Here is a 56,222-nt window from a genome sequence, read left to right as displayed (position 1 = left end):
CCCGTGCGGCCCGCGACCGACCGGCGGCGGGCATCCGCCGTCAGCCGCTGTCCCTCGCGCGTCGGCCGGAGGAACGCGATCTCGGCGCCGGCGGCCACCGTGACGAAGTCGTCGTCGTTGCAGGCGATCGCGAACGCGGTGTCGGCGAGGGCGAACACCAGCCCGCCGTGGGTGAGGCCGAAGCCGTTCGTCATGTCGGCTCGCACCGACATCGACACGACGGCCCGCCCGGGCTCGTCGCGCTGCACCACCATGCCGAGCATCGCCGACGCACGGTCACGCCGCATCATCGGGCGAGCCTCGGCCGCTGCTGCAGCATTGGCGCTCTCTTGCTCGATCGACATCCCTCGATTATCGTTACTGAACGAACGTTCTGTAAAGAGGAGTCGACGATGATCCCCGATCTCGAGCCGCACGACGAGCAGGCGGAGTTCGATGCGCTCATCGACGCCGATCAGCGCATCGAGCCGCGCGACTGGATGCCGGAGGCCTACCGCAAGACCCTGATCCGTCAGATCTCGCAGCACGCGCACTCCGAGATCATCGGCATGCAGCCGGAGGGCAACTGGATCACGCGGGCGCCGAGCCTCAAGCGCAAGGCCATCCTCATGGCGAAGGTGCAGGACGAGGCGGGCCACGGCCTCTACCTCTACTCCGCCGCGCAGACCCTCGGCATCACCCGCGACGAGATGACGCAGCAGCTGATCGACGGCAAGGCGAAGTACTCGTCGATCTTCAACTACCCCACCCCCACGTGGGCCGACATGGGAGCGATCGGCTGGCTCGTCGACGGCGCCGCCATCTGCAACCAGGTGCCCCTGTGCCGCGCGTCCTACGGACCGTACGGTCGCGCGATGGTGCGGGTGTGCAAGGAGGAGTCGTTCCACCAGCGGCAGGGCTTCGAGATCCTGCTGTCGCTCATGCAGGGGACCCCTGCGCAGCGCGAGATGGCGCAGGATGCGGTGGACCGCTGGTACTGGCCGTCGCTCATGATGTTCGGTCCCCCGGACGACTCCTCGCCCAACTCGGCGCAGTCGATGGCGTGGAAGATCAAGCGCTTCTCCAACGACGAGCTGCGACAGCGCTTCATCGGGATGCTGGTTCCCCAGGCCGAGATCCTCGGCGTCACCCTCCCCGATCCCGAGCTGCGCTGGGACGAGGCGACGGGGGAGTGGCGCATGAGCGAGATCGACTGGACCGAATTCCACGAGGTGCTCGCCGGGCGCGGTCCGCTCAACGCGGTGCGGCTGCAGCACCGGCGCGACGCCCACGAGGAGGGCGCGTGGGTGCGCGAGGCCGCGGCCGAGTACGCGCGCAAGCAGGCCGTGGCCGCATCCGTCTCCGCGCTCGTCGAGACGGCGGTGGCGTGATGGCGACCCCCGGAGGATCCGACCGCGAGACCTGGCCGCTGTGGGAGGTGTTCGTGCGCGCGAACCGCGGTCTGTCGCACGTGCACGCCGGTTCGCTGCACGCGCCGGACGCGGAGTTCGCCCTCCGCAATGCCCGCGACCTGTACACCCGCCGCGGCGAGGGCACGTCGCTGTGGGTCGTTCCCGCCGATGCCATCACGACGAGCGATCCCGACTCGAAGGGCGCGTTCTTCGAGTCGCCCGCCGGGAAGAACTACCGGCACGCGGTGTACTACACCGCGTCCGAGGGGGTGCCGCACCTGTGACCTCCCGACCGGCTCCGGTGCCCGACGCTCACGGCGACGTCACCGTCGACGAGCGCATCCTGTCGGAGGAGCTCACGGGGTCTGCCGGCGCGGCGGCCTCCGCCGACGTCGCCGAGTACGCGCGCTGGCTCGGAGACGATGCGCTCATCCTCGCGCAGCAGCTCGGCGCGTGGATCGCCCGCGCACCCGAGCTCGAGGAGGACGTCGCCCTCGGCAACATCGCCCTCGACCTGCTGGGGCACGCCCGCTCGCTCCTGCACTACTCCGGCACGTTCGACGGACGCTCCGAGGACGACCTGGCGTACTGGCGCGACGAGCCGGCGTTCCGCAGCGCCTGGCTCTTCGAGCAGCCCAACGGCGACTTCGCCCGGACGATCGCCCGGCAGCTCGCGGCATCCGTGTACCTCTTCGAGCTGTACGCGGCTCTCCAGCGCTCGACGGATGCGACGCTCGCCGCCATCGCCGCCAAGGCCGTGAAGGAGGTCGACTACCACCGAGATCACGCGGTTCAGTGGACCCTGCGCCTCGCGGGCGGAACGGACGAGTCGCGCCGGCGCATGATCCGCGCCGTCGGCGACGTCTGGCCGTACGTCGACGAGCTGTTCCGCGACGAGGAGCTCACCGAGCGGCTCGCCCGCACCGGCATCGCGCCGCGCCCGTCCGAGCTCCGTCCGGCGTTCGACGCCGTGATCGCGGCGGTCTTCGCGGAGGCCGAGATCGACGTCCCCCGCGGGTTCGTGTCCTCGGGGGGAGGTCGACGCGGGGAGCACTTCCCGACCCTCGGCTACCTCCTGGCCGAGATGCAGGTGCTCGCCCGCCAGCACCCGGGGGCGACATGGTGACGGCCGAGCGCGCGCGGGAGGTCGCGGCATCCGTCCTCGACCCCGAAGTGCCCGTGCTCACGATCGACGACCTCGGGGTGCTCCGCCGCGTCGACGCCGACGGCGACCGCGTCGTGGTGACGATCACGCCGACCTACTCGGGCTGCCCCGCGATGGACACGATCCGCGACGACCTCGTCCTCGCCCTCACCGCCGCCGGATTCGGCGACGTCGAAGTCAGGCTCACACTCTCGCCGGCCTGGACGACGGACTGGATGTCGGAGGCGGGCAAGCGCAAGCTCGAGGCGTACGGCATCGCCCCCCCGACCGGCCGCGCGGCCGTACGGGGGCCGATCCGTCTCGCGCTCGCCGTGCGCTGCCCGCAGTGCGGATCGCTCGACACCCGCGAGGTGTCGCGCTTCGGATCGACGTCGTGCAAGGCGCTCTTCGAGTGCCGGGCCTGCCTCGAGCCCTTCGACCACTTCAAGGTGCACTGATGCGCCGCCGCGCACGCTTCCACACGCTCCGCGTCTCCGAGGTCAGACCGCTGACGGAGTCGTCCGTCGAGGTCACGTTCGCCGTGCCGCCAGAGCTCGCGGGCGAGTTCGACTACCTCGCCGGCCAGCACGTCGCCCTCCGTGCGCACATCGACGGTCGCGAGGTGCGCCGCTCCTACTCGCTGTGCCGGGCCCCGTCGACGAGCTCAGGCGCAGCGGCCGGGGTCCGAACGGTCAGCGTCGCGATCAAGCGCGATCAGGGCGGGCGGTTCTCGACGTGGGCGCAGACCGATCTCCGCCCCGGCGACGAGCTCGACGTCATGAGCCCTCAGGGCGGGTTCACCTCGATGCTCCCCGACCTCGACGGCGCCCACGTGGCGGCCGTCGCCGCGGGCTCCGGGATCACGCCGGTCATGGCCCTGGCCTCCACGGTGCTGGCACGGTCCGAGACATCCCGGTTCACCCTGGTCTACACGAACCGGGCCACGACCGACGTGATGTTCCTCGAGGACCTCGCCGACCTGAAGGACCGCTATCCGACGCGGCTCGCGCTGCACCACGTGCTCTCGCGGGAGCAGCGGTCGGCGCCTCTGCTGTCCGGGCGCATCGACGACCACCGGCTGCGCCGCATCCTCGACGCGCTCGTGCTCCCCGAGACGGTCGACGAGTGGTTCCTGTGCGGTCCGTTCGATCTCTTGCAGCTGTGCCGCGACACCCTCGACGACATCGGCGTCGACCGCGCGCACGTGCGGTACGAGCTGTTCACGACCGGCGAGCCCGGCCGCGACGAGACGGATGCCGGTCGCCCGGTGATCGTGCGGGCCGATGAGCCCGTCCGCACGATCGAGGTGACACTCGACGGGCAGTCGTCGACGATCGAGAGCCCGGTGAGCGCGAACGAGTCGATCCTCAGCGCGGCGCTGCGGGTGCGACCCGACGTGCCGTTCGCGTGCGCCGGCGGGGTGTGCGGCACCTGCCGTGCGCGCCTGCTCGTCGGCTCGGTCACCATGACCGAGAACTACGCGCTCGAACCCGATGAGCTCGACCGCGGCTACGTGCTGACGTGCCAGTCCCATCCCACGAGCGATCGCGTCGCGGTCGACTACGACGTCTGAGAGGTTCTCCGTGATCGATCTGCGCATCGACGACGCCGTCGCGCACATCGTGCTCGACAATCCCGCCCAGCTGAACGCACTCGACGAGCAGGCGCTGCGCGACCTCGACGCGGCGTACACCGAGGCCGAGGCGGCCGGTGCGCGTGCGCTGGTGCTCCGCGGTGCGGGCCGGGCGTTCTGCGCGGGCCGCGACATCTCGCGCGTCGACCCCCGCGACGACGACGTCTCGGGATACCTCGACGGGCTGGTCGCTCCGCTCCTGCAGCGGATGTCGCGCTTCCCGGCGCCGACGTTCGCCGCCGCCCACGGCGCGTGCCTCGGGGTGGGACTCGGCCTCCTCATCGCCACGGACGTGGTCTACGTCGCCGAGACCGCGAAGATCGGCTCGCCGTTCGCGGCGCTCGGCGCCACCCTCGACTCGGGCGGGCATGCGCTCTTCTTCGAGAGGCTCGGAGCGCACAAGACCCTCGACCTCGTCTACACCGGACGCCTCATGTCGGGCGCCGAGGCGGTGCAGTCCGGCCTCTTCTCGCAGGTGCTCCCCGAAGGCGAGGTCGAGGCCGCCACGGTCGCCGTGGCCGAGAACGCGGCCCGCGGCGCCACCCGGGCGTTCCTCGCGAGCAAGGACCTCGTGCGGAGGCTGCGCGACGAGCGGCTCGGGCTGTGGGCGTCGATCGAAGCGGAGAACGCGGCCCAAGTGGCCCTGTGCGACACCGACGATTACCGCGAGGGCTTCGCGGCGTTCCAGGAGAAGCGCGCTCCGCGGTTCGGCCGCGGGCTCAGCGCGGGCTGATCCCGTCGAAGGCGACGGTGAGGATGTCGTGCGCAAGCGCATCACGGTCGGCGGGGCCGGTCGGGCGGTACCACTCGGTCGTCGAGTTCAGCATGCCGAAGATCAGGCGGGTGACGATGCCGCTGTCGACGTCGGCCCGCACCGACCCGCTCGCCTGCGCTTCGCGCACGAGCGCGGCGACCGCGTGATCGAAAGCCCGACGGCGTGCGAGCGCCGCCCGCTCGACGTCGCTGTTGCCGCGCACGCGCAGCAGCAGGGTCACGTAGGGGAGGCGGTCGAGCAGCACCTCGACGGCCGCCCGGAGCACGAAGCGGAGGCGCTCGGAGGGCGGCCCGGTGAGGGCCTCCGGGCGGGCGAGCACGCCTTCGAGGCCGTCGAGCGCCTCGTCGAGCGCCATCTCCAGCAGCTGCTCCTTCGAGGAGAAGTGGTGGTACATCGCCGACTTCGTCAGTCCGAGGCGGGCCGCGAGATCGGCGACCGAGGTGGCGTCGTAGCCCTGCTCGTTGAAGAGCGCCACAGCGACGGCCAGCACGGCATCCCGGTCGTAACCGGGGCGTCCGCGCCGTCGGGCGGGCTCGGGGTCGGCAGTCGTCACGTGCCCAGTCTGACATCGACCCGCCGTCGTCCTTTGCGTCTGCCTCGTGATTCTGCGATGATTTCTGAACGATCGGTAAGGAAATTGGATGACGATGTCTGAGGCGTATCTGATCGGAGGCGTGCGCACGCCCGTCGGGCGCTACGGCGGAGCGCTCGCCGGCATCCGCCCCGACGACCTCGCCGCCCTCGTGGTCGCTGAGGCGGTCGCCCGCGCGGGCGTGCCGCACGACGAGATCGACGAAGTCGTGCTCGGCGCGGCGAATCAGGCGGGCGAGGACAACCGCAACGTCGCCCGCATGGCGGTGCTGCTCGCGGGGCTCCCCGACCACATCCCGGGACTCACCGTCAACCGCCTGTGCGCGTCGGGGATGTCGGCGATCGCCCTCGCCGCGCAGATGATCCGCGCCGGCGACGCCGACATCGTGGTCGCCGGCGGTGTCGAGTCGATGACGCGCGCGCCGTGGGTGCAGGCCAAGCCCGCGCGGGCCTGGGCGCCTCCCGGCGAGGCGTTCGACACGTCGATCGGCTGGCGATTCGCCAACCCGCGCCTCTCCGCGCGCGAGAAGGCGACGCTGTCGATGCCCGAGACGGCGGAGGAGGTCGCCCGCCTCGACGGCATCTCGCGGGAGGACGCCGATGCGTTCGCGCTGCGCAGCCACGAGCGTGCGGTCGCGGCGATCGACGCCGGCCGGTTCGCCGCAGAGATCGTTCCCGTCACCACGGCGCGGGGCACGGTCGACGTCGACGAGGGTCCTCGCCGCGACACGTCGCTCCCGGCCCTCGCTCGCCTGCGCCCCGTCGTCGCGGGCGGGTCGGTGGTGACGGCGGGCAATGCGAGCTCGCTGAACGACGGGGCGTCGGCCGTCGTCGTCGCCGGAGCCGAGGCCGTCGCGCGCCTGGGCCTCGTCGCGCGCGCCCGGATCGTCGCGTCGGCGTCGGCGGCGCTCGCGCCGGAGATCATGGGGCTCGGTCCTGTGCCGGCGTCCGAGAAGGCCCTCGCGAAGGCCGGGCTCGCGATTGCCGACATCGGCGCCGTCGAGCTCAACGAGGCCTTCGCGTCGCAGGCCCTGGCCTCGATGCGGCGCCTCGGTCTCGACCCCGGCATCGTGAACGCCGACGGAGGCGCCATCGCGCTCGGGCATCCTCTCGGGTCGAGCGGATGTCGCATCGTGGTGACGCTGCTCGGTCGCATGGAGCGGGAGGACGCGCGCTACGGGCTGGCCACGATGTGCGTCGGCGTCGGCCAGGGCACCGCGATGATCCTGGAGCGGGTCGATGGCTGAGGCATCCGTGCTCCGCATCGACTGGCTGCCCGACCGTGCGGTCGCCGTTCTCGATCGACCGAGCACCCGCAACGCGATCGACCAGGAGATGGTGGATGCCCTCCACCTCCTGTGCGCACGGCTCGAAGTCGCGCCCCGCACGCTGATCCTCACCGGTGCCGGCGGGATCTTCGCGTCGGGCGCCGACATCGCGCAGCTGCGCGAGCGGCGGGCCGACGACGCGCGCCGGGGCATCAACACGACGGTCTTCCGGCGCGTGCGCGCACTGCCGATGCCTGTGATCGCGGCGATCGACGGGTGGGCGCTGGGCGGGGGAGCCGAGCTCGCGTACGCGGCCGACATCCGCGTCGCCACTCCCGCGGCGCGCATCGGCAATCCCGAGACCGGCCTCGGGATCATCGCCGCGGCCGGTGCGACCTGGCGTCTGCCCGAGATCGTCGGGCACGCTCGGGCGAGCGAGCTCCTGCTGACCGGCCGCATCCTCACCGGCGCGGACGCACTCGAGTGGGGTCTGGTGTCGTCGCTGCACGCCCCGGACGACCTCCTGCCGGCCGCGCACGCGATCGCCGACCGGATCGCGGCGAACGATCCCCTCGCGACCCGCCACACGAAGTCAGCGCTGCTCGCGCCCGCCGACCGGCATCCGGGCATCGACCTGGAGCTGCAGGCCGAGCTCTTCGAAAGCCCCGAGAAGGCGCGGCGCATGACCGAGTTCCTCGAGAGGAGGCGGACGTGAGCGGCCGCGCTCCCGCCCGGGTCGGCGTCCTCGGCGGAGGCAGGATGGGGGCGGGGATCGCGCACGCCTTCCTCCTCGCCGGTGCCCACGTCACCGTCGTCGAGCGCGACGCGTCGTCGGCGGATGCCGCGGCCGTCCGCGTCCGCGGCATCATCGCCCGCTCGATCGAACGCGGCGACGCGCCGCCCGGCTGGATCGAGCGCGGCGACGCGTTCACGACGAGCACCGAGATCGCGGCCTTCGCCGCCTGCGAGCTCGTGATCGAGGCGGTGCCGGAGGATCGTGCGCTCAAGGCCGACGCGCTCGCCCGCGTGGAGGCGGCGCAGCGCCCCGGAGCCGTCCTCGCCTCGAACACGTCGTCGATCTCGATCGACGACCTGGCGGCCGGACTGCAGCGCCCGGAGCGGTTCGTCGGTCTGCACTTCTTCAACCCCGTGCCCGCGTCGGCTCTCGTCGAGATCGTCGTCGGCGCCTCCACCGACGACGCCGTGGTCGAGGCCGCGCGCGGCTGGGTCGCGGCGATCGGCAAGACCGCCGTCGTCGTCCGCGACTCTCCGGGCTTCGCGTCGAGTCGCCTGGGCGTCGCGCTGGGTCTGGAGGCGATCCGGATGCTGGAGGAGGGCGTCGCGTCGGCCGCCGACATCGACGCCGCGATGGAACTCGGCTACCGGCATCCCGTCGGGCCGCTGCGCACGACCGACCTGGTCGGGCTGGATGTGCGGCTGGGCATCGCCGAGGAGCTGCATGCGGCGCTCGGCGAGCGGTTCGCGCCCCCGCAGCTCCTGCGCACGCTCGTCGCGCAGGGCCACCTCGGCCGCAAGACGGGCCGCGGATTCTACGAATGGAGCACACCGTGACGATCGCGACCACAGGGGCGGGAATCCTGCCGAGCTACGTCCGGGGATCGTGGTGGACTCCGTCGCACGACCCTGCGGCAGGCTCAGCCGCCGCGGCGGAGGTCCGCGACGCCTCCACCGGCGAGGTCGTCACGCGGGTGAGCGCGGACGGCCTCGATCTCGGCGCCGTCCTCGACTACGCCCGCACGGAGGGTCAGTCGAGCCTCGGGGCTCTCACGTTCCACCAGCGCGCCGTGCTGCTCAAGCAGTTCGCGGTCGCCCTCACGGAGCGCAAGGAGGAGCTGTACGACCTGTCCCAGCGGTCGGGATCCACGGTGCGCGATTCCTTCAGCGACATCGACGGCGGCATCGGCGTGCTGTTCACCTACTCGTCGAAGGGTCGGCGCGAACTCCCGAACAGTCGGGTGTACGTCGACGGGCCCCCCGAGCCGCTCTCGAAGGACGGCACATTCCTCGGACGGCATATCTTCACGCGCCTCCCCGGGGTCGCCGTTCAGATCAACGCCTTCAACTTCCCGATGTGGGGATCGCTGGAGAAGTTCGCACCCGCGTTCCTCGCCGGTGTGCCGACCGTCGTGAAGCCCGCGACGCCGACGGCGTACATCGCCGAAGCCTGGGTGCGCATCCTCGTGGATTCGGGTCTGCTGCCCGACGGCTCGCTGCAGCTGGTCAGCGGCGGCGTCCCCGATCTGTTCGACCACCTCGGGCTGGGCGACCTCGTCGGATTCACCGGGAGCGCCTCCACCGCCGAGAAGCTGCGTTCCCGCGCCTCCGCGGGGGTGAGGTTCACGAGCGAGACCGACTCGATCAACGCGTCCGTCCTCGGCCCCGACGCCACCGAGGGCACACCCGAGTTCGACGCATACGTGAAGCAGCTGCTCGTCGAGATGACCACGAAGGCCGGGCAGAAGTGCACGGCCATCCGGCGGGCGATCGTTCCCTCGGCATCCGTCCCCGCCGTCATCGAGGCGCTGCGCACCGCCGTCGCGGACCGCGTCGTCATCGGCGACCCGCATGCCGCGGGGGTCACGATGGGCCCGGTCGTCTCCCTCGACCAGCGCGACGACGTGCTGCGCCAGGTCGCGGCGCTCCAGGCCGCCGGCGGCAGGATCGTCGTCGGATCCACGGATGCCCCCGAGGTCGTGCGCGCCGACGGCACGCGGGGGGAGGCTCCGGAGGGAGCGTTCATCGCGCCGATCCTCGTCGCCTTCGACGCGGCCACGACCCCCGCCGTGCATGAGATCGAGGCCTTCGGTCCGGTGTCGAGCATCGTCGGCTACGACACCCTCTCCGAGGCCGCCGATCTCGTCGATCTCGGAGGCGGCTCGCTCGTCACGAGCGTCGCGACGAACGACCCGGATGTCGCGACCGAGCTCATGACCCGCATCGCCGCGTTCAACGGGCGGGTGCTCTTCCTCAGCCGCGCGAACGCGCGCACGTCGACGGGTCACGGCGCTCCGGTGCCGCACCTCGTACACGGCGGACCGGGGCGGGCCGGCGGCGGGGAGGAGCTCGGCGGCATCCGGGCGGTGCTGCACCACATGCAGCGCACCGCCGTGCAGGGCTCTCCGGAGATGCTCACAGCGCTCACGGGCGTGTGGCACGAGGGCGCCCCGTCGCGGCGCGACCGGCATCCCTTCCGCAAGTCCCTCGCCGAACTCGCCCTCGGCGACCAGATCGCCTCGGCGTCGCGGGAGGTGTCGCTCGACGACATCGAGATGTTCGCGCACTTCACCGGCGACACCTTCTACGCGCACATGGACGAGGCCGCGGCATCCGCCAACCCGTTCTTCCCGGGCCGAGTGGCTCACGGGTACCTCCTCGTGTCGTGGGCGGCCGGGCTCTTCGTCGACCCCGAGCCCGGGCCCGTGCTGGCCAACTACGGACTCGAGAACCTCCGCTTCGTCACACCGGTGTCGCCGGGCGACTCGATCCGCGTGACTCTCACCGCGAAGCAGATCACGCCGCGTGAGACCGACGAGTACGGCGAGGTGCGGTGGGATGCCGTCATCCGGAACCAGAACGACGAGACGGTCGCGACGTACGACGTGCTCACCCTCGTCGAGAAGGAGTACGTCTCCGTCTGACCTTCAGCGGTCCTCAGTGTTGCTGACTACCGGTACTTAGTGTTACCGTCTAGTGGTAGTCAACGACACTGAGTAGCGAGGAGGCGTCGATGGGCAAGCAGCAGACCGAGATGCTCAAGGGAGTTCTCGAGGGCATCGTGCTGGCCGTCCTGTCGCGTCGGCCGGCCTACGGCTACGAGATCACGGCGTGGCTGCGCGAGCAGGGGTTCGCCGAGATCGCCGAGGGCACCGTCTACGCCCTGCTGGTGCGGATCGAGCAGCGCGGTCTCGTCGACGTGGAGCGGGTGCCGTCCGAGAAGGGCCCACCGCGCAAGGTCTACACCGTCAACGCGCACGGCGCCGACTACCTCACCGAGTTCTGGGGAACGTGGAGCTTCCTCGCCGAACGCCTGGAACAGCTCCACGAAGGAGGCAAGTGACATGGCCGCGAAGTGGATCGAGTTCCTGACCGGATCGCTCGAGGAGAAGAAGCGGTACAAGGAGTACCAGCGCAGGCTCGAGGCTCTGCCGGTGCCGTACGTCGGTGCGGCGAAGGCCGTGCAGCGCTACCTGATGTACTCGGGCGGTGTCGTCGACGGCGCCACTCTCGTGCAGATGCAGGGCGACCTCGTCGAGCTGTGGGAGCGCGCCGCCGCCGACGGCACGCCGGTGCGCGACATCGTGGGCGCCGACCCGGTGGAGTTCGCCGAGGAGTTCGCGCGTGCGTACACGGGTGCGCAGTGGATCGACAAGGAGCGCGCCCGCCTCGCCAAGGCGATCGACGACGCCGAACGGGGTGAGTCCGCGTGAGCGGCGACGCCGCCATCCGCGTGGCGGGCCTGGAGAAGTCGTTCTCCGACCTGCATGTGCTGCGCGGGGTCGACTTCGAGGTCGACCGCGGGCGCATCTTCGCCCTCCTCGGGTCGAACGGCGCCGGCAAGACGACGGTCGTGCGCATCCTCGCCACACTCCTGAAGGCGGATGCCGGGACCGCCGTGGTGCACGGATTCGACGTCGCGGCACAGGCGCAGGACGTGCGCGAGTCGATCAGCCTCACGGGGCAGTTCGCCGCCGTCGACGAGATCCTCAGCGGACGGGAGAACCTCGTGCTCGTGGCGCGGCTGCGCCACCTGAAGAACCCCGGCGCCATCGCCGACGACCTGCTCGCGCGCTTCGGGCTCGTCGAGGCGGGCGGTCGACGCGCCGGCACCTACTCCGGAGGCATGCGCCGGCGGCTCGACATCGCGATGAGCCTCATCGGAGACCCGCCGGTGATCTTCCTCGACGAGCCCACGACGGGCCTCGACCCGCAGGCGCGCATCGAGGTGTGGAAGGCCGTGAAGGAGCTCGCGGGTCGCGGAACGACGGTCCTCCTCACCACGCAGTACCTCGATGAGGCCGAGCACCTCGCCGATCGCATCGCGATCCTCCACGAGGGCACGATCATCGCGAACGGCACGCTGGCCGAGCTGAAGGAGCTCCTGCCCCCGGTCGAGGTCGAGTACGTCGAGAAGCAGCCGAGTCTCGAGGACGTGTTCCTCGCGATCGTCGGCGACGGAACGGACAAGTGAGGACGAACGACATGACCGCGCACTTCTTCGGCGACACCGCCGTCCTCACCGGACGATCGCTGCGCCACATCCTCCGCAGCCCCGACACGATCATCACGACCGCCGTCACCCCGGTCGCGATCATGGCTCTGTTCGTGTTCGTCTTCGGCGGCGCGATCGACACGGGCACGACCTCGTACATCGACTACATGCTGCCCGGCATCCTGCTCATCACGATCGCATCGGGCATCGCGTACACCGCCTACCGTCTGTTCTCCGACCTGCAGGGAGGAATCTTCGAGCGCTTCCAGTCGATGCCGATCGCACGGTCGAGCGCGCTGTGGGCCCATGTGCTCACGTCGCTCGCAGCGAACGTCGCCTCCCTCGTCATCGTCGTGGGCGTCGCGCTGCTCCTCGGGTTCCGCACGGGCGCGAGCGTGGGGGACTGGCTCGCCGTCGCCGGCATGCTGATCCTGTTCACCCTGGCGCTCACGTGGGTCGCCGTGATCGCGGGTCTCGCCGCCAAGACCGTCGACGGCGCGAGCGCGTTCTCCTACCCGCTCATCTTCCTGCCGTTCGTCAGCTCGGCCTTCGCGCCGACCGACACGATGCCGGCCCCGGTGGCATGGTTCGCCGAGAACCAGCCGGTGACGTCGATCGTCGACTCGATCCGGTCGGTGTTCGCCGGTCAGCCGGTCGGTCCCGAGCTCTGGGTCGCGCTGGCCTGGTGCGTCGGCATCCTCGTGGTCGCCTACGCGATCGCGATGGTCGTCTACCGCCGCCGCATCAGCTGACGACGGAGGATGCCGTGGCGGAGGCATTCTGGCCCGCCACCCCGAGGAAGCGGATGAACACCGAGATCCAGCCGAAGATCAGGGCGAACACGATGATCTCGAACGCCGTGAGTCCGAAGAACCCGGTGATGAACAGCACGAGGGATGCCAGGAGCGAGCCCAGGAACACCCAGCTCGCGAGGAAGTAGGCGCGCGGCATCCCCCGGAGGATCCACGGCCCTCCGATGAGCAGCACGAGGTACATGACGGCCATGCCGGAGGCCGACAGGTTGTGGATGAGCAGGCTCACATTGACCGGCACGAGTCCGACTCCGGCGAGCATGATCCCCATCACGACGAAGAGCGTGGCGACCGTCTTCGGGCTGTTCGCCCGCTCGAGACGGCCGGCGGGGACGAGGGGACGCATGTCGTTGGCGACGTAGACGGCGAAGGCGGTGACGAGGAGTCCCCCGGCGACGAGAGTGCCGTTGAACGTCAGGCTCGACAGGCTCCAGAACGTGCCGAGGTGGCTGAAGTGGATCTTCCACCAGTCCGGATCGGGCGTGGTCACCATCGCCGTGAGCGTGCCGATCGTCACGAAGCCCATCAGCAGCGACGACATGCGCAGGGTCGTGAGGCGGGAGGCCGAGAGGTAGACGACGTACGCCGTGAGCCCGAGCACGACGGCCATCAGGGTGATCGACCAGAACGGCACCACCGTCAGGCCGATGAAGCCGCGGCCGAGCACCAGGAAGGCCGCGAGCACCGACAGCACGGCGAGCACGGAGTGCACCAGCACGACTCCCACCGCGTTGACGCTGAAGACGAAGGGCGAGAGGGCGAGGCGCCACTCCTGGCCGGGCATCGCGCGGACGCGCCAGTAGGCGACACCCGACGCTGCGGCCGCGACGACGCCCGCCGCCAGCGCGGCGATGGAGCCGAACGACAGATCGCCGAACAGCGGGAGGTTCGGGATGAACCCCACCACGATCCCGACGATCGCGCCGACGGCACCGGTGGCCAGAGCGATGTAGATGGCGAGCGACTCGAGTCCGATCGTCTGCGCGGGGGCGGAGCCCGGATCGGCGGCCTGTGCTGTCATGACCATGACGGTACCGGCATCGGCGGGCTCAGTCGGCCTCACCGGCCCGCGGCGCGCGTGGACTCCCGCAGATGCAGCGTGGGCAGCAGGTACGTGCGCTGCACGGGTCGGTGGGGTCCCTCGGTCAGCCGATCGACGAGGGTCTCGACGGCCAGCCGGCCGACGTGCTGCTTGGGGGGTCGGAGGGCGGTGATCGCCGGCTCCGCGCTCTCGGCGACCTCGTCGTCGTACGCGATGATCGCGAGGTCGCCGGGGACGGCCCAGCCGTGGTCGCGGGCGTACTGCTGCAGCAGCACGGCCTGCGGGTCCGAGTGGATGAGCAGGGCGGTCACGCCGCTCTCGCGGCACCGATCGAGGAGACCGGCGATGACGGCTTCGCGGCCGCGCCCGTCGAGCGTGTCGAGGGTGGCGTCGAGATCGACGTCGACCGGGCAGTCGAGTCCGAGCTCCGCGATCGCTCGGTCCCATCCGCGCCGCAGGTGCCACGACGTGGGAGATCCGGCGGAGGTCAGGATGCCGACGCGGCGGTGTCCGAGCGCGGCGAGGTGGTCGGCGGCGAGCGAGCCGCCGAACACGTGATCGGTCGTGACCCACTCCAGGCTCGTGAGCGCGAGCGCGGAGGGGGCGCGACGTTCGGCGAGCACGACGGGGAGGGGGAGCGACTCCAGCCAGTGCAGCAGAGCCTGCCCGTCGGCGCCCTGGGCATCGGGGGCGACGATGAGCCCGTGCAGGCTGCCCGACTCGACGAGGGAGGAGATCTGCCGGCGCTGATCCTCGACCGAGTAGCTCGCCCCGCGCAGGATGAGCTGCACGCCGAGCTCGGTGGCCGCCGCGCGTGCGCCGATGATGATCTGCGGCCAGTAGTAGCTGAGCGAGGGGACGATCATGCCCACGCGGAAGCGCGTCGGCGCCGCGACCGCCGCACCGGCCGGCACGGTCGTGTCGAGGCGGCTGCGGAGCGTCGCACCGCCGTGCACCCGCGTGAGCAGTCCGCGGTCGGCGAGCTGGCCGATGTCGCGGCGGATCGTGAGCTCCGCCACTCCCAGCTCGCGGGCCAGGTCGGCCACGCGCACCGATCCCGTGCGGCGGAGTTCGTCGAGGATCCGCTCCCGACGAGACAGCCCGAACGGCGGAGGCAACGGTGACTCGCTCATGGCGCCCCAGCGTACTGGTCCGGTCGCAATCGTGTGAGTGGGATCGAGTGTGTTCGAAACGGATCGATTTCCTTCCGGAATCCGCACCCCGGTGATTCGATGCAGGAGCCGGAACGTGCCGGCCGAACTCACTGTCGAGGACACCCCATGCCGAAGCTGTCGAAACTTCTCGTCGCGCCCATCGCCGTCGGCGCACTCGTTCTGTCCGGAGCGCTCATCGCTCCGCCCGCCACGGCGGCGACGGCATCCGCGCCCGTCGCCTCCGCCGTGCAGCCCGCCGCCGTCGCCGACCTGCCGACCCTCACGTACGACGACGTGACGTCGTGGGCCGAGGTGCTCGTCAACGGAGACGACGTGGAGCGCGACGCCGCCGGTCTGCCGTTCAACACCTTCGGCGGATTCGGGTCGGTGTCGTGCAACAACACCTCCAACCTGCTCCTGGACTACAAGGAGGAGCAGCCCGACGTGTACTGGCGCATCATGCGTCTCATCTTCGACCCCGAGACCGGGGCGGGCCTGAAGCACATCAAGGTGGAGCTCGGCGCCGACAACAACACGTCGTCGGGCACCGAGCCGGCCACGAAGCGCTCCGCCGACGAGCCCGCCAACGTGCTGCGCGGCGCCGGCTTCCACTTCATCGCCGACGCCAAGTCGATCAACCCGCACATCGAGGTCGAGGCCCTGCGCTGGGGCGAGCCGTCGTGGACGAACGGCGACTGGAACCTGCGCTACCAGTGGTACAAGGAGACGATCGACGCCGCCTACGACACGTACGGCGTGGAGTTCGACTACCTGAGCCCGTCGCAGAACGAGGTGCACGCGAACTACATCACGTCCGAGCTCAACTGGACCGTCGACTTCGCGAAGCGCCTCGAGCAGGATGCCGTCAAGCCCGGCGCCCGCTACGACTACTCCCAGGTCAAGATCGTCGCCCTCGACTCGTACCGCAATGTCGGTGCGGTCTCGCGCGCCGTCCTCGCCAACCCGGAGGCCCTCGAGCAGGTCGACGCGATCGGCTATCACTACGACATCGCCGGCGACCCGGCGCTCACGCGCCTCAACAAGGAGTTCGGCATGGAGGTGCTGTACTCCGAGGGCGTCTCGCCGATGATCGACCCGCAGTACCGCATCAACGCCGACCCCGCGCGCGGGGGGATCGGCGGCACGGTGGGCGCGGTCGACATCGCCGACCGCTTCATCACCTCGTACAGCTGGACCGGCACGCAGCCGAACCCCGGCCACATGACCACCTTCCTGTTCCAGCCGGCCGTGAGCGCGATGTACGAGGGTTCGCAGTACTCGCCGAAGCACCTCATCCGCGCCTCCGACCCGTGGTCGGGGTACTACGAGGGCGGCGTCGGCATCACGATGGTGCGCCACTTCCAGCAGTTCATCGAAGAGGGCTGGGAGTACATCGAGGGCGCCTCGGGCGGCGACGGCACGAAGGGAGACGGCGGCACGAACGTCGACTCGTCGACCCGCACGCTGCTGACGCTGCGCACGCCGAAGGCGGAGACGGATGCCGGAGCGCCGGTCGAGTTCTCGCAGGTGCACGCCAACAACACGTCGCGTGTGCGCGACTTCGAGGTCAAGGTCGCGAACCTCGGCACCGACGGCGACACGCCCCTCTCGGTGTGGGAGACGCGGGGACCGGATGCCGGTGAGGCCTACGACGCCAACTACCTGAAGAACATCGGCAAGGTCGTGCCGGTGCGCACCGAGACGATCGGCGGTGTCGCGCACGATGTGTACCAGGTGCAGGTGCAGCCCTACTCGGTGCTCACCCTCTCGACGCTTCCGGACGGCATCTACGGCACGACCGAGGAGTACGTCTCGGGCGAGTACGCCTCGCCGGCCACCGATGATGTGCTGCCGCTGCCCTACACCGACGACTACGAGTACGCCGGGTATCCCGTCGCCGACGTCAACGGCGTCGCGATGGACTACGTCACCCGCCGCGGCGGATCCCCCCGGTACACCGCCGACCAGAACGGCGCGTTCGAGGTGATCGCGTCGGGAGGCGATCGGGGCAACGTCATGGAGCAGCGGATCCATGCCGGCAACCGCGGCTACACGTGGAACGTGTGGGGCGACGGCTCGCAGCGCAACGTGTCGACGGCGAACCCCGCGACCGTGCTCGGCGACCACTCGTGGACGAACTACGCGGCATCCGTCGACTTCACCCTCGACCAGGTCGCGCGCGACGCGACCCTCGGCAACTTCGCCGGCGTCGGCGTCCGGCAGGTCGTCGCCGAGGGCGCCGACCTCGCGGGCTACAGCGTGCGCGTGTTCGACACCGGCCGGTGGGAGCTGCGCAAGCGCGACACCGTGGTGCAGACCGGGACCACGTTCCTCTTCGACGCGTCGGCATGGCACACCCTGACGGTCGAGGCGCGGGAGAACGTCATCACGGCGACGCTCGACGGCCAGGTGCTCGCGACCTACGCCGACACGTCGGCGACGCCGATCATGTCGGGCCGCATCTCTCTCGTGAGCGGCTACTACAACACGTGGTTCGACGATCTCGCGGTGACGCCGATCGACGGACTGTCGTGGCACGCCGTCAAGATCGACGACGCCGATTCGCGCATCTCGTACCCGAACGGCTTCTCGTTCACGCAGGCCGGCTATGCGCACCTCAACCGCACGCAGCACGTGCTGTCGACGGGCCGTTCGTTCACGTTCGAGATGGACGGCACCGGGTTCAACCTGCTCGGCGCCACCGCGGCATCCGCCCTCTCGATCACGGTCGACGGCGAGCCCGCACGCACGGCGAACGTCGGCGCCGTCGGCACACGGCAGACGTCGTACTGGCTGCGCGGCCTCGCCGACGGTCCGCACACCGTGACGGTGCGTGTGACCAGCGGAACGTTCACGCTCGACGGCGTCGACGTGATGATCGGGGGATCGGGCACCGGCCCCGTCGACCCGGCCGTGCGGCCGGTGACGGTGACGCAGAGCCTGCCTCGGCTGACGTCGGCGCCCGGCATCGTGCCGTCGCTGCCGGAGACGCTGACCGCGACGAGTGAGGCGGGCGGCACGATCGAGGCGCCCGTGACCTGGCAGGCGACCGCCGGCCAGTTCGCGAACCCCTACGACCTGGTCAAGGTCGACGGCACGTTCGTGAACAATCCGTCGCTCGTGGTGAGCGCGTACGTCGAGGTCGTCCCTGCGGGCACGCGCTACTTCGTCGACGCCAACGCGCCGGCCGACGGCACGGCCTTCCCCGCCATCGACGCGGCGGCCGGGGACTCGCTCGTGAACACGACGCCGGATGCCGCCTACTCGGCCGCTGCCGGGTGGGGCCGCGTGGGCACCTACACCGGCAAGGGCCGGCTCAACGTCACGCCGTACGACAAGGCGAAGGAGACCGGCTGGTACACGTCGGGCACCGGTGTGCCGATCGCCTACCGGTTCACGCTGCCGGCCGGTGACTACGAGATCGCCTCGGGTCACACCGAATGGTGGAATCCTGGGACGAACCGCACCCGGCGGATCACGACCTCGCTCGGCTACGCGGACGCCGCGGGTCTGCCGGTGACGGTAGCGCTCGGCACGCACGCCTTCCCGAACGGGTCGCTCGGCAGCACCGCCGTGATCCGCGGCGCGTTCACCCTGACTCAGCCGACCACGGTGACGTTCTCGGTGTCGGGCGCGGGTGGCACCGAAGCGCCTGCGCTCAGCTGGATCGGCATCAACGACGAGCGCATCGTCGTCGACAAAGCGGCGCTCTCCGCGCTGCTGACCGAGGCATCCGAGGCCCCGCGCCGCGCCTACACGGCCGATTCGTGGCAGCAGATGCGCAGCGTCGGCATCGCGTCGAAGGTCGTGCTCGACGACGTGCTGGCCACGCAGGAGCAGGTGGATGTGGCATCCGCCGCGCTGTCGGCCGCGATCGACGCTCTCGTCGAGGTCGCCTACCTGCCGGTGGGCGACTACCGGATCGCGGTCGAAGCGGGCACGGAGGCCGAGCTTCCGGAGACCGTCGCCCTCGCGACGATCAGCGGCGCGACGCAGGACGTGCCGGTGACCTGGACGGGAGCCGTCGAGGGGACCACGCCGTACGCGGTCGAGACGCTGGCCGGTTCGGCCGGTGGGACGCCCGTCTCTCTCCACGTCGAGGTCGTGCCCGCGGGCACGGTGTACCTGATCGACGCGGCATCGACCCTCGGCGGCGGAACCTCGCCCGCCTTCGACGCGGTGGCGATGCTGCGCGGCGACCTGCTGCGCAACGAGACGGCGGATGCCGCGTTCGACGAGGCGGCGGGCTGGGGTCTGGTGAACCCCATCGACAGCGGGGCCGGGTTCGTCGGGGCCAAGGCCCGAGTGACCGGAACCTACGACAAGCAGCGCACGACCGGATGGTGGGCGAGCGCCGGCGGGTCGGTCGACTACCGACTCACGCTGCCGGCCGGCTCGTACGAGCTGACCTCGGGCTACCAGGAGTGGTGGGGCGTGACGCGCCAGGTCGCGCCGAGCGTGACGATCGGCGACGAGATGATCGCGGGCACGCCCGTGAACCTCTCCTCCTCGTCGGCTCAGGGCACCTCGACCATCGCCTTCGCGCTCGCGGAGGAGACGACGGTGCTGTTCCGCGCGGCGCGCGGGACGGGGACGTCCGATCCGGTGCTGAGCTGGATCGCCGTGGCCGACACGACCCGCGCGGGTACGCCCGGATCGGTGACGGCGTCGAAGGCGACCGACACGTCGATCACGGTGTCGTGGGATGCCTCGACCCCGGTCGGGAGCGGGTTCTCCGGCTACCGGGTCTACAACGCCGGAACCGAGGAGCTCGTCGGCTCGACCACCGACACCTCGCTGACCGTCGCGGGACTCGCGCTCGGGTCGACGCACTCCTACGAGGTCGTCGCGGTGAACGAGCTCGGCGAGAGCGCACGGTCGGCGGCCACCGCCGCCGTCACGCTGCCGGAGGTGCCGTCGAACGACGGCGCGACGAAGGCGCCCGGTAAGGGCGTGCTGTCGTCGAACGACGGATGGGACACCGGTCTCAAGGACGGCACGTTCCAGCTGACGATGGACCTGTGGTGGGGCGAGAACGGCTCGCTGTTCAAGCTCTACCAGGACGGCGTCCTCGTGTCGTCGAAGACCCTGGTCATGGCGACGCCGGGCGCGCAGAAGACCGTCGTGGAGATCGCCGGACTGAAGAACGGCACCTACCGGTTCACGGGAGAGCTCGTGAACTCGAAGGGCACGACCGCGACGCAGCCGCTCACCGTGAAGGTGACGGATGCCTCGCCCGGCAAGCCGGTGCTGTCGGCCGACAACGGGGACGGCGACGGGTCGTACACCGTCACCGCCGACCTCTGGTGGGGGACGAACGCGACGTCCTACCGGTTCCTCGAGGGCGGTGCGGCGGTGGGCTCCGGAACGCTCGTCGCCGCGACGCCGGGCGCGCAGAAGATGGCGCTGCCGGTGACCGGCAAGGTGAAGGGCACGTACGTGTACACGGTGGAGTTCACCAACGCCGCCGGCACGACGGTCAGCGCGCCCCTGTCGGTGAAGGTCACGAAGTAAGGGGCTCCCGCCTCCGGCCGGGTCGGCCCCTCACCCGAGGGGGCCGGCCCGGTTGTGTGTGTTCTTGGGGCCGTGGCCCTGTCGGGGGCTGAGCGCGTCGAGGGGTGGTCCCCGAGCGTGTCGAAGGGTCGAGCCGACTTTCGCGGGGACTCCGTGAGATGATTGCGATATTCGAACATATGTTCTATAATGAGGCATGTCCTCCGAATCCGACCTCGACACCGCCAATGCGTCGAGTGCGTACGGTGCGGTGGAACTCGACGCGGTCGATCGGGTGGTGGAGGTCGCCGACATGATGGCGGTGTTCGCCGCCGACCGGCTGGTGCGGGTGGATGCGCTGCGCCTCGAGGCGTGCGCGGAGGCGGAGCGGTTCGGGCGGGGGTTGACGGGAGTGGTCGAGCGGTCGGTGCGGCTGGAGTTGGCGGCGGCACTGCGAATCACGGAGCACGCGGCCGGTGACCTGATGGCTGCGGCGGAGGCGTTGGTGCACCGGTATCCGGCGGCCTTGGCGTCGTTGGGCCGCGCGCGCATGACGGAGCGGCACGCGCAGATCCTGGTGGGCGAGCTCGATGTCGCATCCCCCGCGACTCGCGACGCGGTGCTGGGGCGAGCGGTGGCATTGGCGGAGGAACAGCCCGTCGGATCGTTCCGCCGGATGCTGAAGAAGCTGATCGCCGCGGAGGAGTCCGTCACACTCGCGCAGCGGCATGCGGAGGCGCTGACCCGGCGGCGGGTGGTCGTCGAGCACGTCGAGGACGGAATGGCGTGGCTGCACGCCCTCATCCCCTCGGTGGAGGCGCACGCGATCCTCGGACGAGCGACGGCGATCGCCAAGGTGCTCGCCGCGGAAGAGTGCGAGGAGCGCACACGCGATCAGCTGCGCGCCGATGCCCTGTGCGACCTCCTGATCGAGGGAGAGGCGACCGCGCACCCCGCGTCGGCGCGAGGGATCCGGGCGACCGTGAACGTCACCGTCCCGGTTCTCAGCCTCCTCGACGAGGAGGCGACCGGCCCGGCGGTCGTAGAGGGTGTCGGACCGATCCCGCGCGAACGGGCGCGGGAGCTGTGCGGAGGAGCCGAGGGATGGACGCGGATACTCACCCACCCCGAAACCGGGATGGTGCTCTCCGTGGGCCGGGAACAGTACCGGCCACCCGAAGCCCTGCGCAGGCTCGTGCGCTGGCGGGCCGACCGGTGCATGGCCCCAGGATGCGGGATGCCGGCCTCCCGCTGCGAGATCGATCACACCCTCGCCTGGGACCACGGCGGCGACACCTCGCTCGGCAACCTCGCTCCCCTGTGCAAAGGTCACCACACCGTGAAACACCACGGCGGATGGACCGTCCGCCAGATCGACGACTCCGGCGGTGCCATCGAATGGACCTCCCCGACCGGGCGAAGATACCTCGTCCGCCCGGAACGACCCGTGCCGGTGTTCCGCGCCGCGTGACGGAGCGCGGGACCGTGTGTCAGCCCCGTGCCGCGCTCCGGAGGAACGCCTCGACGGCGTCCGTGAGCACGCCGGGGAACACCCGCAGCTGCTCGAGGTCGACCCATTCGTCAACGGCATGGAGTCCACCGCCCGCGGGGCCGCAGACGAGCGTCGGCACCCCCGCCTCCTGCCACAGCGCCGACTCCATCCAGTACGGAGCGCCGATGCGACCGACATCCCGTCCCGCCGACGCGAGGCAGCCTGCCAGCAGGTCGGCGAGCTCGGCGGCCGGCCCGGAGGCATCCAGCTGCCAGGGCGACCGCGCGACGACGGTCTCCACGGATGCCGTCACACCGGGGAACTCGGCTCCGATGGCCGACACCAGCGCCCGGAGCTCATCGAGCCCCACGTCGACCGGCTCTCCGGGCACCGTGCGACGCTCGATCGACAGCTCGGCCCGAGCCGCGATGGTGAACGGCGCCGATCCGGCGCGCGCGACCGTCGTCATGAGCGAGCCGTGGGGGAGGAGCGGATGCAGCTCGACGTCACGCAGGGCCGCATCGTGCCGCGAGACATCCGCCAAGAGCCTCGCGAACGCCGGCATGACGTCGACGGCGAGCTCGGGCTGCGAGGAGTGCGCCGCTCGGCCGGTGAGCGTCACCTCGTACAGGGCGAACCCGCGGTGCGCGACGGCGAGGTCGAGCCACGTCGGCTCGGCGATGACGCACGCATCCGCCGTGATGTCCCGTTCCCGCAGCCGGCCCAGCACCACGGAGGCGCCGACGCTCGCGTCCTCCTCGTCGGCCACGAGCGCCACGACCACCCGGCCCGGGACGCCGCGGCGCACGAGCTCTTCGGCGGCGATCACGATCCCCGCGACTCCGCCCTTCATGTCGCTCGCGCCGCGGCCGATGAGGCGATCGCCTTCGATCCGCGCGGCGAACGGCTCGTCCATCCCGTCGACGCCCACGGTGTCGAGATGTCCGTTCACCACGACGGTCCGGCCCGGCTCGGTGCCCGACCACACGCCGAGCACGCTGACCCTCGCGTCGTCCCCGGGAGGCGCGACGAGCTCGACGTCGAAACCGGATGCCGCCAGTCGTGCGGCGAGGTGCGCGGCGATGTCGCGCTCCCCCGCGGCGCCGTGCACCAGTCCGGGGTTCACCGAGTCGAGGGCGATGAGCTCCCGCGTCAGATCGAGAACGGCGTCCGGACCCGGCGGCATGTCACGCGGCCCGCACCATCTCGAGGAAGAGTTCGTGGAACCGGTGCTCGCCGGTGACCTCGGGATGGAACGAGGTCCCCATCAGGGCGCCCGAACGCACCGCGACGACGCGGCCGTCGTCGAGAGCGGCAAGCGCTTCGACGCCGTCGCCGACCTGCTCCACCAGCGGCGCGCGGATGAACACGGCGTGCACGGGCGGCTCGCCCAGCGCCGGCACCGCGAGGTCGGTCTCGAACGAATCGACCTGCGTGCCGAAGGCGTTCCGTCGCACCGCGACGTCGAGTCCGCCGAACGTCTGCTGGCCGACGATGCCGTCGGTGATGCGATCGGCCAGAAGGATGAGTCCCGCACAGGTGCCGTACACCGGCATCCCCGAGGCGATCGCCGAGCGCACCGGCTCGCGCATCCCGAAGGCGCGCGAGAGCTTGTCGATGACGCTCGACTCCCCACCGGGGATGACGAGACCGCTGACCGACGCGAGCTCGTCCGGTCGGCGCACGAGCACGGCATCGGCGCCGAGCTCGGAGAGCACGCGCACGTGCTCGCGCACGTCGCCCTGCAGCGCGAGCACCCCGACGCGACGGCTCACGGCGGAGCGCTTACCAGCCGCGCTCGGCGAGCCGGTGCGGCGCCGGAAGATCCGACACGTTGATGCCGACCATCGCCTCGCCGAGTCCGCGGGAGACCTCCGCGATGACCGCGGGGTCGTCGTGGAACGTGGTGGCCTTCACGATCGCCGCGGCGCGCTGCACGGGGTTGCCCGACTTGAAGATGCCCGATCCGACGAACACGCCGTCGGCGCCGAGCTGCATCATCATCGCGGCATCGGCCGGCGTGGCGACGCCGCCCGCGACGAACAGCACGACGGGGAGCTTGCCGGTCTCGGCGACCTCGGCCACCAGCTCGTAGGGCGCCTGCAGCTCCTTGGCGGCCACGTACAGCTCGTCCTTGGTGAGCGCGCGGAGGCGGTTGATCTCGCCCGTGATGGTGCGGATGTGCTTGGTGGCCTCGGAGACGTCGCCCGTACCGGCCTCGCCCTTGGAGCGGATCATCGCCGCGCCCTCGGTGATGCGGCGGAGCGCCTCGCCCAGGTTGGTCGCGCCGCACACGAACGGCACCGTGAAGGGCCACTTGTCGATGTGGTTGACGTAGTCGGCGGGGGAGAGCACTTCGGACTCGTCGATGTAGTCGACGCCGAGCTGCTGCAGCACCTGCGCCTCGACGAAGTGCCCGATGCGGGCCTTGGCCATCACGGGGATCGAGACCGCGTCGATGATCGCGTCGATCATGTCGGGATCGCTCATGCGCGACACTCCGCCTTCGGCACGGATGTCAGCGGGCACCCGCTCGAGAGCCATCACGGCGACGGCACCGGCATCTTCGGCGATGCGCGCCTGTTCGACGTTGACGACGTCCATGATGACGCCGCCCTTGAGCATCTCCGCAAGGCCGCGCTTCACACGGCTCGAACCAACCACAGGGGAATCAGGCATGCCTGCCAGTTTATCCGTGCGGGACCGGTCAGGTCGCCGCCTTCTGGACCGCGCGGCGGAACGCCTCAGATGAGGCCCGTCGCGCGTTCCCGCTCGTCCGCGGTGCTGCCGTCCGCGCGCTCCGCCGCGGCACGCAGCTCCTGCTCCCAGCGCTCGTCGATGACGGAGCGGAGGGCATACGGAGGCGTGGCCTCGACGAGCTCCGCGAGCACCGCCGTGATGCGTCCGTCGAGGGAGGCGAGGCGGTAGTCCGCGCCGACGCCGCCGGCGTCGAGCGCGACGATCAGCCCCGCCGTCGTGCGGCGCGGCGCTTCGATCGTGCCCCCGTGGAAGGGGCCGCCCAGAATCGGAACGTTCATCGCCACTGAATCTACCTCTCGAACCTGATTGTGGCGCCAGTTCTTCTGAGAGTCCCCTGGGCGGCACCGCCGGACGGGCGGGTCACCAGCCGCCGCGGGTGGGCGTGTGTCCCTCGCGCGCGTCGTCGGGCATCGCCATCTCCGCGCGCATGCCGAGCAGCCGCACCGGACGGTCGGGGTCGATCTTGGCGATGAGCGCCTCCGCCTCCGCGAGCACGGCGCCGCGGTCGGACGTGGGGGCGATCTTCCGCGTGAACGTCTTCGTCGTGAACGGCGCATAGCGCACCTTGAGGCCGAGCCCCACGACGGGGCGCCCTTCGCCGGCGATGTCGTCGAGGGCGTGTCCGAGCAGCTCCCGGGCCGCCGCCTCGATCTCGCCGCGGTCGGTGAGGTCGTGCTGGTAGGTGGTCTCGCGCGAGCGGCCGCGCGCGATCCACGGCGTGTCGTCGACGACGGATGCCCCGTCGCCGCGGCCGAGCGAGCCGTACCAGGGGCCCATCTTCGGTCCGAACTCCGCCACGAGCGGTGCGTCCGGGGCGACGGCGAGCTCGGCGACCGTGCCGATGCCCAGACCTGCGAGGCGTTTGGACACCTTCGTCCCGACGCCCCACAGATCGATCGTGGGTCTGTCGCCCATGACGTCGAGCCAGTTCGCGGCCGTCAGACGGAACACCCCGCGCGGCTTCCCGAACCCGGTCGCCACCTTCGCCCGCACGAGGGTGTCGCCGATCCCGATGCTCGCGTGCAGCCCCGTGCGATCGAGCACCGCGGCGCGCACCTGCTGCGCGTACGTCTCGGGATCGTCGGTGCGGATGCCGATGAACGCCTCGTCCCACCCGAGCACCTGCACCGTCGCGCCCGGTTGGGCGCGCAGGGTCTCCATGACCTCTTCGGATGCCGCGGTGTACGCCTCCGCGTCGACCGGCAGGATCACGGCATCCGGGATCTTCCGGGCCGCGATGCGCAGCGGCATCCCCGACCCGACGCCGAACGCCCGAGCTTCGTACGATGCGGTCGAGACGACGGCACGCTCGGTCGGATCGCCGCGTCCGCCGACGATGACCGGCTTGCCCGCCAGCTCGGGGCGTCGCAGGATCTCGACCGCGGCGATGAACTGGTCGAGGTCGAAGTGCAGCACCCACGACGGCGCGGCGGAGGTCATGCGCTCAGTATGACGCGCGACCCCCGTCGGGTGCACCGATGAAGCGGGCCGCGAGCGCCTCGGTGCCGCGGGCCAGGAGGGCGACATCCGCACCGACGAGCACGAAGGCGGCGCCGGCTGCGGCGTAGGTCTCGGCGACGGCGGGATCGAAGGCGTTCACGCCGACCGGCTTGCCGGCGCCGCGCACGGCGTCGAACGTGCGGTGCACGGCGGACACGACATCCGGATGCGTCTGCTGACCGATGAGCCCGAGCGAGGCGGCCAGGTCGGAGGGCCCCACGAACACGCCGTCGACGCCGTCGACGGCCGCGATCTCGGCCGCCGCCGCCACGCCGTCGGCGGTCTCGATCTGCACGAACACCGACACGCGCGAGGCGGCGGTCTGAAGGTAGTCGTCGATGCGGTTCCAGCGGCCCGACCGGGCCAGTGCGTTGCCGACACCTCGTCGCCCCGCGGGCGGGTACTGGGTCGCCGCGACGACGGCGCGCGCCTCGTCGGCGGAGGAGACCATCGGCACGAGGACGTTCTGCGCGCCGAGGTCGAGCACCTGCTTGAGGGTGACCGCATCGCCCGAGGGCACGCGGACGACGGGGACGATCGGATACGCCGCGACGGCCTGCAGCTGCGCGAGCGTGGACTCGAGGCCGTTCGGAGCGTGCTCCATGTCGATGAGCATCCAGTCCAGGCCCGCACCGGCGCAGATCTCGGCGACCAGCGCGGAGCCCGAGCACGTCCAGACGCCGTACTGCGTGCGCGGAGCATCGCGCAGCAGATCGCGGAAGGTCGGCGTCAGACGAAGCTGCATGTGATGGTTCCCATCGGTCCGTAGTCGCAGTGCACGATATCGCCCCGCGACACCCACATGGGACGGGTGAACGACCCCGCCAGGATGATCTCGCCGGCTTCGAGCCGTGCGCCGTGCTGGGCGAACTTGTTGGCGAGCCAGGCGACACCGGTGGCCGGATGCCCGAGCACGCCGGCGGCGACGCCGGTTTCCTCGATCTCGCCGTTGCGGGAGAGCACGCCGGGCACCCAGCGCAGGTCGATCTCGTCGGGGCGCCTGTGCACGTCTCCGAGCACCATGGCCCCGTAGGCCGCGTTGTCGCTGATCGTGTCGACGATGGTGCGACCCTCGAGCTCGATGTGCGAATTGAGCACCTCGAGCGCGGGCACCGCGTAGTCGATCGCGGCGAGGGCGTCGTCGAGCGTGCAGTCGGGTCCTTCGAGGGGATGCTTCAGCACGAACGCGAGCTCGACCTCGATGCGCACGTTCGAGAACAGGTCGACCGGGATCTCGGCGCCCGTCCGGTACACCGTGTCGTCGAACATGACGCCGTAGTCGGGCTCGGTGATGCCGGTCGCCTGCTGCATCGCCTTCGACGTCAGGCCGATCTTGCGCCCGACGAGGCGACGCCCGCCCGCGATCATGCGGTCGCGCCAGACTCCCTGGATCGCGTACGAGTCCTCGACCGTCGCGTGGGGATGGCGGGCCGTGATGCGCGGGATCACGCCGTGCGTGCGATCGGCCTCGGCGAGCTCGTCCGCGATCGACGCGATGACGGCGTCGTCGAGGGTCACAGCTGGTTGCCCAGCTTGTACTCGGGCATCGACGCGGCGCCTTCGGCGGGGCGGGTGTACGAGAACCCGTCGGCGCCGATCGTCACGGCCATCTCCGACGAGTCGGTGCGGGCGACGACGGGCTGCGGGTTGCCGTCGAGATCGAGCACGAGGGATGCCTCGGTGTACCACGACGGCACGACCGGGTTGCCCCACCAGTCGCGGCGCTGGTTGTCGTGCACGTCCCACGTGACCACCGGGTTGTCGGGGTCGCCGGTGTAGTAGTCCTGCGTGTAGATCTCGACGCGGTGGCCGTCGGGGTCGCGCAGGTACAGGTAGAACGCGTTGGAGACGCCGTGCCGGCCCGGACCCCGCTCGATCGCGTCGGAGCGGCGGAGGGCGCCGAGCTTGTCGCAGATCGCGAGGATGTTGTGCTTCTCGTGGGTCGCGAAAGCGACGTGGTGCATGCGGGGCCCGTCGCCGCCGGTCATGGCGGTGTCGTGCACGGTGGGCTTGCGCCGCATCCACGCGGCGTACACCGTGCCCTCGTCGTCCTGGATGTCTTCGGTCACGCGGAATCCGAGGTCCTGCATGTACGCGACCGCCCGGGGCACGTCGGGCGTGACCTGGTTGAAGTGGTCGAGGCGCACCAGCTCGCCGGGGGTGTGGAGGTCGTAGCGCCACGACAGGCGCTCGACGTGCTCGGTGGCGTAGAAGAACTCGTAGGGGAAGCCCAGCGGATCGGTGACGCGCACCGAGTCGCCGATGCCCTTCACGAACCCGCCGGGTCGCCGCTCGACGCGGCATCCGAGCTCCTCGTAGAACGCGACGGCGCGATCGAGGTCGTCGGGCGTTCGCACCCGGTAGGAGAAGGCGGCGACGGCCGCCACCGCGCCCTGGCGGAGCACGAGGTTGTGGTGGATGAACTCCTCGGTCGAGCGGAGGTAGATCGCCTCGCCGTCCTCTTCGGTGACGTACAGCCCGAGCACGTCGACGTAGAACTGCCGTGACGCGGCGAGGTCGGTCACGACGAGCTCCATGTACGCGCAGCGCAGGATGTCGGGGGCCGGGCTCGTGGGCGTGGGCACCGGGTCGTCGGTGTGGATGGGCGCCTCCTGGCTGACGTAGAAGCCGGAGGAGGTCAGGGTCATGTCGTCGCGGGTGGTCATCTCACGCTTTCTTGCCGAAGGTGGGGTTGTGGGCTTCGCCGAGCGTGATGTGCACGGCCTGCTGGTCGGTGTAGAAGTCGATCGAGCGGTAGCCGCCCTCGTGTCCGAGACCGGATGCCTTCACGCCGCCGAAGGGGGTGCGCAGGTCGCGGACGTTGTTGGAGTTGAGCCACACCATGCCCGCCTCGACCGACTGGGCGAAGTTGTGCGCGCGCTTCAGGTCGCCGGTCCACACGTACGCGGCCAGCCCGTACTTCGTGTCGTTCGCGAGGGCGAGCGCCTCGGCGTCGTCGTCGAACGGCGTGATCGAGACGACCGGCCCGAAGATCTCCTCCTGGAAGATGCGCGCATCGGGGGCGACGTCGGCGAAGACCGTCGGCTGGACGAAGTTGCCCGTCTCGAAGCCCTCCGGCCGCCCGCCGCCGGCGACCAGGCGCCCCTCCGTCTTGCCGATCTCGACGTACGACATCACCTTGTCGAAGTGCTCCGGATGCACGAGGGCCCCGACCTCGGTCGCGGGGTCGTGCGGGTACCCGACCTTCACCCGTGATGCCTGCGCGGCGTACCGCTCGACGAACTCGTCGTACACCGAGCGCTCCACGAGGATGCGCGACCCGGCGGTGCAGCGCTCGCCGTTGAGCGAGAAGACGCCGAAGATCGTGGCGTCGATCGCGGCATCGAGGTCGGCGTCGGCGAACACGATCGCGGGCGACTTGCCGCCGAGCTCCATCGACAGCCCCTTGAGGAACGGGGCGGCGTTGCCGAAGATCAGCTTGCCGGTCGAGCTCTCGCCCGTGAACGAGATGAGCGGCACGTCGGGGTGCTTCACGAGGGCGTCGCCTGCGTCCTCCCCGAGTCCGTTGACGAGGTTGAACACTCCGCGGGGGAGGCCGGCCTCCTCGAAGATCCCCGCCCACAGCGACGCCGAGAGCGGCGTGAACTCGGCGGGCTTGAGCACGACGGTGTTGCCGGTGGCGAGCGCCGGACCGAGCTTCCACGACTCGAGCATGAACGGCGTGTTCCACGGCGTGATGAGGCCGGCGACGCCGATCGGCTTGCGGTTGACGTAGTTGAGCTGGCGCCCGGGCACCTTGAACGCGTCGTCGGTCTGGGCGACGATCAGGTCGGCGAAGAACCGGAAGTTCTCGGCGGCACGGCGGGCCTGGCCGAGGGCCTGCGTGATCGGCAGCCCGGAGTCGAAGGACTCCAGCTCGGCGAGGCGGGCGTCGCGCGACTCGACGATGTCGGCGATCCGGTGCAGGATCCGCGCGCGCTCTCGCGGCAGCATGCGGGGCCACGGTCCGTCGGTGAACGCGCGACGCGCGGCGGCGACGGCCCGGTCGATGTCGGCCTTCTTCCCGGCGGCGGCCTGCCCGTAGACCTCGTTCGACACGGGGTCGAGCACGTCGAACGTGTCGCCGTCGGCGGAATCGACGAACTCGCCGTCGATGTAGTGCTGGATCCGCGTCGGAAGGTCGGCGGGGATGTGTCTGGTCATGCGGTGCTCCTTTGCGAAGACGTCAGAAGGCCGGGAGGCCCAGGGCCTCGTCGGGGTGCTCGTGGATGAGGTAGGCGTCGAGGGTGGCCGAGCGGTGACGCCGCGCCGACTTCTCGATCTCGCCGAGGGGCGCCCCGATCTCGATGAGGCGCACGATGTTCTCGTGCTCGCGCACGGATTCGGCGGCCCGTCCGGGGACGAAGCTGAAGGTCGAGTCGCGGAGGTTGCCCAGGCGCGCCCACTCGGCGTTCACGAGTTCGAGCAGGCGCGGATTCGCGCACTTGCCGAACAGGATCGCGTGGAACTCCTGGTTCAGCCCGGTGAAGGCACGCGGGTCGAAGTCGCTGAGCCTCTCGGTCATGAGCTCGTTGATCGACCGGGCCCGGCGCAGGTCGTCGGCGGTGAGACGGCGTGCGGCGAGAGCGGTCGCCGTTCCTTCGAGGATCGACAGCGCCTGCATGCTGAAGCGGTACTGCGAGTCGTCCACCATCGACACGCGGGCGCCGACGTTGCGCTCGAACGTCACGAGGCCCTCGGCCTCCAGCTGGCGGACGGCCTCCCGCACCGGAACGACGCTCATGTCGAGCTCGCCGGCGATCGTGCCGAGCACGAGCCGGTAGCCGGGCGTGAACTCCTGGTTGGCGATGCGCGTCTTGATCCAGTGATACGCCTGCTGCGATTTGCTGAGCGTCTCGGCCGGGGTCACGCGCGGGCCTCCTCGTATGCGGCACGCCATTCGGCGTTCATCGGGAAGAGCCCGTCGACGGGATGCCCCTCCGCGACGCGCGCCGCGATCCAGGCATCCTCGTCCTCCTGGGCGAGCACCGCGTCGACGACCTCCTCGACGATGCCCGGCGGGATGACGATGACGCCGTCGGCGTCGCCGACGATGACGTCGCCCGGCTGCACGGTCGTGCCGCCGCAGGCGATCGTGAGGTCGTGGTCCCACGGAACGTGCTTGCGGCCGAGGACGGCGGGATGGGCGCCGGAGGTGTAGACCGGGATCCCGACGGCGGTGACGGCATCGGCGTCGCGCACGCCGCCGTCGGTGACGATGCCGGCGGCGCCACGCGTGCGAGCGCGGATGGCGAGGATGTCGCCGAGGGTGCCGGAGCCCGTTTCGCCTCGGGCCTCGATCACGATGACCTCGCCCTCCTCGACGGCGTCGAAGGCGCGCTTCTGCGCGTTGTAGCCGCCGCCGTGCGACGCGAACAGGTCTTCGCGGTTCGGGACGAACCGGAGGGTGCGCGCGGTGCCGACGAGCTTCGCGCCCGGCTGCAGCGGACGCACGCCGTCGATCGTGACGTTGTCGAGCCCGCGCGTGCGCAGCTGCTGCGACAGTCCGGCGACGGGGACCCGCTCGAGCTTGGCCCTGAGGTCATCGCTGAGGCGTCCGCCCGTCTCGGGCGGGAGTCCGGCGGCCTCCCGCGTGCCCCATGCCTCCGCGCGCTGCAGATCGTCCACGGCGGGGAGCGACCCGACGGAAACGTCGAACCCCGCCCCGGTGCCCGCCACGACGGTCGTCACGAGCCGGCCGGAGGAGGCATCCGCCGCCGTCACCTCGACCTCGACGGCGTCTCCGGGGACCACGACGGATGACCCGGCGGGCGTGCCGGCGAGGATCACGTCGCCGGCCTCGAGGGTGAAGTGCTGCGACAGGTCGGCGACCAGCTGGGCGAGCGGGAAGATGAGGCCGGCGGTGGAGTCGTCCTGCACGAGGTCGCCGTTGACCCAGGTGCGCAGCCGCACCTCGGCCGGGTCGACGGAGCGGGCGTCGATGAGATCGGGACCGAGCGGGGTGAAGCCGTCGCCGCCCTTCGAGCGCACGTTCGAGCCCTTGTCGTTCGCGCGGAGGTCGTACAGGCCGAAGTCGTTCGCGGCGGTGATCCACGCGACGTGGTCCCAGGCATCCGCCATCGACACGCGACGCGCGGGGGTGCCGATCACCAGCGCGATCTCGCCCTCGAACGCAAGGAGCTCGGTGCCGACGGGGCGCTCGATGACGCCTCCGGATGCCGCGACCGAACTCGACGGCTTGAAGAAGTACGACGGCGCGGCGGGCCTGCGGCCGCGCTGTGCGGCCCGGGACTCGTAGCTGAGATGGACCGCGATGATCTTGCCAGGGCGTCCGGGAAGGCCCGAGAATCGCCCGTCCGGGGCGGCGGCTTCGGTCATGGGGAGCTCCCTCGCTCTTGCGTCGTATCTGAAATCGTATATGATCGCTTTCGATCGGACAAGCAGCATTCCGCCGGTCGGACAAAGGAGTCATCTTGAGCATCTCGCAGCCGCAGAACGACGTCGGATTCACCCCGACGGGCACGATCGCGACCCGCACCGACCGACGCCGCGTGGTCTTCGCGACCGTGGTCGGAACGACGGTGGAGTGGTACGACTTCTTCATCTACGCCTCGGCGGCCGGCCTCGTCTTCGGCCAGCTGTTCTTCGCCCCCGCGGGCGAGGAGTTCGCGCAGATCCTCTCCTTCATCACCGTCGGCATCAGCTTCCTGTTCCGCCCGCTCGGCGCGTTCCTCGCCGGCCACCTGGGCGACAAGTACGGCCGCCGCCTCGTGCTGATGCTCACCCTCATCCTGATGGGCGTGGCCACGACCCTCGTCGGGCTGCTCCCGACCTTCGCGGCGATCGGCATCGCGGCGCCGATCCTGCTCATCTTCCTGCGCATCCTGCAGGGCATCTCGGCCGGCGGCGAGTGGGGCGGAGCGGTGCTCATGGCCGTCGAGCACGCTCCCCGCACCAAGCGCGGACTCTTCGGCGCGTCTCCGCAGATCGGCGTTCCGCTCGGCCTCCTCCTCGCGTCGGGCGTCATGGCCCTGATCGCCGCGCTGTCGCCGAGCCAGGAGTGGTTCCTCGAGTGGGGCTGGCGCATCCCGTTCCTCCTCTCGGTCGTGCTGATCCTCGTCGGCTACTACATCCGTCGCCGCGTGGAGGAGAGCCCGGTCTTCCTCGAGCTCGCCGAGCGCAAGGAGCAGACGCGGATGCCGATCGTCCAGCTGTTCCGCAAGCACACGCTCCTGGTGCTGCTCGCCGCGCTCGTGTTCGCGGGCAACAACGCCGTCGGCTACATGACCACCGGCGGGTACATCCAGCGCTACGCGACCGACCCCGCCGGCCCCATCGGCCTCGCGACCGCCGACGTGCTGTGGGCCGTGACGCTCTCGGCCGTCTCCTGGCTCGTCTTCACATGGCTCGCCGGCTGGCTCTCCGACAGGATCGGCCGCCGCACGACGTACCTGATCGGCTGGGGCGCGCTGCTGATCGGCGTCTTCTCGCTGTTCCCGCTCGTGAACACCGGGAGCGTCGGCCTGCTGACGGTGGGCCTGGTCATCCTCACGGTGGGGCTCGGCTTCACGTACGGCCCGCAGGCGGCGCTGTACACCGAGCTGTTCCCGGCATCCATCCGCTTCTCGGGGGTCTCGATCTCGTACGCGATCGGCGCGATCCTCGGCGGCGCGTTCGCCCCCACGATCGCCCAGGCGCTCGTGCAGGCCACCGGCGGCACGATGGCCGTGACGTGGTACCTCGCGGGAATGGTCGTGCTGGGCCTGCTCGGCTCGCTGCTGCTGCGCGACCGCTCCGGCATCCCGCTGGGTCCCGATCACGAGGCCGAGCAGGCGCAGAGTCCCATCTACGGCATGTCGAAGGCGTAGGAGTCCAGATGCAGTTCCACCACCACGGCTACGTGTCGAAGGATCCCCGGGTACAGGATGCCGCGGGCACCGGCATCGATCGCCCCGCCGACCTCCCCGACGAGATGGACGTGCTCATCGTCGGCTCGGGGCCTGCGGGCATGCTCCTCGCGGCGCAGATGTCGCAGTTCCCCGACGTCACGACACGCATCGTCGAGCGTCGCGACGGACGGCTCGTGCTCGGTCAGGCCGACGGCATCCAGCCCCGCAGCGTCGAGACGTTCCAGGCCTTCGGCTTCGCCGAGCGGATCGTCGCAGAGGCCTACAACATCGGGTACATGAACTTCTGGGGTCCCGATCCCGACAACCCGGGCGACATCATCCGCACGGCCCGGACCGAGGACTACGCGTTCCACATCAGCGAGTTCCCGCACCTCATCGTCAACCAGGCCCGAGTGCTCGACTACTTCGCCGAGGCCGCCGCGAACGGGCCGGCGCGCATCGAGCCCGACTACGGCATCGAGTTCGTCGGCCTCACGGTGCACGACACCGGCTCGCACCCCGTCGAAGTGCGCCTCCGTCACGTCGCCGGGGAGCACGCCGGCGAGGAGCGCACGGTGCGGGCCGCCTACGTCGTCGGCTCGGACGGCGCGCGCAGCGGCGTGCGCGAGGCGATCGGCCGCAAGCATCTGGGGGGCATCTCGCTCCACGCGTGGGGCGTCATGGACGTTCTCGTGAACACCGACTTCCCCGACTGGCGCACCAAGTGCGCGATCAACGCCGAAGCAGGCAACATCCTGCACATCCCGCGCGAGGGCGGCTATCTCTCCCGCGTCTACGTCGATCTCGGCGCGGTGGCCGAGGACGACAACCGGCGCGTGCGCCAGACCCCGATCGGGGGGATCATCGCGAAGGCGAACGAGATCCTGCATCCGTACTCCCTCGATGTGAAGGAGGTCGCCTGGCACAGCGTCTACGAGGTCGGCCACCGCGTGACCGACAAGTTCGACGACGTACCCGAGGGCGACCGCCGCACGCCGCGCGTGTTCCTCACCGGCGATGCGTGCCACACCCACAGCGCCAAGGCCGGTCAGGGCATGAACGTCTCGATGCAGGACGGGTTCAACCTCGGCTGGAAGCTCGGCTCGGTGCTCACCGGACGCAGCCCCGAATCTCTCCTGTCGACGTACTCGGCCGAACGGCAGCCCGTCGCGCAGCAGCTCATCGACTTCGACAAGGAGTGGTCCTCGCTCATGGCGCGCAAGCCCGAGGAGATCTCCGACCCCACCGAGCTCGCGACCTACTACCTCGCCACCGCCGAGTTCCCGTCGGGCTTCATGACGCAGTACGGACCGTCGCAGATCGTGGCGGATGCCGCGCACCAGACGCTCGCGGCCGGCTTCCCGGTCGGCAAGCGGTTCAAGAGCTCGGAGGTCGTGATGGCCGCCGACGGCAACCGCGTGCACCTCGGACACCATGCGAAAGCCGATGGCCGGTGGCGCATCTACGCCTTCTCGGATGCCGGTGAGGCCCCCGCCCTCTCCGCGTGGGCCGAGTGGATGTCGACGTCCGCCGACTCGCCGCTCCGCCGCCACACACCGGCGGGCGCCGATGCGGATGCCGTCTTCGACGTGAAGGCGGTGTACCAGCGACCCCACGAGGAGGTCGACGTCACGGCGGTGCCCGAGCTCTTCCGTCCCCGCACCGGCCCGCTCGGTCTCATGGACTGGGAGAAGGTGTTCGCCGCGGCCCCCAGCGCCTGGACGACCACCGACATCTTCGATGAGCGCGAACTGTCGCGCGACGGCGTCGTGGTGGTCGTGCGTCCGGATCAGTACGTCGCGGGCGTCTTCCCGCTGCAGGCGACGGACGAGCTGGCCGCCTTCTTCACGCGGAGCATGCTCGTCGCGTGATCACGAGTTCACGCGGATGATCTCCTGCTGGTACGGCGCCACCACGGTGCCCGAGATGCGCACGTCGAGCAGCAGGTAGGGCCGGGTCGCGGCGTCCTCCGCGGCCCAGGCGGCGAGCCGATCGAGGTCGTCCAGCGTCCGCACGGTGACGCCCTCGGCGCCCACGGCGCGGGCGAGCCCGGCGAAGTCGACGTCCGGGATCATCATCGGCCCCTGAGCGACGCCCTTCAGTCCGTAGAGATTGACCTCGGCGCCGTAGGCACCGTCGTTCCAGACCACCGCGAGGCCGCGGCCGCCCGCGACCCGCACCGCCGACTCGAGGTCGGCCAGGGCCATGAGACCGCCGCCGTCGCCCGTCGTCAGCACGACGGTCGAGTCGGGCCGGGCGAGGGCCGCGCCCGGCACCGATGGGAAGCCCAATCCGATGGACTGATACGCCGTGCCGACCATCATCATGCGGTCGGGGGACGCGACGGGCCAGTACATGTTGGCCCAGCCGATGAAGTGCCCGCCGTCCGAGACGACCACGCGGTCGGCCGGGAGGAGCTGGCCGATCCGCGCCGCGACGGATCGCGGGTCGAGGCGCCCATCGGGTGCGACCGCCTCGCCGGGCTCGTAGACGCGGAGGGAGGGGATGTCGAGCGATTCGCGCCACCCGGAGGGCGTCGCACCGATCCCCTCGAGCGCCGCCACGAGCGACTCCGCCACGAGGCGCGCGTCGCCGCGGAGATAGCCGCCGACGTGCGGATGCGTCGCCGCGGGGGCGACGTCGACCTGCACGACGTGCGTCCCCGGGGCGAACAGGTCGCCGAAGCGCATCGTGAACTGGTTGAGACCCGCGCCGAAGACGACGGCGACGTCCGCCTCGCGGATCAGCTCCATCGCGCCCTCGGCGCCGAACCCGCCGGTGACGCCCAGGTCGTACTCCGGGCGCGGGAAGACGCCGCGACCGAGCGCCGTGGTCGCCGTGACGGCGCCGGTCGCATCGGCCAGGGCCCCGAGGGCCGCACCCGCTCCGGAGATCCATGCTCCGCGTCCGGCCAGCAGCACGGGTCGCTCGGCGCCGGCGAGCGCGCGCGCGAGCGACTCCACGCCGGCGAGCGCGAACGGACCACGGGGCTCGAGCGGGGCAGGGAGGCGGGGCACGGGTGCGGTCGGCACGGGGCCCGCCTCGAGCGTCGCGACGTCGTAGGGGATCGCGAGCACGGTCGGCACGCGGTACGTCAGCGCGTGCTCGATCGCGATGACGGCGGTGGCGGCGGCATCGGTCCGTCCGACCGTGTAGGTGCGCGCGCCCACCGCCGACGCGAGGGCGATCTGGTCGACGTCCCACGGACGCGGGCCCGAGGTCGGCTCGTCGCCGACCACGAGCACGAGCGGCACGTGCGCCTGCACGGCCTCGGCGAGGGCCGTGAGGGTGTTGGTGAACCCGGCGCCGTACGTGGCGGTCGCCGCCGCGATGCGCCCAGACGCCCGGTAGTACGCGTCGGCCGCGACGACGGCGCCCGCCTCGTGGCGCACCGCCGTGTAGGAGGCATCCGTCTGCCGCTCGAGCGCGTCGAGGAACCAGGCGTTGCCGTTGCCCATGACCCCGAAGACGTGGTCGATGTGGGCGGCGAGGGTGATCGCGACGTGCGCGGAGACGGTGGGCATGGAGGAGCTCCTGCGAGTGGTACGGATGACGAGGCCGTATGTGTCCCGCGCTGCCGGCGTCTGCGCCGCGAGCTGGTGTGCTCCTTTTTCGAGCACCGGCGGACGCGATCCGCCGGACGGCTCCACTATACCGAGGCAGGCGGATGCAGCCCCCGGTCACCGCTGGCGCCGCAACCGTGTTTAGATCGAGTGCGGGGACGGAAGGAACGATCATGAAGGTTGCATCGGCGGCCGATTGGCGGGAGAACCTCCCGTTCGAGACCCCTGTGGTGCTCGCGGAGGTCGTCCCCGGTGAGGACGCGCGCTGCTTCGTCTGCGGACCGGAGTCCGAGGCGATCGCGCGGACGGAGATCTGGGCGTTCAAGCATCCCCATCCCCACCATCACCACGGTCTGGTGCGGTTCTACTGCGGCGCGCACGTTCCCCAGGTGAAGGCGCCGCCCACGGCTCCTGCGGCCACGCGGGGAGGGACGCGGCCGACGCGTTCCGCACGGCCCGCGCCGCGAGTCGAGCGCGCGGCGCCGACCAAGCGGCCCCTGCCCTCCGACGCCGTGCGGGCGATGTGCCCCAACTGCTTCATCGAGGTCTCGGCGAAGGGTCTCTGCGGCGTCTGCGGCACGCAGATCTGATCGCTCTCAGGATCCGATCGCTCTCAGCCGATCCGGCGGATCAGGTCGTCCACGGTCGTCCCGTAGTCGATGCGGACGACGGGGAGGGCGAGCTTGTCGGTGCCCGGCACGACGAATCCGGGCTCGATCGTGCGGGCCATCGTGTAGCCCGCCTGCACGACACCGTCCTTCGACCGCTGGTCGTAGTGCCCGTAGGGGTAGGCGACGACCTGTCCGACACCCAGCACCTGGGCGGACGTGCGCAGATCGGCGGCGATCTCCTCCGGGGTGAGGTTCACCATGAGACCCTTCTCGTTCGCCCCGCCTCGGTGCATGTCGTGCGTGTGCGAGCGGCGCTGCACGTAGATGCTCGGCGGCGGATCCTGGCGGTAGGCCGTGATCATGAACGAAGTGGAGAGCACCCGGTAGCGCTCGACGATCGGCACCGCGAGATCGAACCAGCTCTGGTCGGCGTCGTCGTCGGTGACGATGACGGAGCGCGGCGGAAGATAGACGCGGCTGTCGATGAAGCCCTCGAGCTCGTCCCAGGTCGGGTAGTAGAACCCGGTCGAGGCGAGGTGGCTCATGTGCGCCTCGAAGTCGCCGACGTACGCGTAGTTGCCGCGCAGCCAGCCCTCCTCGCCCTCCGGCTTCGCCGTGAACTGGTGGTACATGAGGATCGGCACGCGCGTTCCCGCCGCGGCGAACTGCTCCGGCGTCATCCACGCGGCGTGCAGAGTGACCTGCTGATCGGAGCACGCGACCACGTCGGAGCCGTTGACGCGCGCGGCGTCGACGTACCCCGCGGCATCCGCCACCGTCGGATACCAGCCGGCGAACACCCACCCCTCGCGCACCGGAAGCAGCAGGTCGCGGTACAGCGTGCCCTGGTCCTGGCGCACGACGGGCGAGCTGATGCCGTCACCGGCATACGTCAGGGCGCAGGCGTTCGGATCGTCTGCCGCGGCGAGCAGCTGCTCGGCTTCGGTGAGCGGCGTGGGCGTGGGGGTCGGGGTCGGTGTCCGGGTCGGGCTGACGGAGGCGCCGGGGTTCGAGCCGGCGGCCGGAGACGACGGATGCAGCGGATCGATGAGCAGGAACGTCGCGACGGCGGCCGCGGCGAGCACGACGGTCGCGCCGCCCGCGATCCAGGCGACGCCTCGGCCGCGGCGTCGCGCGCGGATGCTCGGGTGCTCGGCGACCGTCGATCTGTTCCGTGACGCCATGTCCGTGCCCCCCTGTACACCCCCGCAACCCCCTTGCGGCACTCCCATCGTGATGATATCGGGCTTCAGCGAGCGCCGCCGGAGGGGTCATGGCGGCGGGCGGACCTCAGCCGGCGAGCCCAGGCCAGATCTTCGGCATCGCGGTGAGGATCTGCTCTACGCAGATCGCGAGCAGAATGAGGCCGAACAGCTTCTGGAAGATCTGCATGCCCGCAGGCCCCAGGAGCCGAGCGAGGTAGGGCGCGAAGAAGAAGATCACCGCGGTGGCCACGGCAGAGATCGCGACGATCACCAGGCCCCAGGCGTAGTCGAGGAGGGCCGGGTTCTCCTTGGCGAAGGCGATGACGAGCGCGATGGCGCCCGGTCCTGCCACGACCGGCATCGCGAGCGGCACGATCGCGGGCGAGCCGGCGTTCGTCGTCGGCAGGATCGCGCCGGACTTGGTCATCATGGCCCACGCGATCGTGGCGACGAACAGGAAGCCGGCGATCTTGAGGGCGGGGACGCCGATGCCGAAGAACTGCAGGATGAACGCACCGAGAAGCAGCGAGACCGCGAGCACGGTGAACACCCCGACGCCGGTCATCACCGCGATCCGACGTTGCTGAGCGACGCTCTTGCCCTCCGTCACGCTGAGGAAGACCGGGATCGTGCCGATCGGGTTGCAGATCGTGAACAGCGCGACCCCCGCCGTGATCAGGCTCGCGCCGTCCATCAGATCTTGGTCCAGGCTTCGGTGAGGACGGTGCGGAGGATCTGTTCGATCTCGGTGAATTCGGTGGGGCCGGTGGTGAGGGGTGGGGCGAGTTGGATGACGGGGTCGCCGCGGTCGTCGGCGCGGCAGTAGAGGCCGGCGTCGTAGAGGGCTTTGGAGAGGAATCCGCGGAGCATCCGTTCGGATTCGTCGGCGTCGAAGGTGAGTCGGGTGGTTTTGTCTTTGACGAGTTCGATGCCGAAGAAGTAGCCGTCGCCGCGGACGTCGCCCACGATGGGGAGGTCGAGGAGTTGTTCGAGGGTGCGGCGGAAGATGGGGGAGTTCTCGCGGACGCGGGCGTTGAGGTCTTCCTCTTCGAAGATGTCGAGGTTCTCGAGGGCGACGGCTGCGGAGACGGGGTGTCCGCCGAAGGTGTAGCCGTGGGGGAAGGAGACGTGCCCGTGGGTGAAGGGTTCGTAGATGCGGTCGCTGACGATCGTGCCGCCCAGGGGTGAGTATCCGCTGGTGACGCCTTTGGCGAAGGTGATCATGTCGGGCTGGTAGCCGTAGGCGTCGCAGGCGAACCATTCCCCGATGCGCCCGAATGCGCAGATGACTTCGTCGGAGACCAGGAGCACGTCGTGGCGGTCGCAGATCTCGCGCACGCGCTGGAAGTAGCCGGGGGGCGGGGGGAAGCATCCGCCGGAGTTCTGCACGGGTTCGAGGAACACGGCCGCGACGGTGTCGGGGCCTTCGAAGAGGATCATCTCCTCGATGCGGTCCGCCGCCCAGACTCCGAACTCCTCGATGCTGCCGGTGGGGGCGCCCATCTCGGCGGCACGGTAGAAGTTGGTGTTCGGCACGCGGAACCCGCCGGGGGTGACGGGTTCGAACATGGACTTCATGCCGGGCAGGCCGGTGATGGCGAGGGCGCCTTGGGGGGTGCCGTGGTAGGCGACGGCGCGGGAGATGACTTTGTGCTTGGTGGGCTGGCCGGCGAGTTTCCAGTACTGCTTGGCGAGTTTGAACGCGGTCTCGACGGCTTCGCCGCCGCCGGTGGAGAAGAACACGTGGTTCAGGTCGCCGGGTGCGTACGAGGCGAGCCGGTCGGCGAGCTCGATCGCTGCGGGATGGGCGTAGGACCAGATCGGGAAGAACGCGAGCTCCTCCGCCTGACGTGCGGCGGCCTGCGCGAGCCGCGTGCGGCCGTGGCCGGCGTTGACGACGAACAGCCCGGAGAGCCCGTCGATGTACTTCTTGCCCGTCGAGTCGACGATGTGGTGGCCCTCGCCCTTGACGATGATCGGGATGCCGGATCCCTCCGCCATCACCGACTGGCGCGCGAAATGCATCCAGAGATGATCGCGGGCCATCTCCTGCAGCTGGGCATCGTCTGGCCGGGTCATGGTGTCGACGATAGCGGCGCGTCCGCGCGCGCCGCGAGGGCATTCCGCGGTCCCCGCGTGGAGCCCCGCTCGACCAGCGTCGTGGGCAGCACGTGCGGCACGGTCGAGAGGAGCTCGCCCTCCGCGGCGCGCACGAGCATGCGCACGGCATCCCCCGCCATGTCGCGGATGGGCTGGCGGACGGTGGTGAGCGGTGGCGCGAGTCGCCGCGCGCCGCGCACGTCGTCGAAGCCCACGACGAGCAGGTCGCGACCGATCCGGCGTGCCGCATCGTCCGCCGCGCCGTACACCCCGGCCGCGAGCCCGTCCGAGCAGGCGAAGACACCGATCACCTCGTCATCGCAGGAGGGCGCGAGCGCGTCGCGGCAGGCCCGCCGCGCGTCGCGGCCCGCCCAGTCGGCGTCGATGCGCCGCACCGACGCATCCGGGCGGAGGGCGGCGATCTCCGCCTCGAACCCCTCCACGCGCGCGCGGCCGAATCGGTAGGCCGGGGTGCCCACGACCACGACGAACCGGGTGGCCCCGGCCGCGACGAGGTGAGCGGCGGCCGCCCGCCCTCCGTCGCGGTCGGTGGTGCGCACGCTCGGCAGTGCCGGCGACGTCTCGGCGCGCGGATCGAGCAGCACCACCGGGATCGCGGCTTCGCTCAGCAGCGCGAGCTGCGTCGCGGTCGGCACCACGATGCCGAGCACGACGCCGGCGGAGCCGCGCGCGCGGATGCGGGCCGGCCAGTCGTCGTCGGGGCGGTCGCGCTCCGCCATGAGCACCAGGTCGTACCCGGCGGCCGCCGCTGCGCTGCGCGCGCCGACGGTGACCTCGTCGGAGTACGGATCGTGGAAGTGCCCGAGGACGAGGTCGAACAGCCGCGATGTGCCGGTGCGCGGACGGCCGCGACGCGTGCCCGTACGGGAGTATCCGAGGCCGTGCGCGGCCGCGAGCACCCGCGCGCGCGTCGCCCCCGACAGCTCTCCCTTGCCGGTGAGTGCGCGCGAAGCGGTGGACACGCTCACGCCGGCCGTCGCGGCGACATCCGCGAGGGTCGCGCGAGCGGCCGGATCAGCGTCCATCCGACCATTTTTGCGCAAATAGTAAGCGGCGCGCAGGGTAGTGCGGCACGCTCGTCATCCAGGCGTCGTCGAGGTCGAGCGCCGTGGAGGGAGACACGATGCCCCGGAGAGCGCTGATCGTGCGTGGAGGCTGGGACGGGCACCACCCCGTCGGAGCGACGGACCTGTTCGTCCCCTTCCTGGAGGCGGAGGGATTCGACGTGCGGATCGAGGCGTCGAACGAGATCTATGCGGATGCCGCGACCATGGCCGAGACCGATCTGATCGTGCAGGCCGTCACGATGTCGGAGATCTCGCGGCCCGCGCTGGAGGGGCTCCGTGCCGCCGTCGAGGCGGGCACGGGCCTGGGAGGCTGGCACGGCGGCATCGCGGACTCCTACCGCGGCAGCGCGGACTATCTGCAGCTCGTCGGCGGGCAGTTCGCGACGCATCCGAGCAAGGCGCCCGGTGAGCGTCTCGGGGGAGAAAGCGACAACTTCCTGACGCACACCGTCGAGATCACCGATCTCGGGCGCAGCCAGGAGATCACGGCCGGGATCGAGGACTTCGAGCTCACCACCGAGCAGTACTGGGTGCTGCACGACGATCTCATCGACGTGCTGGCCACGACGACACATCCGGTGCAGCCGTACCATCCGTGGCATCGGCCGATCGTCTCACCCGCGGTGTGGACGCGGCTGTGGGGAGCAGGCCGGGTGTTCGTGTGCACGCCGGGGCACAGCATCGACGTCCTGGAGGACGCACGGGTGCGCACGATCGTGGAGAGGGGACTGACATGGGCGGCCAGAGCATGAACGGACAGGGCATGAACGGACAGGGGATCGGGATCGTCGGGCTGGGCGTGATCTCGCGCGCCTACCTCGACACGCTCGTCGGCGCCGACGGCGCGCGCATCGTGGCGGTCGCCGACCGCGACCCGGAGCGCGCTCGCGCGGTAGCCGCCGAGCTCCCGGGCGTGCGGGCGCTGACCCCCGCCGAGCTGTACGCGCATCCCGACGTCGACACCGTGCTCAACCTGACCGTCCCGTCCGCTCACCACGAGGTCGCGATCGCGGCGCTCGCGGCGGGCAAGCACGTGTTCGGGGAGAAGCCGCTCGCCGCGACGTTCGCCGAAGCGACCGACGTGATGGAGCGGGCTCGGGTCGCCGGTCGCGCCGTCGGAGGTGCGCCGGACACCGTTCTCGGCACCGGCATCCAGACGGCCCGTGCGGTCGTGGAGGCCGGGGTGATCGGACGGCCAGTCTCGGCGACGGCGACCTGGCTCTCGCGCGGACACGAGGCGTGGCATCCCAACCCCGACTTCTACTACCTGCCGGGCGGCGGACCGCTCCTGGACATGGGGCCCTACTACCTGACCTCCCTCGTGCATCTGCTCGGACCGGTCGACGCGGTGCAGGGCGCGAGCAGTCGTGCCCGCGACACCCGTGTCATCGGGTCCGGTCCACGCGCCGGCGAGGAGATCCCGGTCGACGTCGACACGCACGTCACGGGGGTTCTGCACCACGTCGGCGGAGCACTGTCGACGGTCACGTTCAGCTTCGACGCGGTGGCCACGCGCGCCGAGCCCATCGAGGTGCACGGAGTCGAAGGCATGCTCGTGCTCCCCGACCCCAACCACTTCTCCGGCGACGTCCACCTGCGCCCGGCGGACGGGTCGACCGACGAGCGGATCATCGCCCCGCGTGCGGGCTACGTCGACGCGGCGCGCGGTGTCGGCCTGCTCGACTTCGTGGCCGGGCATCGCCGCGCATCGGGTGAGATCGCACTCCACGTGCTGGAGATCATGACCGCGCTGCTCGAGTCCTCCCGGCGCGGGGCCCGGGTCGCGATCGCGTCGGCGCCCGCGGTGCCCCCGCTCGTTCCGCTCACGCCTCGTGCGCAGTGGCGGGGACCGCGCTGACACCCGGTTCGCGCAGCAGGTCGGCGAAGGCGGCCTCCGCGGCGCCGATGAGCAGGCGGTCCTCAGCGAGGGCGGCCGACCGGATGACGAGGTCCTCCCCGTTCGCGGGCATCGCCTGAGCCTGCACCGCCGCCGTCAGGCCGTCGAGGTCCTGCTCGGCCAGCATCGCGAGGAACCCGCCGAGCACGATCATCGACGGGTTGAGCACGTTCACGGCGTTCGCGAGCGCGGTGGCCAGGATGCGGCGCTGCCGCGCCACCTCCTCCACGACGCCCGGTGCGCGCGACGTCCGCAGCGCGTCGGCCAGCGCCGGCTCGTCGGCGGTGGTCAGGCGCAGCGCCGCGAGGAGCCGGGTGCGGCTGACGTCGTCCTCCAGCACTCCGCCCGCCGAGCGGCGATCGGAGGAGTCCGCGATCCCGGGTCGGTTCTGTCCGAATTCGCCGGCGTACCCGCCCGCGCCGCCCACCGGTATCCCGTGCACGATGAGGCCGCCGCCGATGCCGCTGGCCCCGCCGTTGAGGTAGACGACGTCGTCGACTCCGCGGGCGGCGCCGAAGAGGTGCTCCGCGTGGGCGCCCATTCCGGCGTCGTTGCCCACGACCACGGGCAGTCCGGTCGCCTTCTCGACGAGGTCGCGCAGCGCGACATCCGTCCACAGAAGGTGGGGCGCGTGGCGCACGAGCCCGTCGGTGGCGCGCACGAGACCCGGCACCGCGACACCCACCGCGACGACGCGGGCGTCGGCGAGGGCACCCTCGCGCCACGCAGCGAGGTGCGTGCCGACGAGCGCTGCGGTCTCTTCGGGGGAGAGGAGGTGGTCGACTTCGACGCGCACGCGGTCGCGGATCTCACGATCCAGGCCGATCACCGCGAGGGTGAGCGCGTCGACCTCGGGATTGACCGCCAGCGCGACCACGCGCGGGTCGGATGCCACGACAGGCGACGGACGCCCGACCCGGCGGCGGGGATCGGGTGAACGCTCCTCGACGAGCCCTGCGGACATGAGCTCGACCACCAGGTCGCCGATCGTGGATCGGTTGAGCCCCGTCGCCTCGGTCAACGCGGCCCGCGAGAGCGGGCCCTCGAGGTGCACGATGCGCAGGATGCGCGCGAGGTTGCGCTGCCGCACACCGCCTGCCGACTCCGTCACGCGCACCACTCTACGAGACCGCATCGTGACCTGATCGCTATTTGTTGCCCTTGACCACGAATGCCGGGACACCTATCGTGGAGGCGTCCACAACACTTTCGACGTAGACGTCGAAACTTTCGAGAGGTTCGAAGATGAACAGACGCAGCATCGTGCGCGTCGCGGCGGGAATCGCCGCCGCGGGTCTCGCGGCAGCCACCCTCGCCGCGTGCGCCGGAGGAGGAGAGTCGGCCGAGTCCGGCGGAGACGTCACGATCACGTGGTGGCACAACGCCACGTCGGGTCCGCTGCCGGCCGTCTGGGAGGAGGTCGCCGCGGAGTTCGAGGCGGCCAACCCGGGCGTGAAGGTCGAGCAGACCGGCTATCAGAACGAGGAGCTGCAGCGCACCCTCATCCCGAACGCGCTCGCGTCCGGCGACGGCCCCGACCTGTTCCAGGTGTGGCCGGGCGGCGAGATCCGCGACCAGGTCTCGAACGAGTACCTCATGGAGCTCGACGACGTCATCCCCGAGACGATCGCCAGCGTCGGCGCGACCTCCGGGCCGTGGCAGGTCGACGGCAAGACCTACGGCGTCCCGTTCACCTTCGGCATCGAGGGCTTCTGGTACAACAAGGACCTCTTCGAGCAGGCCGGCATCTCGGCTCCGCCGGAGACGCTCGACGAGCTCAAGGACGCCGTCGAGGCGCTCAAGGGCGCCGGTGTCGCGCCGATCGCCGTCGGCGCGGGCGACAAGTGGCCGGCCGCGCACTGGTGGTACCAGTTCGCGCTGCACTCCTGCTCGCCCGAGACGCTCACGCAGGCGGCTGCCGACTACGACTTCAGCGACCCGTGCTTCGAGCAGGCGGGCGATGAGCTCGAGACGTTCATCGGCATCGACCCGTTCCAGGAGGGCTTCCTCGGCACTCCCGCACAGACGGGCGCTGGTTCGTCGGCGGGCCTCGTGGCGAACGGCCAGGCGGCCATGGAGCTCATGGGCCACTGGAACGCCGGTGTCATCGGCGGCCTGACGGCGGATCAGGAAGTCCCCGAGTTCCTCGGCTGGTTCCCGTTCCCGGCCATCGAGGGCTCCAACGGCGACCCCAAGGCCGCCCTCGGCGGCGGCGACGGGTTCGCGTGCGCCAAGGACGCGCCCAAGGAGTGCGCCGATCTGCTCGCCTTCATCCTGAGCGAGGACGTCCAGAAGAAGTTCGCGGCCAGCGGGTCGGGCATCCCGACGGTCTCCGCGGCACAGGCATCCCTCGAGGACCCCAACCTGAAGATGGTCGCGGAGGGCCTCGCCGCGTCGTCGTTCGTGCAGCTGTGGCTCGACACCGAGTACGGCACGACCGTCGGCAACGCGATGAACGAAGGCATCGTCAACCTGTTCGCCGGTGCCGGCACCCCCGCCGACATCGTGACCAAGATGCAGGACGCAGCGGCGACGCTGAAGTAGTCGGATGACCACCCTCACCACGCCCGGGCCCGCGGTCACCGCGGGTCCGGGCGGTACCCCGCGTCGGCGCATCGGGCGCAGCACCCGCAAGCGCGCCGAGATCGTGTTCTTCGTCGCGCCGGCGCTCATCCTCTTCGTCGGGTTCGTCATCGTCCCCGTCGCCCTCGCGGCCGTCTACAGCCTCTTCAACCTGCCGGCCGCGTTCCGGTGGGACATGCTGAACGCCGACCGCTTCGTCGGCCTCGACAACTACGTGCGCGCGCTGACGACGCCCGAGTTCCTGAAGGCCATCGGCAACACGTTCTTCATCCTGTTCCTCTCCCTCCTCATCCAGGGACCGCTCGCGATCGCCGTCGCACTGCTGCTGCACCGCCGCATGAAGGGGCGCGCAGTCTTCCGCCTCATGATCTTCGTGCCGTACGTGCTCGCCGAAGTCATCGCCGGTCTCAGCTGGAAGCTCCTCCTGCAGCCCAGCGGCGGCGTCAACGCGATGCTCGAAGGGCTCGGCCTCGGCTTCCTCCAGGCGAACTGGCTGGCCGATCCCGACATCGCCCTGTGGACGATCTTCTTCATCCTGACCTGGAAGTACATCGGATTCGCGATCCTCCTGATGCTCGCGGGGCTGCAGGGCGTGCCCGAAGAGCTCGGCGAGGCGGCTGCGATCGACGGCGCCTCGTGGTGGCAGATCCAGCGCCACGTCACGCTTCCGCTCCTGGCGCCGACCATCCGCATCTGGGCGTTCCTCTCGATCATCGGCTCGCTCCAGGTGTTCGACATGGTGTGGGTCACCGTCGCCCCGACCGTGCGCCAGATGGCGACGGAGACGATGGCGACCTACATGGTGCAGCAGGGGCAGTTCGCCGGGCAGCCCGGCTACGGCAGCGCGATCGCCGTGATCCTCTTCGTCATCTCCCTCGTCATCGCGCTGGTCTACCAGCGCTTCGCCCTCCGCCGCGACCTCGCCGGCGCCGTCACCTCCGGAGTGCGCTGATGTCCGCCGTCGCAGAACTCGCCCCCGACCTCGATCGCGAGCCCGCGCCTCCCCAGGAGGCCGGCCGCCGCTTCGACTGGGGCCAGCCCTTCGTCTACCTCGTGGCGCTCGTCGTCGCCGCCGTCGCGATCGGTCCCGTGCTGTACGTCTTCATCGGTGGTTTCCGCACCACGGCCGACCTCAACGCCAACCCGGCGGGGTTCCCCGATCCGTGGACGCTGCAGAACTGGGCGTCGGTGCTCGGTGCGCCGCGCTTCTGGGGCAACGTCTTCGCGAGCGTCGTCCTGGCCGTCTGCACGACGGCGGGCGTCGTGGTCGCCGGCATCATGGCCGCGTACGTCATCGCCCGCTACAGCTTCCGCGGACGCCAGGGCCTGTACACGCTGTTCGCCGCCGGGCTCATGTTCCCCCTCACGGTGGCCGCGCTGCCCCTCACGCTGCTGCTGCGCACGCTCGGCCTGCACGGCACGTACCTGGGCGTCATCATCCCGGGCATCGCGTTCGCCCTGCCGACGACGATCATCATCCTCGTGCCGTTCCTGCGCGCCATCCCCGACGAGATGGAGGAGGCCGCCGTCATCGACGGAGCATCCCGCCTGCAGTTCTTCTGGCGCATCCTGCTGCCGCTGTCCAAGCCCGGACTGGTCACCGTCGGCATCCTGGCGTTCGTCGGCAGCTGGAACGGATATCTGCTGCCCCTGCTCGTGATCAGCACCGGCTCGCTCCCGCAGGAGCTGTGGCCGCTGCCGCTGGGAGTCACGCAGTTCTCCACGCAGTACTCGCAGGACACCGGCGCGGTGCTCGCGTACACGTCGCTCGCGATGATCCCCGCCCTCGTGTTCTTCCTCATGGCGGAGAAGCGCATCGTGGGCGGTCTGACCGGGGCGGTGAAGGGATGACGCGGCACACGGATCACTCGGATCGGGTCGAGACCCTGATCGCGCAGATGACGCTCGAGGAGAAGATCGCCCAGCTCTACGGGGTCTGGGTCGGAGCCTCCGACGAGGGCGGCGATGTCGCCCCGCACCAGCACGACCTCGACGACGCCGTCGACCTCGACGCGCTCCTCCCGCACGGGCTCGGGCAGCTGACGCGTCCGTTCGGCACGAAGCCGGTCGATGCCGCGCTCGGCGCCCTGTCGCTCGCGCGCACCCAGGAGCGGCTGCGCGCCGCCTCCCGCTTCGGCATCCCGGCGATCGCGCACGAGGAGTGCCTTGCCGGCTTCGCCGCATGGGGCGCGACGGCCTATCCCGTTCCGCTGTCATGGGGTGCGACGTTCGATCCCGATCTCGTCGGGCAGCTCGGCAGGCGGATCGGCGACGACCTCCGCTCGGTAGGGGTGCACCAGGGGCTCGCCCCCGTGCTCGACGTCGTGCGCGATGCGCGCTGGGGTCGGGTCGAGGAGACGATCGGCGAGGATCCGCACCTCGTCGCCACGATCGGCGCGGCGTACGTGTCCGGCGTCGAGAGCGCCGGTGTCGTCGCCACGCTCAAGCACTTCGCCGGGTACTCCGCATCCAAGGGAGGTCGCAATCTCGCGCCGGTGTCGATCGGTCCGCGCGAGCTCGCCGACGTGATCCTTCCGCCGTTCGAGCTCGCCGTGCGCGAGACCGGTGTGCGCAGCGTCATGAACTCCTACACCGACCTCGACGGCGTCCCGACGGCGGCCGACCGGTCGCTGCTCACCGGGCTCCTGCGCGAGACGTGGGGCTTCGAGGGCACTGTCGTGGCCGACTACTTCTCGGTCGCGTTCCTCAAGCTGCTGCACGGCGTGGCCGACACCTGGGCGGATGCCGCGGGCCAGGCGCTCGCCGCGGGCGTCGACGTCGAGCTGCCGACCGTCAAGACCTTCGGAGAGCCCCTCCGGCGAGCCGTCGAGGAGGGCATCGTCGACGCGGCGCTCGTCGACCAGTCGCTGCGCCGCGTGCTCCGTCAGAAGGAGCAGCTGGGTCTGCTCGATCCCGACTGGTCGGTCATCCCCCCGGCGCTCGCCGGCGTCGACCTCTCCGACCCCGAGGCGCTCCGCGGCGCCATCGACCTCGACCCGCGGGAGAACCGCGCCCTCGCCGCCCGGCTCGCGGAGGAGGCGATCGTGCTCGTCCGCAACGACGGCACGCTGCCGCTGGCGCGCGGCGTCCGGCGCCGCATCGCGGTGATCGGACCCAACGCCGACGACCCGTACGCGCTCCTCGGCTGCTACTCGTTCCCCACGCACGTGGTGTCGCAGCATCCGGGAGTCGCGCTCGGCATCCGCATCCCGACGCTGCTCGAGGCGCTGCGGGAGGAGTACCCGGATGCCGTCATCGAGCACGTGCGCGGTACGAGCGTCGACGGCGGAGAGCTCGACGGGATCGCGGAGGCCGTGGCCCTGTCGGCGACGGCGGATGTCGTGATCCTCGCGCTCGGCGACCGTGCCGGGCTGTTCGGCAGAGGCACCAGCGGTGAAGGCTGCGATGCGGAATCGCTCGCGCTCCCGGGCGCGCAGCAGCTGCTGATCGATGCGGTGCTGGATGCCGGCATCCCGGCCGTCGTGGTGATGCTCGCCGGTCGCCCGTACGCGCTCGGCCGAGCCGTGCAGGAGGCGGCGGGCATCGTCGAGGCCTTCTTCGCGGGCGAGGAGGGCGGTGCGGCGATCGCCGGCGTGCTCAGCGGGCGGGTCGAGCCGTCGGGACGGCTGCCGGTCAGCATCCCCCGCACGTCCGGCTCGCAGCCCACGACGTACCTGGCCGCTCCGCTGGCGCGCGCGACCGACGTGTCGAACATCGATCCGTCGCCGGCGTACCCGTTCGGACACGGCCTGTCGTACGCGGCGTTCGAGTGGAGCGATCTCGTGTCGGAGACAGAAGAGGCGAGCACGGATGGTGCGTTCTCCCTCTCCCTCCGGATCGCCAACACCGGTGCGCGCGACGGTGTGGAGGTCGTGCAGCTGTACCTGCACGACCCTGTGGCCGAGGTGCCCCGGCCGGTGCAGCGGCTCATCGGCTACGCGCGGGTCGCGCTGGCGGCCGGGGAGGCGGCTGACGTGCGCTTCCAGGTGCCCGCCGACCTCGCCTCGTACACGGGTCGGGCGCTGGCGCGCATCGTCGAGCCGGGCGCGCTCGTGCTGAGCGCCGGGCGCTCCAGCGGCGACCTCGTGTCGTCCGTCGAGGTGGCGCTCACCGGATCCGTGCGGGTCGTCGACCACACGCGCGCGCTCGTTCCGACGGTCGAGGTGGCGCTCGCGGCGCGGGTCGTCTCCTAGCGCCGGGGTGATCAGGCTGCCGGCGCGGCCGTGCTGCCGCGCACCACGAGGTGGGTGGCGAGGTCCATGCGCAGGGTCTCGGGCTGCTCGCCGTCGGCCATGCGCAGCACGAGTCGCGTCGCCTCCTCGCCCATGCGCCGCAGGGGCTGGTGGACCGTGGTCACGGGCGGGGTCATCGAGCGCATGAGCGGGATGTCGTCGTAGCCGACGATCGACAGGTCCGACGGCACCGACAGGCCCGCGTCGCGCGCCGCGGCGAATGCTCCGAGCGCCTGCAGATCGCTGCCCGCGAAGATCGCCGTGGGAGGCTCGGCGAGCGCCAGGAGCTCCCGCGTGTGCGATTCGCCGCCGGTGGTGTGGAAGTCGCCGAACCGCTCCCAGGCCGGATCGACCGGGAGCCCGGCCGCATTCATCGCGGAGCGGTAGCCGTCGAGGCGGGCGAGCGAGCACATCATGTCTTCCGGGCCCGTGATGGCGGCGATGCGACGATGGCCGAGCTCGATCAGATGGCGGGTCGCCATCAGGCCGCCCGACCAGTTCGCCGAGCCGATCGAGGGGACGTCGTCGGGCGGGTCGCCGGCGGGATCGACGACGGCGAACGGGATGCCGCGCAGCCTCAGCGTCTCGCGCTGCGGCGGGGCGAGGTCGGAGAAGACCATGACCACGCCCACGGGGCGGCGGCGGAGCACCCCCTCGATCCATTCCTCCGCGGGCGCGTGCCGGTTGCCGCTCACGGTCAGCACGAGTGAGAGGCCTGCGGCCTTCACGACTCCCTCGACGCCCTCGATGACCTCGATCGACCATGCGCTCTCGAGTTCGGGGAACACGAGCTCGACGAACTCGCCGCGCTGAGTGGAGTTGCGGCGGCGGTACCCGTGCCGGGCGAGGTCCTCCTCGAGGCGCGCCCGGGTGGAGGCCGAGACATCCGTCCGCCCGTTGAGCACCTTCGACACCGTCGCGAGGGAGACGCCGGCCTCCGCCGCGATCTCCGCCAGTGTGACGCGCGCGTCCGTCGCCATCGGCGCACCTCCCGGCTCTGCGGGCTCCGTCAGTCCGCTCGTCCCCGATTGTGGCACGACTTTCGCTCCCGCATCCGAGAGTTTCGACGCTCGCGCCCTGGACGGGGATGCCCGCATGCGATAGGTTGTCAACAACAACAAACACCGCTGCGCGAAGGAGCGTCATGCCCACCCCCACGCCCGCCGACAAGTTCTCGTTCGGCCTCTGGACCATCGGCTACAACGGCACCGACCCCTTCGGCGGGCCCACCCGGCCCCCGCTCGACGTCGTGCACGCGGTCGAGAAGCTCGCCGAGCTCGGGGCCTACGGGCTCACGTTCCACGATGACGACCTGTTCGCCTTCGGATCGACCGATGCCGAGCGTCAGACCCAGATCGACCGCCTCAAGGGCGCGCTCGCCGACACCGGCCTGATCGTGCCGATGGTGACGACGAACCTGTTCAGCGCCCCCGTCTTCAAGGACGGCGGGTTCACCTCGAACGACCGCGATGTGCGACGCTTCGCGCTGCGCAAGGTGTTCCGCCAGCTCGACCTCGGCGCCGAGCTGGGCGCGAAGACGTTCGTCATGTGGGGCGGGCGCGAAGGCGCGGAGTACGACTCCGCGAAAGACATCCGTCAGGCGCTCGAGCGCTACCGCGAGGCGGTCAACCTGCTCGGCGACTACGTGACCGACAAGGGCTACGACATCCGCTTCGCGATCGAGCCCAAGCCCAACGAGCCCCGCGGCGACATCCTGCTGCCGACGCTCGGCCACGCCATCGCCTTCATCGACTCGCTCGAGCGTCCCGAGCTCGTGGGCCTGAACCCCGAGGTCGGCCACGAGCAGATGGCGGGGCTCAACTTCGCCGCCGGCATCGCACAGGCGCTGTACCACGGCAAGCTCTTCCACATCGACCTCAACGGTCAGCGCGGCATCAAGTACGACCAGGACCTCGTGTTCGGCCACGGCGACCTGCACAACGCCTTCGCCCTCGTCGACCTGCTCGAGAACGGCGGCCCCGGCGGCGTCCCGGCCTACGAGGGCCCGCGGCACTTCGACTACAAGCCCTCGCGCACCGAGGACGAGAAGGGCGTGTGGGACTCGGCAGCCGCCAACATGCGCACCTACCTCCTCCTCAAGGAGCGCGCCGCCGCCTTCCGCGCCGACCCCGAGGTGCAGGAGGCGCTCGAGGCCTCGAAGGTCGCCGAGCTCTCCGTGCCGACGCTGAACCCCGGCGAGACGTACGACGAGCTCCTCGCCGACCGCTCCGCCTACGAGGACTTCGACGCCGACGCGTACCTCGGCGGCCACGGCTTCGGCTTCGTGCGCCTGCAGCAGCTCGCCACCGAGCACCTCCTCGGCGCGCGCTGACCGCCATGACCCTGGTGATGGGCGTCGATTCGTCGACGCAGTCGTGCAAGGTCGTGATCACGGATGCCGCGACCGGCGCGATCGTGCGCGAGGGTCGGGCGCGGCATCCGGAGGGCACATCCGTCGACCCGGCCGCCTGGTGGACGGCTCTCGAAGAGGCGATCGCGCAGGCGGGCGGTCTCGACGACATCGCCGCGTGGGCGATCGGCGGCCAGCAGCACGGCATGGTGGTGCTCGACGCCCAGGGGCGCGTCATCCGCGATGCGCTGCTGTGGAACGACACGCGCTCCGCCGCGGCCGCCGCCGACCTGACCGCCGAGTTCGGCGCCGATGAGCTGGCCGAGCGCACGGGCCTCGTGCCCGTCGCGTCGTTCACGATCACGAAGCTGCGCTGGCTGCGCGACGCCGAGCCCGACAACGCGGCGCGCGTGGCCGCCGTCGCCCTGCCGCACGACTGGCTGACGTGGCGGCTGCGCGGCTTCGGCCCCGACGGTCCGCGCGGCGCGGTGCTCGACGAACTCGTCACGGATCGATCGGATGCCTCGGGCACCGGGTACTGGAACCCGGCGACCGGAGGCTACGACCACGCCCTGCTCGAGGCGGCACTGGGCCAGGACGCGGTCCTTCCGCGTGTCCTTGGGCCCGAGGAGTGGGTGACCGATGCCGCCGGCCGCCGCGTGGGCCCCGGCGCCGGCGACAACGCCGGTGCCGCCCTGGGCCTCGGTGCGGGGCCGGGCGATGTCGTTGTCTCGATCGGAACCTCGGGCACGGTCTTCGCCGTCAGCGAGGAGCGCACGATCGACCCCACCGGCACGGTCGCGGGCTTCGCCGACGCGGACGGGCGGTTCCTGCCGCTCGTCGCGACGCTCAACGCGGCACGGGTGCTGGACTCCATCGCGGGCCTCCTCGGCGTCGACCACACCGAGCTGAGCCGCCTCGCGCTCGCGGCCGCACCGGGCGCCCACGGCCTCGTGCTGGTGCCGTACTTCGAGGGGGAGCGCACGCCGAACCTCCCGGATGCGACGGCGGCCCTCACGGGCATGACCCTGGCCTCCACGACGCGCGAGAACCTCGCGCGGGCGGCGGTCGAGGGGATGCTGTCGGGTCTGGCGGCCGGCCTCGACGCGCTCCGCCGGCTCGGCGTGCCGCTCGAGCGGGCTCTCCTGGTCGGGGGTGGGGCGCAGTCCGATGCCGTGCGCGGGATCGCTCCGCTCGTGCTCGGCATCCCCGTCGAGGTACCCGCGCCGGGGGAGTACGTCGCGCTGGGCGCCGCGCGCCAGGCGGCGCGCATCGCGGTGGACTGAGCCCGCTCGCTAGGCTCGTGCCATGCCAGCCCGCGACGACGCGATCGACGCCGTCGCGGCCGACCTCGCCGCCCTCCCGCCGGCGGAGTTCACGGCGGCGCGCAACGCCCGCGCCTCGGCCGAAGGCGACCGCGGGCTCGCGGCGCAGATCAAGACGCTGCCCAAACCGCAGGTCTCGGCCTGGGCGGTGACGCTCCTCGCCCGCGAAGGCGGGCTCGGCGAGGCCCTCGAGCTCTCCGCGGCGCTGCGCGAGGCGCAGGACGGCCTCGACGCGCCGGAGCTCGCCGTCCTCGGCCGACAGCGTCGGGCGCTCGTCTCCGCGCTGGCGCGTCAAGCCGCCGACCTCGCCCGGGCGCGCGGAGTCGCAGTCAGCACCGCGGCGAGCGGTGAGATCGAGCGGACGATCGACGCGGCGATCCGCGATCCCGCCGCCGCGGCCGCGGTGCGATCCGGGCGCCTCGTGCGTCCGCTGGTCGCCGACGGCATCGATCCCGTCGATCTCGACGGCGCCGTCTCGGGCAGCCTGCCCGACGGCACACCGCCCCCGCCGCGATCGCGCGACGACCTCGCCGAACGCCGCGCCCGCAAGGAGGCCGAGCGCGCGGTGCGCGAGGCCGAGCGCGAGGCGGCCACGGCCACACGGGAGCTCACCCGCATCGACGAGAAGCTGGGGCAGGCCCGCGAGCGCGCCGATCTCGTCGCCGAGCGCCTCGCCGGACTCCGAGCCGACCTCGCCCGGCTCGAGGCCGAGGAGGCCGAGCGGCGGGAGGGCATCGCCGCCCTGGAGGACGAGCGCCGTGCCGCGGCATCCGTCGCCCGCGATGCCGAGAAGAAGGCCGAACGGGCGCGGAGAATGCGGGGATCAGAGACATGAGACACCTGACCAGCCATCGCTTCGCGTTCGGGTTCTTCGCGGCGCTCCTGGCGTTCGTGGGCGGACTCGTGGCCGTCGAGACGGCGCGTGTCGCGGGCAACGCCCTGGAGCGCCCCGGCGTGCCGGAGTTCTACACGGCTCCGGCAGGGCCCATCGACCCGACACCGGGGACGATCGTGAAGGCCGACCCGCTGCTGGGCGTCCCGTTCGCCGCGCGTGGGTGGCGCATCATGTACACCTCCACGGATGTGCACGGAGAACCGGTGCTGTCGACCGGCGTGCTCGTGGTCCCCCTGGG

The 56,222-nt window shown here is 71.0% G+C and carries 50 protein-coding genes and 1 pseudogene (1 of these 51 running past the window's edge); 29 read left to right on the top strand and 22 right to left on the bottom strand.

Annotated elements, in window-relative coordinates; all coding sequences use genetic code 11:
- On the bottom strand, positions 1 to 344 hold the 5' portion of the coding sequence (gene paaI / locus B0B14_RS09875; protein WP_076681421.1) for a hydroxyphenylacetyl-CoA thioesterase PaaI. Its footprint begins 91 nt before the window's first position; the window shows 344 of its 435 coding nt (coding positions 1-344); its start codon is at positions 342 to 344; its stop codon lies beyond the left edge, outside the window.
- Between the two features lie 48 nt (positions 345 to 392).
- On the opposite strand from paaI, the gene paaA reads away from it, so the two are divergent.
- From paaA to B0B14_RS09845, 6 genes are read left to right on the top strand one after another with little or no spacing between them, the layout of a single operon-like run.
- A complete protein-coding gene (gene paaA / locus B0B14_RS09870) occupies positions 393 to 1,370 on the top strand; it encodes a 1,2-phenylacetyl-CoA epoxidase subunit PaaA (protein WP_076681420.1) in 978 nt (325 codons plus the stop codon).
- Positions 1,370 to 1,675: a 1,2-phenylacetyl-CoA epoxidase subunit PaaB gene (gene paaB, locus B0B14_RS09865; RefSeq protein ID WP_076681419.1), complete on the top strand. Its 306-nt coding sequence runs from the start codon at positions 1,370 to 1,372 to the stop codon at positions 1,673 to 1,675. The genes paaA and paaB overlap by 1 nt, the downstream gene beginning before the upstream one ends.
- Positions 1,672 to 2,517 (top strand): 1,2-phenylacetyl-CoA epoxidase subunit PaaC, encoded by an 846-nt coding sequence (paaC, locus tag B0B14_RS09860; protein WP_076681418.1) that lies wholly within the window; start codon positions 1,672 to 1,674, stop codon positions 2,515 to 2,517. The genes paaB and paaC overlap by 4 nt, the downstream gene beginning before the upstream one ends.
- Complete coding sequence (gene paaD, locus B0B14_RS09855) at positions 2,511 to 2,993, top strand: 1,2-phenylacetyl-CoA epoxidase subunit PaaD (protein WP_076681417.1); 483 nt, start codon at positions 2,511 to 2,513, stop codon at positions 2,991 to 2,993. Before paaC ends, paaD begins: the two co-directional genes overlap by 7 nt.
- Positions 2,993 to 4,108: a 1,2-phenylacetyl-CoA epoxidase subunit PaaE gene (gene paaE / locus B0B14_RS09850; RefSeq protein WP_076681416.1), complete on the top strand. Its 1,116-nt coding sequence runs from the start codon at positions 2,993 to 2,995 to the stop codon at positions 4,106 to 4,108. The genes paaD and paaE overlap by 1 nt, the downstream gene beginning before the upstream one ends.
- Positions 4,109 to 4,118: 10 nt before the next feature.
- Complete coding sequence (locus tag B0B14_RS09845) at positions 4,119 to 4,901, top strand: enoyl-CoA hydratase/isomerase family protein (RefSeq protein ID WP_076681415.1); 783 nt, start codon at positions 4,119 to 4,121, stop codon at positions 4,899 to 4,901.
- On the opposite strand, the gene B0B14_RS09840 is transcribed toward B0B14_RS09845, so the two are convergent.
- On the bottom strand, positions 4,888 to 5,496 hold the full coding sequence (locus tag B0B14_RS09840) for a TetR/AcrR family transcriptional regulator (protein WP_076681414.1): 609 nt from the start codon (positions 5,494 to 5,496) through the stop codon (positions 4,888 to 4,890). The genes B0B14_RS09845 and B0B14_RS09840 overlap by 14 nt on opposite strands.
- Before the next feature lie 94 nt (positions 5,497 to 5,590).
- Here B0B14_RS09840 and B0B14_RS09835 point away from each other — a divergent pair, with 94 nt between their 5' ends.
- The 8 genes from B0B14_RS09835 to B0B14_RS09800 all read left to right on the top strand — a co-directional run bounded on the left by B0B14_RS09835 (position 5,591) and on the right by B0B14_RS09800 (position 12,784).
- Positions 5,591 to 6,781: a thiolase family protein gene (locus B0B14_RS09835; RefSeq protein ID WP_076682597.1), complete on the top strand. Its 1,191-nt coding sequence runs from the start codon at positions 5,591 to 5,593 to the stop codon at positions 6,779 to 6,781.
- The gene (locus B0B14_RS09830; protein ID WP_076681413.1) at positions 6,774 to 7,517 is read left to right on the top strand and encodes an enoyl-CoA hydratase/isomerase family protein; all 744 of its coding nucleotides are present in this window, start codon (positions 6,774 to 6,776) and stop codon (positions 7,515 to 7,517) included. Before B0B14_RS09835 ends, B0B14_RS09830 begins: the two co-directional genes overlap by 8 nt.
- On the top strand, positions 7,514 to 8,374 hold the full coding sequence (locus B0B14_RS09825; protein ID WP_076681412.1) for a 3-hydroxyacyl-CoA dehydrogenase family protein: 861 nt from the start codon (positions 7,514 to 7,516) through the stop codon (positions 8,372 to 8,374). Before B0B14_RS09830 ends, B0B14_RS09825 begins: the two co-directional genes overlap by 4 nt.
- On the top strand, positions 8,359 to 10,461 hold the full coding sequence (paaZ, locus tag B0B14_RS09820; protein WP_076681411.1) for a phenylacetic acid degradation bifunctional protein PaaZ: 2,103 nt from the start codon (positions 8,359 to 8,361) through the stop codon (positions 10,459 to 10,461). The genes B0B14_RS09825 and paaZ overlap by 16 nt, the downstream gene beginning before the upstream one ends.
- A gap of 89 nt (positions 10,462 to 10,550) precedes the next feature.
- On the top strand, positions 10,551 to 10,880 hold the full coding sequence (locus B0B14_RS09815; RefSeq protein WP_076681410.1) for a PadR family transcriptional regulator: 330 nt from the start codon (positions 10,551 to 10,553) through the stop codon (positions 10,878 to 10,880).
- Position 10,881: 1 nt separating this feature from the next.
- Entirely contained in the window at positions 10,882 to 11,250 is a 369-nt protein-coding gene (locus B0B14_RS09810; protein WP_076681409.1) for a DUF1048 domain-containing protein, read from the top strand.
- Entirely contained in the window at positions 11,247 to 12,011 is a 765-nt protein-coding gene (locus tag B0B14_RS09805; RefSeq protein ID WP_076681408.1) for an ABC transporter ATP-binding protein, read from the top strand. Before B0B14_RS09810 ends, B0B14_RS09805 begins: the two co-directional genes overlap by 4 nt.
- Positions 12,012 to 12,022: 11 nt before the next feature.
- Entirely contained in the window at positions 12,023 to 12,784 is a 762-nt protein-coding gene (locus B0B14_RS09800) for an ABC transporter permease (protein WP_076682595.1), read from the top strand.
- On the opposite strand, the gene B0B14_RS09795 is transcribed toward B0B14_RS09800, so the two are convergent.
- Both B0B14_RS09795 and B0B14_RS09790 read right to left on the bottom strand, forming a co-directional pair.
- Positions 12,777 to 13,865, bottom strand: a complete 1,089-nt coding sequence (locus B0B14_RS09795; protein WP_256714348.1) for a hypothetical protein — start codon at positions 13,863 to 13,865, stop codon at positions 12,777 to 12,779. The genes B0B14_RS09800 and B0B14_RS09795 overlap by 8 nt on opposite strands.
- Before the next feature lie 38 nt (positions 13,866 to 13,903).
- Positions 13,904 to 15,019, bottom strand: a complete 1,116-nt coding sequence (locus B0B14_RS09790) for a substrate-binding domain-containing protein (RefSeq protein WP_076681406.1) — start codon at positions 15,017 to 15,019, stop codon at positions 13,904 to 13,906.
- A 147-nt stretch (positions 15,020 to 15,166) separates the two neighbouring features.
- Here B0B14_RS09790 and B0B14_RS09785 point away from each other — a divergent pair, with 147 nt between their 5' ends.
- Both B0B14_RS09785 and B0B14_RS09780 read left to right on the top strand, forming a co-directional pair.
- Positions 15,167 to 20,554, top strand: coding sequence for a fibronectin type III domain-containing protein (locus B0B14_RS09785; RefSeq protein ID WP_076681405.1), 5,388 nt, complete (start codon positions 15,167 to 15,169; stop codon positions 20,552 to 20,554).
- 196 nt (positions 20,555 to 20,750) lie between these two features.
- The gene (locus B0B14_RS09780; RefSeq protein WP_143733692.1) at positions 20,751 to 22,004 is read left to right on the top strand and encodes an HNH endonuclease signature motif containing protein; all 1,254 of its coding nucleotides are present in this window, start codon (positions 20,751 to 20,753) and stop codon (positions 22,002 to 22,004) included.
- A 19-nt stretch (positions 22,005 to 22,023) separates the two neighbouring features.
- Here the strand turns inward: B0B14_RS09780 and B0B14_RS09775 are convergent, their stop codons facing one another.
- The 11 genes from B0B14_RS09775 to B0B14_RS09725 all read right to left on the bottom strand — a co-directional run bounded on the left by B0B14_RS09775 (position 22,024) and on the right by B0B14_RS09725 (position 32,624).
- Positions 22,024 to 23,211, bottom strand: a complete 1,188-nt coding sequence (locus B0B14_RS09775) for a M20/M25/M40 family metallo-hydrolase (protein WP_076681404.1) — start codon at positions 23,209 to 23,211, stop codon at positions 22,024 to 22,026.
- A gap of 1 nt (position 23,212) precedes the next feature.
- Positions 23,213 to 23,800: a pyridoxal 5'-phosphate synthase glutaminase subunit PdxT gene (gene pdxT, locus B0B14_RS09770; RefSeq protein ID WP_076681403.1), complete on the bottom strand. Its 588-nt coding sequence runs from the start codon at positions 23,798 to 23,800 to the stop codon at positions 23,213 to 23,215.
- A gap of 10 nt (positions 23,801 to 23,810) precedes the next feature.
- Positions 23,811 to 24,704, bottom strand: a complete 894-nt coding sequence (pdxS, locus tag B0B14_RS09765) for a pyridoxal 5'-phosphate synthase lyase subunit PdxS (RefSeq protein WP_076681402.1) — start codon at positions 24,702 to 24,704, stop codon at positions 23,811 to 23,813.
- 65 nt (positions 24,705 to 24,769) lie between these two features.
- A complete protein-coding gene (locus B0B14_RS09760; protein ID WP_076681401.1) occupies positions 24,770 to 25,063 on the bottom strand; it encodes a hypothetical protein in 294 nt (97 codons plus the stop codon).
- An 82-nt stretch (positions 25,064 to 25,145) separates the two neighbouring features.
- Complete coding sequence (locus B0B14_RS09755) at positions 25,146 to 26,225, bottom strand: DNA polymerase IV (protein ID WP_179085306.1); 1,080 nt, start codon at positions 26,223 to 26,225, stop codon at positions 25,146 to 25,148.
- 4 nt (positions 26,226 to 26,229) lie between these two features.
- Entirely contained in the window at positions 26,230 to 27,030 is an 801-nt protein-coding gene (locus B0B14_RS09750) for an HpcH/HpaI aldolase family protein (protein WP_076681400.1), read from the bottom strand.
- Complete coding sequence (locus B0B14_RS09745; protein WP_076681399.1) at positions 27,015 to 27,803, bottom strand: 2-keto-4-pentenoate hydratase; 789 nt, start codon at positions 27,801 to 27,803, stop codon at positions 27,015 to 27,017. The genes B0B14_RS09750 and B0B14_RS09745 overlap by 16 nt, the downstream gene beginning before the upstream one ends.
- Entirely contained in the window at positions 27,800 to 28,951 is a 1,152-nt protein-coding gene (hpaD, locus tag B0B14_RS09740; RefSeq protein ID WP_076681398.1) for a 3,4-dihydroxyphenylacetate 2,3-dioxygenase, read from the bottom strand. Before hpaD ends, B0B14_RS09745 begins: the two co-directional genes overlap by 4 nt.
- 1 nt (position 28,952) lies before the next feature.
- Positions 28,953 to 30,449, bottom strand: a complete 1,497-nt coding sequence (gene hpaE / locus B0B14_RS09735; RefSeq protein WP_076681397.1) for a 5-carboxymethyl-2-hydroxymuconate semialdehyde dehydrogenase — start codon at positions 30,447 to 30,449, stop codon at positions 28,953 to 28,955.
- A 22-nt stretch (positions 30,450 to 30,471) separates the two neighbouring features.
- Positions 30,472 to 31,185: a GntR family transcriptional regulator gene (locus tag B0B14_RS09730; protein WP_076681396.1), complete on the bottom strand. Its 714-nt coding sequence runs from the start codon at positions 31,183 to 31,185 to the stop codon at positions 30,472 to 30,474.
- Positions 31,152 to 32,624 (bottom strand): fumarylacetoacetate hydrolase family protein, encoded by a 1,473-nt coding sequence (locus tag B0B14_RS09725; RefSeq protein ID WP_076681395.1) that lies wholly within the window; start codon positions 32,622 to 32,624, stop codon positions 31,152 to 31,154. The genes B0B14_RS09730 and B0B14_RS09725 overlap by 34 nt, the downstream gene beginning before the upstream one ends.
- 95 nt (positions 32,625 to 32,719) lie before the next feature.
- Between B0B14_RS09725 and B0B14_RS09720 the strand changes: the two genes are divergently transcribed.
- Both B0B14_RS09720 and B0B14_RS09715 read left to right on the top strand, forming a co-directional pair.
- A complete protein-coding gene (locus tag B0B14_RS09720; RefSeq protein ID WP_179085305.1) occupies positions 32,720 to 34,114 on the top strand; it encodes an MFS transporter in 1,395 nt (464 codons plus the stop codon).
- Positions 34,115 to 34,122: 8 nt separating this feature from the next.
- Positions 34,123 to 36,006, top strand: a complete 1,884-nt coding sequence (locus B0B14_RS09715) for an FAD-binding monooxygenase (protein WP_076681394.1) — start codon at positions 34,123 to 34,125, stop codon at positions 36,004 to 36,006.
- Here B0B14_RS09715 and B0B14_RS09710 read toward each other — a convergent pair whose 3' ends face one another.
- On the bottom strand, positions 36,007 to 37,659 hold the full coding sequence (locus B0B14_RS09710) for a thiamine pyrophosphate-binding protein (protein ID WP_076681393.1): 1,653 nt from the start codon (positions 37,657 to 37,659) through the stop codon (positions 36,007 to 36,009).
- A 212-nt stretch (positions 37,660 to 37,871) separates the two neighbouring features.
- Between B0B14_RS09710 and B0B14_RS09705 the strand changes: the two genes are divergently transcribed.
- Positions 37,872 to 38,288, top strand: coding sequence for a glucose-6-phosphate dehydrogenase (locus B0B14_RS09705; RefSeq protein ID WP_076681392.1), 417 nt, complete (start codon positions 37,872 to 37,874; stop codon positions 38,286 to 38,288).
- A gap of 23 nt (positions 38,289 to 38,311) precedes the next feature.
- Here B0B14_RS09705 and B0B14_RS09700 read toward each other — a convergent pair whose 3' ends face one another.
- From B0B14_RS09700 to B0B14_RS09685, 4 genes are all read right to left on the bottom strand, one after another.
- Positions 38,312 to 39,493, bottom strand: a complete 1,182-nt coding sequence (locus B0B14_RS09700; RefSeq protein WP_083710526.1) for a polysaccharide deacetylase family protein — start codon at positions 39,491 to 39,493, stop codon at positions 38,312 to 38,314.
- A 106-nt stretch (positions 39,494 to 39,599) separates the two neighbouring features.
- Complete coding sequence (locus B0B14_RS09695; protein ID WP_076681391.1) at positions 39,600 to 40,208, bottom strand: MarC family protein; 609 nt, start codon at positions 40,206 to 40,208, stop codon at positions 39,600 to 39,602.
- On the bottom strand, positions 40,208 to 41,593 hold the full coding sequence (locus tag B0B14_RS09690; RefSeq protein ID WP_076681390.1) for an aspartate aminotransferase family protein: 1,386 nt from the start codon (positions 41,591 to 41,593) through the stop codon (positions 40,208 to 40,210). Before B0B14_RS09690 ends, B0B14_RS09695 begins: the two co-directional genes overlap by 1 nt.
- A complete protein-coding gene (locus B0B14_RS09685) occupies positions 41,590 to 42,660 on the bottom strand; it encodes a LacI family DNA-binding transcriptional regulator (RefSeq protein ID WP_076681389.1) in 1,071 nt (356 codons plus the stop codon). The genes B0B14_RS09690 and B0B14_RS09685 overlap by 4 nt, the downstream gene beginning before the upstream one ends.
- Before the next feature lie 98 nt (positions 42,661 to 42,758).
- Between B0B14_RS09685 and B0B14_RS09680 the strand changes: the two genes are divergently transcribed.
- Complete coding sequence (locus B0B14_RS09680; RefSeq protein WP_076682587.1) at positions 42,759 to 43,454, top strand: ThuA domain-containing protein; 696 nt, start codon at positions 42,759 to 42,761, stop codon at positions 43,452 to 43,454.
- Positions 43,436 to 44,560 carry a Gfo/Idh/MocA family protein gene (locus B0B14_RS09675; protein ID WP_083710525.1) on the top strand — a complete coding sequence of 375 codons (1,125 nt, stop codon included), beginning with the start codon at positions 43,436 to 43,438 and terminating at the stop codon, positions 44,558 to 44,560. Before B0B14_RS09680 ends, B0B14_RS09675 begins: the two co-directional genes overlap by 19 nt.
- Here B0B14_RS09675 and B0B14_RS09670 read toward each other — a convergent pair.
- Positions 44,526 to 45,734, bottom strand: a complete 1,209-nt coding sequence (locus B0B14_RS09670) for an ROK family transcriptional regulator (RefSeq protein ID WP_076681388.1) — start codon at positions 45,732 to 45,734, stop codon at positions 44,526 to 44,528. The genes B0B14_RS09675 and B0B14_RS09670 overlap by 35 nt on opposite strands.
- 110 nt (positions 45,735 to 45,844) lie before the next feature.
- Between B0B14_RS09670 and B0B14_RS09665 the strand changes: the two genes are divergently transcribed.
- Genes B0B14_RS09665 through B0B14_RS09650 form a run of 4 tightly spaced genes read left to right on the top strand, consistent with a single transcriptional unit; the run spans position 45,845 to position 51,375 of the window.
- Positions 45,845 to 47,143, top strand: a complete 1,299-nt coding sequence (locus B0B14_RS09665) for an ABC transporter substrate-binding protein (RefSeq protein WP_076681387.1) — start codon at positions 45,845 to 45,847, stop codon at positions 47,141 to 47,143.
- 4 nt (positions 47,144 to 47,147) lie between these two features.
- Positions 47,148 to 48,134: a carbohydrate ABC transporter permease gene (locus B0B14_RS09660; RefSeq protein ID WP_076681386.1), complete on the top strand. Its 987-nt coding sequence runs from the start codon at positions 47,148 to 47,150 to the stop codon at positions 48,132 to 48,134.
- Positions 48,134 to 49,033 carry a carbohydrate ABC transporter permease gene (locus tag B0B14_RS09655; protein WP_076681385.1) on the top strand — a complete coding sequence of 300 codons (900 nt, stop codon included), beginning with the start codon at positions 48,134 to 48,136 and terminating at the stop codon, positions 49,031 to 49,033. Before B0B14_RS09660 ends, B0B14_RS09655 begins: the two co-directional genes overlap by 1 nt.
- On the top strand, positions 49,030 to 51,375 hold the full coding sequence (locus B0B14_RS09650) for a beta-xylosidase/alpha-l-arabinosidase (protein ID WP_076681384.1): 2,346 nt from the start codon (positions 49,030 to 49,032) through the stop codon (positions 51,373 to 51,375). The genes B0B14_RS09655 and B0B14_RS09650 overlap by 4 nt, the downstream gene beginning before the upstream one ends.
- Before the next feature lie 11 nt (positions 51,376 to 51,386).
- On the opposite strand, the gene B0B14_RS09645 is transcribed toward B0B14_RS09650, so the two are convergent.
- Positions 51,387 to 52,394 carry a LacI family DNA-binding transcriptional regulator gene (locus B0B14_RS09645; protein WP_076681383.1) on the bottom strand — a complete coding sequence of 336 codons (1,008 nt, stop codon included), beginning with the start codon at positions 52,392 to 52,394 and terminating at the stop codon, positions 51,387 to 51,389.
- A gap of 164 nt (positions 52,395 to 52,558) precedes the next feature.
- On the opposite strand from B0B14_RS09645, the gene xylA reads away from it, so the two are divergent.
- From xylA to B0B14_RS09625, 4 genes and pseudogenes are all read left to right on the top strand, one after another.
- On the top strand, positions 52,559 to 53,746 hold the full coding sequence (xylA, locus tag B0B14_RS09640; protein ID WP_076681382.1) for a xylose isomerase: 1,188 nt from the start codon (positions 52,559 to 52,561) through the stop codon (positions 53,744 to 53,746).
- A 5-nt stretch (positions 53,747 to 53,751) separates the two neighbouring features.
- Positions 53,752 to 55,050 carry a xylulokinase gene (xylB, locus tag B0B14_RS09635; RefSeq protein ID WP_076681381.1) on the top strand — a complete coding sequence of 433 codons (1,299 nt, stop codon included), beginning with the start codon at positions 53,752 to 53,754 and terminating at the stop codon, positions 55,048 to 55,050.
- A 22-nt stretch (positions 55,051 to 55,072) separates the two neighbouring features.
- Positions 55,073 to 55,924, top strand: coding sequence for a transposase (locus tag B0B14_RS09630; RefSeq protein WP_076681380.1), 852 nt, complete (start codon positions 55,073 to 55,075; stop codon positions 55,922 to 55,924).
- Positions 55,921 to 56,222: pseudogene (locus B0B14_RS09625) on the top strand (alpha/beta hydrolase); the annotation flags it as partial. The gene B0B14_RS09630 and the pseudogene B0B14_RS09625, both read left to right, overlap by 4 nt.

It is taken from the genome of Microbacterium sp. RU33B (assembly GCF_900155915.1).
Classification (GTDB): domain Bacteria; phylum Actinomycetota; class Actinomycetes; order Actinomycetales; family Microbacteriaceae; genus Microbacterium.
The sequence above is the reverse complement of the archived record's forward strand: the minus strand, read 5'-3'. Positions and strand labels throughout refer to the sequence as shown.

Excerpts from the sequence above, each read along its gene's own strand:
- B0B14_RS09710 (WP_076681393.1), bottom strand. The coding sequence starts at position 37,659 with ATGCCCACCGTCTCCGCGCACGTCGCGATCACCCTCGCCGCCCACATC.
- B0B14_RS09815 (WP_076681410.1), top strand. The coding sequence starts at position 10,551 with ATGGGCAAGCAGCAGACCGAGATGCTCAAGGGAGTTCTCGAGGGCATC.
- B0B14_RS09780 (WP_143733692.1), top strand. The coding sequence starts at position 20,751 with ATGTCCTCCGAATCCGACCTCGACACCGCCAATGCGTCGAGTGCGTAC.
- B0B14_RS09830 (WP_076681413.1), top strand. The coding sequence starts at position 6,774 with ATGGCTGAGGCATCCGTGCTCCGCATCGACTGGCTGCCCGACCGTGCG.
- B0B14_RS09755 (WP_179085306.1), bottom strand. The coding sequence starts at position 26,225 with ATGACCTCCGCCGCGCCGTCGTGGGTGCTGCACTTCGACCTCGACCAG.
- B0B14_RS09680 (WP_076682587.1), top strand. The coding sequence starts at position 42,759 with ATGCCCCGGAGAGCGCTGATCGTGCGTGGAGGCTGGGACGGGCACCAC.
- B0B14_RS09670 (WP_076681388.1), bottom strand. The coding sequence starts at position 45,734 with ATGCGGTCTCGTAGAGTGGTGCGCGTGACGGAGTCGGCAGGCGGTGTG.
- B0B14_RS09705 (WP_076681392.1), top strand. The coding sequence starts at position 37,872 with ATGAAGGTTGCATCGGCGGCCGATTGGCGGGAGAACCTCCCGTTCGAG.
- paaZ (WP_076681411.1), top strand. The coding sequence starts at position 8,359 with ATGGAGCACACCGTGACGATCGCGACCACAGGGGCGGGAATCCTGCCG.
- B0B14_RS09630 (WP_076681380.1), top strand. The coding sequence starts at position 55,073 with ATGCCAGCCCGCGACGACGCGATCGACGCCGTCGCGGCCGACCTCGCC.
- paaB (WP_076681419.1), top strand. The coding sequence starts at position 1,370 with ATGGCGACCCCCGGAGGATCCGACCGCGAGACCTGGCCGCTGTGGGAG.
- B0B14_RS09690 (WP_076681390.1), bottom strand. The coding sequence starts at position 41,593 with ATGACCCGGCCAGACGATGCCCAGCTGCAGGAGATGGCCCGCGATCAT.
- paaA (WP_076681420.1), top strand. The coding sequence starts at position 393 with ATGATCCCCGATCTCGAGCCGCACGACGAGCAGGCGGAGTTCGATGCG.
- B0B14_RS09645 (WP_076681383.1), bottom strand. The coding sequence starts at position 52,394 with ATGGCGACGGACGCGCGCGTCACACTGGCGGAGATCGCGGCGGAGGCC.
- B0B14_RS09835 (WP_076682597.1), top strand. The coding sequence starts at position 5,591 with ATGTCTGAGGCGTATCTGATCGGAGGCGTGCGCACGCCCGTCGGGCGC.
- B0B14_RS09775 (WP_076681404.1), bottom strand. The coding sequence starts at position 23,211 with ATGCCGCCGGGTCCGGACGCCGTTCTCGATCTGACGCGGGAGCTCATC.
- xylB (WP_076681381.1), top strand. The coding sequence starts at position 53,752 with ATGACCCTGGTGATGGGCGTCGATTCGTCGACGCAGTCGTGCAAGGTC.
- B0B14_RS09760 (WP_076681401.1), bottom strand. The coding sequence starts at position 25,063 with ATGAACGTTCCGATTCTGGGCGGCCCCTTCCACGGGGGCACGATCGAA.
- B0B14_RS09665 (WP_076681387.1), top strand. The coding sequence starts at position 45,845 with ATGAACAGACGCAGCATCGTGCGCGTCGCGGCGGGAATCGCCGCCGCG.
- B0B14_RS09730 (WP_076681396.1), bottom strand. The coding sequence starts at position 31,185 with ATGGCGTGCCGCATACGAGGAGGCCCGCGCGTGACCCCGGCCGAGACG.
- B0B14_RS09800 (WP_076682595.1), top strand. The coding sequence starts at position 12,023 with ATGACCGCGCACTTCTTCGGCGACACCGCCGTCCTCACCGGACGATCG.
- B0B14_RS09655 (WP_076681385.1), top strand. The coding sequence starts at position 48,134 with ATGTCCGCCGTCGCAGAACTCGCCCCCGACCTCGATCGCGAGCCCGCG.
- B0B14_RS09795 (WP_256714348.1), bottom strand. The coding sequence starts at position 13,865 with ATGACAGCACAGGCCGCCGATCCGGGCTCCGCCCCCGCGCAGACGATC.
- paaE (WP_076681416.1), top strand. The coding sequence starts at position 2,993 with ATGCGCCGCCGCGCACGCTTCCACACGCTCCGCGTCTCCGAGGTCAGA.
- B0B14_RS09725 (WP_076681395.1), bottom strand. The coding sequence starts at position 32,624 with ATGACCGAAGCCGCCGCCCCGGACGGGCGATTCTCGGGCCTTCCCGGA.
- B0B14_RS09785 (WP_076681405.1), top strand. The coding sequence starts at position 15,167 with ATGCCGAAGCTGTCGAAACTTCTCGTCGCGCCCATCGCCGTCGGCGCA.
- xylA (WP_076681382.1), top strand. The coding sequence starts at position 52,559 with ATGCCCACCCCCACGCCCGCCGACAAGTTCTCGTTCGGCCTCTGGACC.
- B0B14_RS09675 (WP_083710525.1), top strand. The coding sequence starts at position 43,436 with ATGGGCGGCCAGAGCATGAACGGACAGGGCATGAACGGACAGGGGATC.
- B0B14_RS09650 (WP_076681384.1), top strand. The coding sequence starts at position 49,030 with ATGACGCGGCACACGGATCACTCGGATCGGGTCGAGACCCTGATCGCG.
- B0B14_RS09695 (WP_076681391.1), bottom strand. The coding sequence starts at position 40,208 with ATGGACGGCGCGAGCCTGATCACGGCGGGGGTCGCGCTGTTCACGATC.
- B0B14_RS09685 (WP_076681389.1), bottom strand. The coding sequence starts at position 42,660 with ATGGACGCTGATCCGGCCGCTCGCGCGACCCTCGCGGATGTCGCCGCG.
- B0B14_RS09715 (WP_076681394.1), top strand. The coding sequence starts at position 34,123 with ATGCAGTTCCACCACCACGGCTACGTGTCGAAGGATCCCCGGGTACAG.
- hpaE (WP_076681397.1), bottom strand. The coding sequence starts at position 30,449 with ATGACCAGACACATCCCCGCCGACCTTCCGACGCGGATCCAGCACTAC.
- B0B14_RS09790 (WP_076681406.1), bottom strand. The coding sequence starts at position 15,019 with ATGAGCGAGTCACCGTTGCCTCCGCCGTTCGGGCTGTCTCGTCGGGAG.
- pdxS (WP_076681402.1), bottom strand. The coding sequence starts at position 24,704 with ATGCCTGATTCCCCTGTGGTTGGTTCGAGCCGTGTGAAGCGCGGCCTT.
- B0B14_RS09810 (WP_076681409.1), top strand. The coding sequence starts at position 10,882 with ATGGCCGCGAAGTGGATCGAGTTCCTGACCGGATCGCTCGAGGAGAAG.
- B0B14_RS09750 (WP_076681400.1), bottom strand. The coding sequence starts at position 27,030 with ATGCAGCTTCGTCTGACGCCGACCTTCCGCGATCTGCTGCGCGATGCT.
- paaD (WP_076681417.1), top strand. The coding sequence starts at position 2,511 with ATGGTGACGGCCGAGCGCGCGCGGGAGGTCGCGGCATCCGTCCTCGAC.
- B0B14_RS09660 (WP_076681386.1), top strand. The coding sequence starts at position 47,148 with ATGACCACCCTCACCACGCCCGGGCCCGCGGTCACCGCGGGTCCGGGC.
- hpaD (WP_076681398.1), bottom strand. The coding sequence starts at position 28,951 with ATGACCACCCGCGACGACATGACCCTGACCTCCTCCGGCTTCTACGTC.
- B0B14_RS09700 (WP_083710526.1), bottom strand. The coding sequence starts at position 39,493 with ATGGCGTCACGGAACAGATCGACGGTCGCCGAGCACCCGAGCATCCGC.